57 protein-coding genes, 4 tRNA genes and 1 rRNA gene (1 of these 62 running past the window's edge) are annotated in these 56,012 nt (G+C 61.2%); 32 read left to right on the top strand and 30 right to left on the bottom strand.

Translation table 11 applies throughout. The features are described 5' to 3' along the window. Positions 1-1,104, top strand: the 3' portion of a protein-coding gene (locus tag FGW20_RS11095) for a valine--tRNA ligase (protein ID WP_301678155.1). 1,491 nt of this gene lie to the left of the window's left edge; the window shows 1,104 of its 2,595 coding nt (coding positions 1,492-2,595); the start codon falls outside the window, past its left edge; it ends in the stop codon at positions 1,102-1,104. Here FGW20_RS11095 and tmk read toward each other — a convergent pair. Next, a complete protein-coding gene (gene tmk / locus FGW20_RS11090) occupies positions 1,061-1,678 on the bottom strand; it encodes a dTMP kinase (protein WP_301678177.1) in 618 nt (205 codons plus the stop codon). The genes FGW20_RS11095 and tmk overlap by 44 nt on opposite strands. After that, a complete protein-coding gene (locus tag FGW20_RS11085) occupies positions 1,672-2,352 on the bottom strand; it encodes a HisA/HisF-related TIM barrel protein (RefSeq protein ID WP_301678154.1) in 681 nt (226 codons plus the stop codon). The genes tmk and FGW20_RS11085 overlap by 7 nt, the downstream gene beginning before the upstream one ends. Positions 2,353-2,396: 44 nt before the next feature. On the opposite strand from FGW20_RS11085, the gene FGW20_RS11080 reads away from it, so the two are divergent. Genes FGW20_RS11080 through FGW20_RS11065 form a run of 4 tightly spaced genes read left to right on the top strand, consistent with a single transcriptional unit; the run spans position 2,397 to position 5,626 of the window. Further along, positions 2,397-3,086 (top strand): (5-formylfuran-3-yl)methyl phosphate synthase, encoded by a 690-nt coding sequence (locus tag FGW20_RS11080; RefSeq protein WP_301678152.1) that lies wholly within the window; start codon positions 2,397-2,399, stop codon positions 3,084-3,086. A gap of 3 nt (positions 3,087-3,089) precedes the next feature. After that, a complete protein-coding gene (gene guaB / locus FGW20_RS11075) occupies positions 3,090-4,556 on the top strand; it encodes an IMP dehydrogenase (protein ID WP_301678150.1) in 1,467 nt (488 codons plus the stop codon). 37 nt (positions 4,557-4,593) lie between these two features. Continuing rightward, entirely contained in the window at positions 4,594-5,217 is a 624-nt protein-coding gene (locus tag FGW20_RS11070; protein WP_301678149.1) for an ArsR/SmtB family transcription factor, read from the top strand. Positions 5,218-5,254: 37 nt separating this feature from the next. Further along, positions 5,255-5,626 (top strand): hypothetical protein, encoded by a 372-nt coding sequence (locus FGW20_RS11065; protein WP_301678148.1) that lies wholly within the window; start codon positions 5,255-5,257, stop codon positions 5,624-5,626. A gap of 225 nt (positions 5,627-5,851) precedes the next feature. Here FGW20_RS11065 and FGW20_RS11060 read toward each other — a convergent pair whose 3' ends face one another. The 3 genes from FGW20_RS11060 to FGW20_RS11050 form a co-directional block, all read right to left on the bottom strand. After that, complete coding sequence (locus FGW20_RS11060; protein ID WP_301678147.1) at positions 5,852-6,367, bottom strand: HEAT repeat domain-containing protein; 516 nt, start codon at positions 6,365-6,367, stop codon at positions 5,852-5,854. Between the two features lie 479 nt (positions 6,368-6,846). Continuing rightward, a tRNA-Asp gene (locus FGW20_RS11055) sits at positions 6,847-6,919 on the bottom strand. Positions 6,920-6,937: 18 nt separating this feature from the next. Next, positions 6,938-7,044: transfer RNA gene (locus FGW20_RS11050), tRNA-Tyr, on the bottom strand. A 147-nt stretch (positions 7,045-7,191) separates the two neighbouring features. Between FGW20_RS11050 and FGW20_RS11045 the strand changes: the two genes are divergently transcribed. Next, positions 7,192-8,736, top strand: a complete 1,545-nt coding sequence (locus tag FGW20_RS11045; protein WP_301678176.1) for a 2-isopropylmalate synthase — start codon at positions 7,192-7,194, stop codon at positions 8,734-8,736. 359 nt (positions 8,737-9,095) lie between these two features. On the opposite strand, the gene FGW20_RS11040 is transcribed toward FGW20_RS11045, so the two are convergent. From FGW20_RS11040 to FGW20_RS10985, 12 genes are all read right to left on the bottom strand, one after another. Next, positions 9,096-9,461 (bottom strand): prefoldin subunit beta, encoded by a 366-nt coding sequence (locus FGW20_RS11040; protein ID WP_301678146.1) that lies wholly within the window; start codon positions 9,459-9,461, stop codon positions 9,096-9,098. Positions 9,462-9,625: 164 nt separating this feature from the next. Beyond that, complete coding sequence (locus FGW20_RS11035) at positions 9,626-9,880, bottom strand: KEOPS complex subunit Pcc1 (protein WP_301678145.1); 255 nt, start codon at positions 9,878-9,880, stop codon at positions 9,626-9,628. After that, positions 9,877-10,281 carry a Brix domain-containing protein gene (locus FGW20_RS11030; RefSeq protein ID WP_301678144.1) on the bottom strand — a complete coding sequence of 135 codons (405 nt, stop codon included), beginning with the start codon at positions 10,279-10,281 and terminating at the stop codon, positions 9,877-9,879. Before FGW20_RS11030 ends, FGW20_RS11035 begins: the two co-directional genes overlap by 4 nt. Then, positions 10,278-10,409 carry a DNA-directed RNA polymerase subunit P gene (locus FGW20_RS11025; RefSeq protein WP_301678143.1) on the bottom strand — a complete coding sequence of 44 codons (132 nt, stop codon included), beginning with the start codon at positions 10,407-10,409 and terminating at the stop codon, positions 10,278-10,280. The genes FGW20_RS11030 and FGW20_RS11025 overlap by 4 nt, the downstream gene beginning before the upstream one ends. A gap of 6 nt (positions 10,410-10,415) precedes the next feature. Beyond that, a complete protein-coding gene (locus tag FGW20_RS11020) occupies positions 10,416-10,706 on the bottom strand; it encodes a 50S ribosomal protein L37ae (RefSeq protein WP_301678142.1) in 291 nt (96 codons plus the stop codon). A 55-nt stretch (positions 10,707-10,761) separates the two neighbouring features. Continuing rightward, entirely contained in the window at positions 10,762-11,463 is a 702-nt protein-coding gene (locus FGW20_RS11015; RefSeq protein WP_301678141.1) for a ribosome assembly factor SBDS, read from the bottom strand. Positions 11,464-11,474: 11 nt separating this feature from the next. Beyond that, on the bottom strand, positions 11,475-12,197 hold the full coding sequence (gene psmA / locus FGW20_RS11010) for an archaeal proteasome endopeptidase complex subunit alpha (protein WP_301678140.1): 723 nt from the start codon (positions 12,195-12,197) through the stop codon (positions 11,475-11,477). Further along, a complete protein-coding gene (locus tag FGW20_RS11005; RefSeq protein WP_301678139.1) occupies positions 12,197-12,679 on the bottom strand; it encodes an Rpp14/Pop5 family protein in 483 nt (160 codons plus the stop codon). The genes psmA and FGW20_RS11005 overlap by 1 nt, the downstream gene beginning before the upstream one ends. Then, positions 12,676-13,320: an RNase P subunit p30 family protein gene (locus FGW20_RS11000; RefSeq protein ID WP_301678138.1), complete on the bottom strand. Its 645-nt coding sequence runs from the start codon at positions 13,318-13,320 to the stop codon at positions 12,676-12,678. The genes FGW20_RS11005 and FGW20_RS11000 overlap by 4 nt, the downstream gene beginning before the upstream one ends. Before the next feature lie 30 nt (positions 13,321-13,350). Beyond that, entirely contained in the window at positions 13,351-13,941 is a 591-nt protein-coding gene (locus tag FGW20_RS10995; RefSeq protein ID WP_301678136.1) for a 50S ribosomal protein L15e, read from the bottom strand. A gap of 390 nt (positions 13,942-14,331) precedes the next feature. Next, the gene (moaC, locus tag FGW20_RS10990) at positions 14,332-14,826 is read right to left on the bottom strand and encodes a cyclic pyranopterin monophosphate synthase MoaC (RefSeq protein WP_301678135.1); all 495 of its coding nucleotides are present in this window, start codon (positions 14,824-14,826) and stop codon (positions 14,332-14,334) included. A 58-nt stretch (positions 14,827-14,884) separates the two neighbouring features. Then, positions 14,885-16,288, bottom strand: coding sequence for an NAD(P)H-hydrate dehydratase (locus FGW20_RS10985; RefSeq protein WP_301678134.1), 1,404 nt, complete (start codon positions 16,286-16,288; stop codon positions 14,885-14,887). 738 nt (positions 16,289-17,026) lie between these two features. On the opposite strand from FGW20_RS10985, the gene recJ reads away from it, so the two are divergent. The 6 genes from recJ (at position 17,027) to pyrI (ending at position 21,648) form a co-directional block, all read left to right on the top strand. Next, positions 17,027-18,424, top strand: coding sequence for a RecJ family nuclease (gene recJ / locus FGW20_RS10980; RefSeq protein WP_301678133.1), 1,398 nt, complete (start codon positions 17,027-17,029; stop codon positions 18,422-18,424). After that, positions 18,369-18,866 carry a PUA domain-containing protein gene (locus FGW20_RS10975; protein ID WP_301678132.1) on the top strand — a complete coding sequence of 166 codons (498 nt, stop codon included), beginning with the start codon at positions 18,369-18,371 and terminating at the stop codon, positions 18,864-18,866. The genes recJ and FGW20_RS10975 overlap by 56 nt, the downstream gene beginning before the upstream one ends. Further along, positions 18,848-19,189 carry a nascent polypeptide-associated complex protein gene (locus FGW20_RS10970; protein WP_301678131.1) on the top strand — a complete coding sequence of 114 codons (342 nt, stop codon included), beginning with the start codon at positions 18,848-18,850 and terminating at the stop codon, positions 19,187-19,189. The genes FGW20_RS10975 and FGW20_RS10970 overlap by 19 nt, the downstream gene beginning before the upstream one ends. Next, positions 19,186-19,911, top strand: coding sequence for a methyltransferase domain-containing protein (locus tag FGW20_RS10965; protein ID WP_301678130.1), 726 nt, complete (start codon positions 19,186-19,188; stop codon positions 19,909-19,911). Before FGW20_RS10970 ends, FGW20_RS10965 begins: the two co-directional genes overlap by 4 nt. Positions 19,912-20,287: 376 nt before the next feature. Beyond that, the gene (gene pyrB / locus FGW20_RS10960; protein WP_301678129.1) at positions 20,288-21,184 is read left to right on the top strand and encodes an aspartate carbamoyltransferase; all 897 of its coding nucleotides are present in this window, start codon (positions 20,288-20,290) and stop codon (positions 21,182-21,184) included. Further along, positions 21,181-21,648 (top strand): aspartate carbamoyltransferase regulatory subunit, encoded by a 468-nt coding sequence (pyrI, locus tag FGW20_RS10955; protein ID WP_301678128.1) that lies wholly within the window; start codon positions 21,181-21,183, stop codon positions 21,646-21,648. The genes pyrB and pyrI overlap by 4 nt, the downstream gene beginning before the upstream one ends. Here the strand turns inward: pyrI and FGW20_RS10950 are convergent. Next, positions 21,641-22,099, bottom strand: coding sequence for a phosphopantetheine adenylyltransferase (locus FGW20_RS10950; RefSeq protein ID WP_301678127.1), 459 nt, complete (start codon positions 22,097-22,099; stop codon positions 21,641-21,643). The two genes, pyrI and FGW20_RS10950, sit on opposite strands and share 8 nt — an antisense overlap. Positions 22,100-22,846: 747 nt before the next feature. Here FGW20_RS10950 and FGW20_RS10945 point away from each other — a divergent pair. The 4 genes from FGW20_RS10945 to FGW20_RS10930 are packed head-to-tail and all read left to right on the top strand — an operon-like array spanning position 22,847 to position 26,370. Then, entirely contained in the window at positions 22,847-23,338 is a 492-nt protein-coding gene (locus FGW20_RS10945; protein ID WP_301678126.1) for a gamma carbonic anhydrase family protein, read from the top strand. Continuing rightward, a complete protein-coding gene (locus tag FGW20_RS10940; protein ID WP_301678125.1) occupies positions 23,331-24,605 on the top strand; it encodes a CoB--CoM heterodisulfide reductase iron-sulfur subunit A family protein in 1,275 nt (424 codons plus the stop codon). The genes FGW20_RS10945 and FGW20_RS10940 overlap by 8 nt, the downstream gene beginning before the upstream one ends. Before the next feature lie 2 nt (positions 24,606-24,607). Then, a complete protein-coding gene (gene mtnA / locus FGW20_RS10935; protein ID WP_301678124.1) occupies positions 24,608-25,669 on the top strand; it encodes an S-methyl-5-thioribose-1-phosphate isomerase in 1,062 nt (353 codons plus the stop codon). After that, the gene (locus FGW20_RS10930) at positions 25,666-26,370 is read left to right on the top strand and encodes a DUF116 domain-containing protein (RefSeq protein WP_301678123.1); all 705 of its coding nucleotides are present in this window, start codon (positions 25,666-25,668) and stop codon (positions 26,368-26,370) included. Before mtnA ends, FGW20_RS10930 begins: the two co-directional genes overlap by 4 nt. On the opposite strand, the gene FGW20_RS10925 is transcribed toward FGW20_RS10930, so the two are convergent. The 3 genes from FGW20_RS10925 to FGW20_RS10915 all read right to left on the bottom strand — a co-directional run bounded on the left by FGW20_RS10925 (position 26,335) and on the right by FGW20_RS10915 (position 27,861). Further along, complete coding sequence (locus FGW20_RS10925) at positions 26,335-26,682, bottom strand: bactofilin family protein (protein WP_301678122.1); 348 nt, start codon at positions 26,680-26,682, stop codon at positions 26,335-26,337. The genes FGW20_RS10930 and FGW20_RS10925 overlap by 36 nt on opposite strands. Before the next feature lie 190 nt (positions 26,683-26,872). Then, the gene (locus tag FGW20_RS10920; protein WP_301678121.1) at positions 26,873-27,712 is read right to left on the bottom strand and encodes a geranylgeranylglycerol-phosphate geranylgeranyltransferase; all 840 of its coding nucleotides are present in this window, start codon (positions 27,710-27,712) and stop codon (positions 26,873-26,875) included. A gap of 74 nt (positions 27,713-27,786) precedes the next feature. Beyond that, positions 27,787-27,861 (bottom strand) — tRNA-Arg (locus FGW20_RS10915). Positions 27,862-27,930: 69 nt separating this feature from the next. Here FGW20_RS10915 and FGW20_RS10910 point away from each other — a divergent pair. Continuing rightward, positions 27,931-29,046, top strand: coding sequence for a tRNA (guanine(10)-N(2))-dimethyltransferase (locus FGW20_RS10910; protein ID WP_301678119.1), 1,116 nt, complete (start codon positions 27,931-27,933; stop codon positions 29,044-29,046). Here FGW20_RS10910 and FGW20_RS10905 read toward each other — a convergent pair. Next, positions 29,033-30,148, bottom strand: a complete 1,116-nt coding sequence (locus FGW20_RS10905) for an OBG GTPase family GTP-binding protein (RefSeq protein WP_301678117.1) — start codon at positions 30,146-30,148, stop codon at positions 29,033-29,035. The two genes, FGW20_RS10910 and FGW20_RS10905, sit on opposite strands and share 14 nt — an antisense overlap. A gap of 188 nt (positions 30,149-30,336) precedes the next feature. Between FGW20_RS10905 and FGW20_RS10900 the strand changes: the two genes are divergently transcribed. From FGW20_RS10900 to FGW20_RS10870, 7 genes are all read left to right on the top strand, one after another. Next, a tRNA-Glu gene (locus FGW20_RS10900) sits at positions 30,337-30,411 on the top strand. Positions 30,412-30,469: 58 nt separating this feature from the next. Then, complete coding sequence (locus FGW20_RS10895) at positions 30,470-31,678, top strand: Bcr/CflA family efflux MFS transporter (protein WP_301678116.1); 1,209 nt, start codon at positions 30,470-30,472, stop codon at positions 31,676-31,678. Position 31,679: 1 nt separating this feature from the next. Continuing rightward, positions 31,680-31,829, top strand: coding sequence for a hypothetical protein (locus FGW20_RS10890; RefSeq protein WP_301678115.1), 150 nt, complete (start codon positions 31,680-31,682; stop codon positions 31,827-31,829). A gap of 237 nt (positions 31,830-32,066) precedes the next feature. Then, positions 32,067-32,444 carry a hypothetical protein gene (locus tag FGW20_RS10885; protein ID WP_301678114.1) on the top strand — a complete coding sequence of 126 codons (378 nt, stop codon included), beginning with the start codon at positions 32,067-32,069 and terminating at the stop codon, positions 32,442-32,444. Between the two features lie 350 nt (positions 32,445-32,794). Further along, positions 32,795-34,315, top strand: coding sequence for an AAA family ATPase (locus FGW20_RS10880; protein WP_301678113.1), 1,521 nt, complete (start codon positions 32,795-32,797; stop codon positions 34,313-34,315). Next, a complete protein-coding gene (locus tag FGW20_RS10875; RefSeq protein ID WP_301678112.1) occupies positions 34,308-35,678 on the top strand; it encodes an McrC family protein in 1,371 nt (456 codons plus the stop codon). The genes FGW20_RS10880 and FGW20_RS10875 overlap by 8 nt, the downstream gene beginning before the upstream one ends. A 344-nt stretch (positions 35,679-36,022) precedes the next feature. Beyond that, positions 36,023-38,065: an acetate--CoA ligase family protein gene (locus FGW20_RS10870; RefSeq protein ID WP_301678111.1), complete on the top strand. Its 2,043-nt coding sequence runs from the start codon at positions 36,023-36,025 to the stop codon at positions 38,063-38,065. Positions 38,066-38,071: 6 nt separating this feature from the next. Here the strand turns inward: FGW20_RS10870 and FGW20_RS10865 are convergent, their stop codons facing one another. After that, positions 38,072-39,652, bottom strand: coding sequence for a glycosyltransferase family 2 protein (locus FGW20_RS10865; RefSeq protein ID WP_301678110.1), 1,581 nt, complete (start codon positions 39,650-39,652; stop codon positions 38,072-38,074). A gap of 346 nt (positions 39,653-39,998) precedes the next feature. Between FGW20_RS10865 and FGW20_RS10860 the strand changes: the two genes are divergently transcribed. From FGW20_RS10860 to FGW20_RS10850, 3 genes are all read left to right on the top strand, one after another. Continuing rightward, on the top strand, positions 39,999-40,631 hold the full coding sequence (locus FGW20_RS10860) for a superoxide dismutase (RefSeq protein ID WP_301678109.1): 633 nt from the start codon (positions 39,999-40,001) through the stop codon (positions 40,629-40,631). 284 nt (positions 40,632-40,915) lie between these two features. Next, the gene (locus FGW20_RS10855) at positions 40,916-42,364 is read left to right on the top strand and encodes a heterodisulfide reductase-related iron-sulfur binding cluster (protein ID WP_301678108.1); all 1,449 of its coding nucleotides are present in this window, start codon (positions 40,916-40,918) and stop codon (positions 42,362-42,364) included. A gap of 238 nt (positions 42,365-42,602) precedes the next feature. Continuing rightward, positions 42,603-44,210: a sensor histidine kinase gene (locus FGW20_RS10850; RefSeq protein WP_301678107.1), complete on the top strand. Its 1,608-nt coding sequence runs from the start codon at positions 42,603-42,605 to the stop codon at positions 44,208-44,210. Between the two features lie 279 nt (positions 44,211-44,489). Here the strand turns inward: FGW20_RS10850 and FGW20_RS10845 are convergent, their stop codons facing one another. The 6 genes from FGW20_RS10845 to FGW20_RS10820 all read right to left on the bottom strand — a co-directional run bounded on the left by FGW20_RS10845 (position 44,490) and on the right by FGW20_RS10820 (position 49,935). Next, on the bottom strand, positions 44,490-45,902 hold the full coding sequence (locus FGW20_RS10845; RefSeq protein WP_301678106.1) for an MATE family efflux transporter: 1,413 nt from the start codon (positions 45,900-45,902) through the stop codon (positions 44,490-44,492). 353 nt (positions 45,903-46,255) lie between these two features. Further along, the gene (locus FGW20_RS10840) at positions 46,256-46,543 is read right to left on the bottom strand and encodes an ATP cone domain-containing protein (RefSeq protein WP_301678105.1); all 288 of its coding nucleotides are present in this window, start codon (positions 46,541-46,543) and stop codon (positions 46,256-46,258) included. Between the two features lie 40 nt (positions 46,544-46,583). Further along, entirely contained in the window at positions 46,584-47,273 is a 690-nt protein-coding gene (locus tag FGW20_RS10835; RefSeq protein WP_301678104.1) for a ribonuclease III domain-containing protein, read from the bottom strand. An 11-nt stretch (positions 47,274-47,284) separates the two neighbouring features. Further along, entirely contained in the window at positions 47,285-48,382 is a 1,098-nt protein-coding gene (locus FGW20_RS10830) for a geranylgeranyl reductase family protein (RefSeq protein ID WP_301678103.1), read from the bottom strand. Between the two features lie 45 nt (positions 48,383-48,427). Beyond that, positions 48,428-48,673 carry a DUF3006 domain-containing protein gene (locus FGW20_RS10825; RefSeq protein WP_301678102.1) on the bottom strand — a complete coding sequence of 82 codons (246 nt, stop codon included), beginning with the start codon at positions 48,671-48,673 and terminating at the stop codon, positions 48,428-48,430. Next, the gene (locus tag FGW20_RS10820) at positions 48,673-49,935 is read right to left on the bottom strand and encodes an MBL fold metallo-hydrolase (protein WP_301678101.1); all 1,263 of its coding nucleotides are present in this window, start codon (positions 49,933-49,935) and stop codon (positions 48,673-48,675) included. Before FGW20_RS10820 ends, FGW20_RS10825 begins: the two co-directional genes overlap by 1 nt. Positions 49,936-49,976: 41 nt before the next feature. Between FGW20_RS10820 and FGW20_RS10815 the strand changes: the two genes are divergently transcribed. The 5 genes from FGW20_RS10815 to FGW20_RS10795 all read left to right on the top strand — a co-directional run bounded on the left by FGW20_RS10815 (position 49,977) and on the right by FGW20_RS10795 (position 55,770). Beyond that, entirely contained in the window at positions 49,977-50,948 is a 972-nt protein-coding gene (locus tag FGW20_RS10815; protein ID WP_301678100.1) for a helix-turn-helix transcriptional regulator, read from the top strand. Between the two features lie 256 nt (positions 50,949-51,204). Beyond that, positions 51,205-52,116 carry a UbiA family prenyltransferase gene (locus tag FGW20_RS10810; RefSeq protein WP_301678099.1) on the top strand — a complete coding sequence of 304 codons (912 nt, stop codon included), beginning with the start codon at positions 51,205-51,207 and terminating at the stop codon, positions 52,114-52,116. Positions 52,117-52,640: 524 nt separating this feature from the next. After that, positions 52,641-53,537: a hypothetical protein gene (locus FGW20_RS10805; RefSeq protein WP_301678098.1), complete on the top strand. Its 897-nt coding sequence runs from the start codon at positions 52,641-52,643 to the stop codon at positions 53,535-53,537. A gap of 62 nt (positions 53,538-53,599) precedes the next feature. Next, the gene (locus tag FGW20_RS10800) at positions 53,600-55,063 is read left to right on the top strand and encodes a thioredoxin-like domain-containing protein (RefSeq protein WP_301678097.1); all 1,464 of its coding nucleotides are present in this window, start codon (positions 53,600-53,602) and stop codon (positions 55,061-55,063) included. A gap of 74 nt (positions 55,064-55,137) precedes the next feature. Beyond that, entirely contained in the window at positions 55,138-55,770 is a 633-nt protein-coding gene (locus FGW20_RS10795) for a fasciclin domain-containing protein (RefSeq protein WP_301678096.1), read from the top strand. A 124-nt stretch (positions 55,771-55,894) separates the two neighbouring features. On the opposite strand, the gene rrf is transcribed toward FGW20_RS10795, so the two are convergent. Continuing rightward, a 5S ribosomal RNA gene (rrf, locus tag FGW20_RS10790) occupies positions 55,895-56,012 on the bottom strand; the annotation flags it as partial.

The raw sequence follows: 56,012 nt of genomic DNA, 5'->3' as shown, positions 1-56,012 counted from the left end.
AGGGCGAAGGCGCTGGCCGGCGGCCACCCCTGGGACGAGATCCTGGTGAACGGCATGGTGCTCGGGGAAGACGGGTTCAAGATGAGCAAGAGCCGCGACAACATCATCTCCCCTGAGGAGATTGTCGGGCAGTACGGCGCGGACGCGCTCCGGCAATGGGGTGCCGGGGGTGCCGCGACCGGCTCGGACATCATGTTCAACTGGAACGACGTCGTCGCCGCGTCCCGGTTCCAGACCAAACTCTGGAACATCTTCCGGTTCGTCATGGGACACCTGGAGAAGGGGGCCGATCCCGCGGCGCCGGTGACGGAACTCACCGACCGCTGGCTGCTCGTCCGGCTCTCCGAGACCGTCGCCGAGGTCACCGCCGCGATGGAGGGGTACCAGTTCGACCGGGCGCTCAGGGCGATCCGGGAGTTTGCCTGGAACACGCTCGCCGACGACTACATCGAGGTCGCGAAAGGGCGGCTATACGCCGACGACAGCACCAGGGCCAGCGCATGCAGCGCGCTTCGAACAACGATGGATGTCCTCTGCCGCCTGCTTGCCCCGATCATCCCGCACTTCGCGGAAGAGTGCTACCACAACCTCACCGGGAGAAGCGTGCACAAAGAGGCCTGGCCGGACTTCTCATACGCCGACGACGAAGCGCGGCGCCACGGCGATCTCCTGGTGAAGACGGTCGCGGAACTCCGGCGCTACAAGCACGATAAGGGCATGGCGCTGAACGCGCCACTCGGCCACGTCATGATCTACGCACCGGAACCTGTCGACGACGCCGGCGACACCGGGCGTGCTCTCAATGCCGATTCCCGATGGAGCACCGGCACGCCGCAGCTTGAAGAGGTCGTGAGCGGTGTGGACTTCAACATGGCGGTGATCGGGCCGACGCTCAGGAAGCAGGCGCGCGGGTTCATGCAGGCCGTGGAGGCGCTCCCACCGGAACTGCTCAAGAACCCGCCTGCGATCGTCACGGTCGACGGCGAGGAGATCCCGGTGCCGGCCGATTCCTTCACGCCGAAGGTCGCCTACCGGGTGGCGGGAGAAGAGGTTGACGTCCTCACGCTCGGGGACGTCGTCGTGACGATCGGGCACCAGTCCTGATCTCGTCGGCGATGAACCGGGCAACATCTTCTTTTGGAAGGAGCGCATCGACGACGACGAACCGCGACGGGTCGGCAGCTGCAAGGTTCAGGTAGTTCTCCTGCACCCGCTCAAGGATCGCGGCGCTTTCGAAATACTCCCTCTTTTTCTCAGGATCAAGTCGTGAAACAGCGTCTTCTATTGGCAGGACCAGGAGAAATGTCCGGTCGGGCCGGATCGACCACCCCTCATGGATCCGGCGAAGCCAGGAGAGCGGGTCGGAGAGGACATCGTCGAGGACGACCGGCTGGTAGGCAAACCGCGAGTCGGCGTAGCGGTCGGAGATGACGAGCTGTCCCGTATCGAGAGCGGGCCGGATCACCGTATCGATATGCGCGGCATGGTCGGCGCAGAAGAGCAGGGCCTCGGTGATCGGATCCATCCGCTCAGCGACCGCCCGCCGCACCGATTCGCCGACCCAGGTGGCGCCGGGTTCCCGGGTGAAGAGTGGGTCAAGGTCGGCGAGCAGTTCGCGGAGACGGGCAAGAAGCGTGCTCTTGCCGCTCCCATCGATCCCTTCGATGGTGATCAGCACGGGTGTCCCCTCCGGAGCCATTCGAGCGGCACCGTGCCACGGTGAACGGCGGTTGCTATGATCGCCCCGTCAAACCCGGCATCGGCGAGGAGATGGATGTCATCGACCCCGGCGACCCCGCCCCCGTAGAGGAGGCGGCCGGGGTAGCACGCCCGCAGTTCTTCGAGTTCTTTTCGGTCGAGGCCCCGTTCCGTCCCCACGGCGCCGATGTTGAGGAGGATGCACCCCTCAAACGAGAATGCCGCCGCACGGCGGAGCATCTCCGCCGGCGGGATGCCCCAGGGGAGCACCAGACCGCCTTTAACGTCGATGCTCAGGTATCCGGTTTGGTAGGCTGCAAGATCCTCGATCGCCGTCGCGGCCGTCTCGGTGCCGACGATCGGCGTCACGCCCTCGACCGCGGCGCATTCGGCGGGCGACCGAATGCCCCGGTCGAGGTAGCACCGCTCGACCATAGCGGCGCAACGCCGGACGAGGTCGTCCTGCGGTCTCCTGCCCTCGAGAGCCTCGAAATCGGCGATGTAGAGATACCGGGGCCCGAGACCGGAGAGGTAGGCTTCCGGTTCAGCTGAAGGGGCAAGTCCCCAAGTCAGCGGCCGGTAATCGGCGCGGTTTCCGGACTTTCCGTGCACCACAAGGCCGCTTGCCAGATCAACTGCAAGAATCAGTTCCATGTCCTCAACGTAATCACTATTAGGGTGAAGGATCATTAATTTCTATGCAATTACTCGTCAGTCCAAGCAGCATTGAGGAGGCAAGAAGCTCGCTTTCCGCTGACATCATCGACGTGAAGAAACCCTCAGAAGGGTCGCTGGGCGCGAATTTTCCCTGGATCATCCGGGGAATCAAGGAAATCGCCGGCAAGAAGCCTGTTAGCGCTGCAATCGGGGACAATGAGTATAAACCGGGAACTGCAGCTCTTTCTGCATACGGTGCCGCGCACGCCGGTGCCGATTATGTCAAAGTCGGCCTGATGTTCGACGGAGAAGACCGTGCCCGCGAGGTCATCGAGGCGGTGACCACGGCGGTGAAGCGCGAGTTTCCCGAGAAATACGTCGTCATTGCAACGTATGCCGATTTTGCAAGGATAGACACGATCTCGCCACTCGCTATCAGTGCTCTGGTCGCGGACGCCGGGGCCGACGTCGCCATGATCGACACCGGTATTAAGGATGGGAAGAGTCTCTTTGAGTTCATGGACGAGGAGACACTGACCCGGTTCTCCGTGCGAAACCGGGAACTCGGGTTGCAGACGGCTCTTGCCGGTTCACTGAAGTTCGAGGACCTCGATGCCTTAAAGCGGATCAACCCCGAGATCATCGGTGTCCGGGGGATGGTCTGCGGAGGCGATCGGTCGACAGTGGTCAGGGCGGAACTGGTGGAGAAAGCAATGATGATGCTCAGGTGATGTATGTACATCGAGAAGATGCAGATGGAAACGACATTTACGTTCGACGACGTGCTTCTTGAGCCCGCCGAATCATGGGTCGAGCCTGACGAGGCCGATGTCAGGTCGCGGTTCTCGCGCAACATCCCCCTGACCATCCCCCTCGTGAGCGCCGCCATGGATACGGTGACCGAGTCAGTGATGGCGATAACCATAGCCCGCGAAGGCGGCATCGGTGTCATCCACCGGAATATGCCTGCGGATCGCGAGGTCGCCGAGGTCAGGGTCGTCAAGCAGGCCGAGGATCTGATCGAGCGCGAGGTCGTTGCGGTCGGCCCGGAGTCTACAGTCACCGACGTGGAACGGGTCATGCGGCAGTATGGTATCGGCGGCGTGCCCGTCATCGAGAACGATAAGATGATCGGCATCGTCAGCCGCAGGGACATCAGGGCGATCCTGCCCAAACGCGGCGAGGCGAAGATCACCGACTACATGACCAAGAAGCTGATCACGGCCTCCGAAGACGTCACAGCGGAGAACGCGCTCGAGACAATGTATACGAACAAAGTCGAGCGTCTTCCGGTTGTGGACGCGGAGGGGTGCCTGGTCGGCATCATCACGATGCGCGACATCCTCGAAAAGCGCCAGTATCCCCACGCGAACCGCGATGCGAACGGGAAACTCCGGGTCGCCGCCGCGGTGGGCCCCTTCGACTTCAACCGGGCGATGAGGCTCTTCGAGGCGGGCGCCGATGCCCTGGTGGTGGACTGCGCTCACGGCCACAACATGAACGTCGTCAAGGCGGTCGGCGATATCAAGGCGAGCGTCGACGTCGACGTGGTGGCCGGGAACATCGCGACGAAGCAGGCGGCCCTGGCCCTTGCCGGGACGGTCGACGGGCTGAAGGTCGGCATCGGGCCGGGCTCCATTTGCACGACGAGGATCGTCGCGGGCGTGGGCGTGCCGCAGGTCACCGCGATTGCAAACGTCGCCGAGGTGGCGCACGCGGCAGATGTGCCGGTGATCGCCGACGGCGGCATCCGCTATTCCGGGGACATCGCGAAGGCGATCGCCGCCGGCGCGGACTGTATCATGGCGGGCAGCCTCTTTGCCGGCACCGACGAAGCGCCGGGGAGGGTCACGTCGATCAAGGGCCGGCGCTACAAACAGTATCGCGGGATGGGGTCGCTCGGCGTCATGAGCAGCGGTGAATCGAGCGACCGCTACTTCCAGAAGAAGGAGTTCGGGAGAACCAAGTTCGTTCCCGAAGGCGTCGAGGGAGTCACGCCCTATGTCGGTCATGTATCGGATGTCATCTACCAGCTTGTCGGCGGCCTGAAGTCCGCCATGGGCTACACGGGCTCAAAGACGATAACGGACCTGCAGAGGAACAGCAGATTCCTCAGAATTACGCCTGCGGGGTATGGCGAGAGTCACCCGCACAACATCATGATCACCGATGAGGCACCGAACTACCGCCTCTTCGAGTGACACTTTTTTATGGTAAAATCACTAACATTTAGTAAATATGCTCGAGGGCAGTGATGTTTCCCGTCTCCTCGATATCCTGGGAAACCGGAACAGGCGGCGAATAATAGAACTGCTGCGGCAGAAACCGTGTTTTGTGACCGAGATCTCCGAGCGCCTGGTGCTCAGTCCAAAAGCGGTGATAGAGCACCTGCAGTTGATGGAGCGCGAACAGCTCCTTGTATCCTACCAGGACGAACGCAGGCGAAAGTATTACTATCTCTCGCATGACATCAATGTCATCGTAAACCTGCAGAAGCAGGACGGGGTTACGCTTCCCTCCGTTGAAGAGAACCAGAGAACACGATTTGCAAGAAACCTCGAGGCATTCAGGAGGATGGTTCGGGCTCGCGATGAACTTCTGGATAACCTCGAACAACTGGAGCGGGAGATCGAATCGAGGTTCGCTGAGATCATGCGCATGCGGGGGATCTTCATCACCGACGACGGGGACCTGGAGATCATCCTCGCGCTCTCACATGCCGACCTGCGCCTCGCGGAACTCGAGGAAGTGAGCAGCCTGTCCACGGATGAGCTGAAACAGAGACTGGTCAACCTCATACACACGGGGGTTGTCGAGCGAATCAACGACCGATACCGGATACGTGGTACACATGGCGAATAACCCATACGACGAAATGTTTCGAGACATCGCGCGGCTGATGGAAAAGATCTTGGGCGAGATGCCTCCCTACGACCCGAAGATCATCGGGTTCACTATCATCAGCGGGCTGCCCGAGGGGACTCCCTACCCCGATTTTGCCGAAGACGAGGAGAGGGAGTCCGACGTCGAGGTGGTCGAAGGGGATGACTGTATCTACATCACCGCGGAGGCGGATGCCCGGGCGGACGGTGCCCCATACGTCACGTTCCAGGAAGACTCCGTGACCCTCTGCACCGGGGGTGACGAGGAGACGGTCATCGATCTCGACTGCGAGATCGACATCCTGCACAGTTTCTACAACGTGCAGCACGGTGTGATCGATGCCGTCTGCCGCAAGAAGAGCGCGCCGGGCGAGGTCGCCCGGTCCTGAATCATCTTACTCTTTTACAGCGGGCACTATGGGGCCCTGCCCAAGATCCGGCGCTTTGCCAACCCTGACACCAGGTATGGAACAGGACGGCCGTATACCAGTTGCGACGGACAAAACGTCCGAAATTTGTCCTGACTTCGCGCTCTTCGCGAAAAGCGATAACAATTACTAGCTCCGTTTTACGTCGTCGCATGAGGCTGCATTGCTCGATGCCGAATGTCAAAATCAGTGAAGTGGTGTATCCACACCGGCATCGCGGAGCGCTTCGAGGATTGCCGCACGGACGCCGTCTGTCATCTCGTCTTCGAGAGCCCCACGAAGCAGCCCTATCGCCTCTTCGCTACCGATCGTGCCAAGCGATCGCGCGGCGCTCCGCCGAACGAACTCGTTCTCGTCGTTTCGCATCTGTCCGAGCCGCTCAACCGCCCGGGGCTCGCCGAGCAGCCCGAGCCCCTTCGCCGCCATGTAGCGGACATGATCCTTCTCATCGTCGAGAGCGGCGACGAGGGGCGCATACGCCTCGCCGTCACCGAGCAGCCCGAGGGCCTCCGCTGCACGATAGCGCACCGTCCAGTCGCCGTCCGATAGCAGGGCAATGCAAGCGGGCACGGCGGGTCTTCCAATCGCCACGAGCCCGTGCATCGCTTCCGCCCGCACCGTCTTGTTCGGGTTCGAGAGCCTTGCGATGAGAACCTGCAGGGTCCGGTTATTCGAACGTTCGTTTCCTGGTCCAGGTGGCATATGGTAGGTCATGGTTCCGTCACATCCGCGGTGTCGTGCCCCGGCGTACATCACACGTTGAGGCGGAGTTGTAATAAGTGCTTAGGGCCGCCGGGTCCGCTGCAGGCACCGTATCTTCGCGGCCCCCTTCTGCCGTCAGGTCACAAATCCAGAAGCATATGCGGCCAGACTTGCCAGAACTAAAAGACCTATCCCAAGGATGAGCGGGCCCAAAGCGTCGAATACGGGATCGCTCCTGATCCATTTTCCTAGAACATACATGACACCGGATATTGCATCAAGGTATATATATTCTATCAAGGAAATAAAATTAAATTCTCCTATATACCATTTTTTAATAACGTTGCCTGCTAGATTACAAGTTCCACGGATTATCGGCAGGTTTAATGGGGTTTTCGTGGCATCCCGGGAACACGGCACCCCCTCTTCTATGAGGGATTATCCGCTACGCTGAGGGCTGGAAAAATGAAAGAAAGTGACGCCCAGGACGGAATTCGAATCCGTGTCGACGGCGTGACAGGCCGTCATGATAGGCCACTACACTACCTGGGCACTCAATGTTCAGGGTGATCCCGCCTCCCGGATTCGAACCGGGGACATCGCGGTAGCCGCGCAGTTCGCCCGAGAGCGAAGACCATACTACAGCCGCGCACTCTACCAGTCTGAGTTAAGGCGGGTCTCTGCTCTAATAATGTTAGATAGAGTTGTTATTAAATATTTCGCAAGATTTGCGGAGACAGGCAGAACACGGACGTTATTCTTTATATACAACCTCGAATAAGAGGTATATATGAACCCTACAAACGCTGAAGCACGCAGGAACGCTGAAGCGTACTGTCTTCTTCACCGATAGCCGTGCGAACAAGAACGTCACTGTTTTCGACACCACACTGCGCGACGGTGAACAAACACCGGGCATCTCGTTCACACTCGAAGAGAAGCTCGGTATTGCAGAACAGATCTCCGGAATAGGAGTCCACGCCATCGAAGCGGGCTTTCCCGCATCCTCGGATGCCGAACGCGAGATAGTCCGGGCCATCACGAATCTCGGGCTCTCCGCACAGGTCTGCGGCCTTGCGCGGTCGCTCCGGGCCGACGTAGATGCGTGCATCGACTGCGGCGTCGACATGGTCCACGTCTTCATCCCGACCTCCGACGTCCAGCGCGAGTACACCATCCGTAAGACCCGCGAGCAGGTCCTCGAGGCCACCGGCGACATCATCGCGTATACGCGCGACCACGTCGGCCGGTGCATGTTCTCCGCAATGGACGCCACAAGGACCGACTGGGATTACCTGATAGAGGTGTACCGTGTTGCGGTGGACGCCGGAGCGACGATCATCAACGTGCCCGACACGGTCGGGGTGATCACCCCGACGGCCATGAAGCATCTCATCGAGCGGATCGACCACGAGGTGAACTGCCCGATTGATGTCCACTGTCACAACGACTTCGGGCTTGCGGTGGCGAACACCATCGCGGCGGTCGAGGCCGGCGCCTCCCAGGTGCAGGTGACGGTGAACGGCCTCGGCGAGCGGGCGGGTAACGCCGACCTCGCGCAGACGGTAATGGCGCTGTCGTCCATCTACGGTATCGATACCGGCATCCGGACGACCGGCCTCGTCGAGACCTCGCGGCTCGTCGCCCGCTACGCGGGGATGAGCATCCCAGCAACACACCCGATCGTCGGCGAGAACGCCTTTGCCCACGAGAGCGGGATCCACTCCCACGGCGTCATCACCCGGTCGGATACGTTCGAGCCGGGTATCATGACACCAGAGATGGTCGGACACCGGCGCAGGCTGAAACTCGGCAAACACGCCGGGAGGCATGCGGTCAAACAGATGCTCGCCGAGGTGCACATGGAGCCCGCCGAAGAACAGCTCGATGAGATCGTCATCCGGGTGAAGGCAATTGCCGGCAAGGGTAAGCGCGTGACGGACGCTGATCTCTACGAGATCGCGGAGAGCGTCATGCAGCTCGCACCCGATGAGAAGACCCTGGAACTGCAGGACGTCGCCATCATGACTGGCAACCACGTCATCCCGACAGCAAGTGTCAGGGCGACCGTCGACGGAGTTGAGCACACCTTCTCAAGCATCGGCAACGGCCCGGTGGACGCGGCCGTACGGGCGATCCTCGGGATCATCCCGGCCCCGGTCCAGCTGAAGGAGTTCAACATCGAGGCGATCTCCGGCGGCACCGACGCTCTCGGGCATGTCACCATCGCCGTCGAGGATGAACGGGGCCGGGCCTTCGATGCCAGCGCCTCAAGCGACGACATCATCCTCGCGTCGGTCGAGGCGGTTATCAACGCGATCAACCTCGTCTGCCGGACGCACAAACTCGACCGCGAGCAGGAGGAGTGAGCGGCTCACCCCCCACCAACTATTTTAAAACGGTCCTTGAGAGGCCCTTCACTCAATCCCCGGCAGTCACTTCGTTTTCGACAGTGGTCGACGATATGGCGTCCAACGGAGGTCTTTCTCAGGGTCGAGATGAGGACTTCGCGTGAGCCGGCAGTTGGAAAGTAAGGATGGAGTCTCACGCTGCGACACTCCAACGGAACTTGAGCACCGAAGAATTCCGACGGCTTCGCGTGAACGATATGCGAGAGCCCCGGAGAACTTCTTCGTACTGCCGGACAGTACCCAGGCGCCAATGAGAGGTAGGTAATCGCCCTCTGGCGAGAGATCTTCTTCAGAGCAAAAAAGATGGATTTCAGGGATCAGGCAGGGCCGGGAGGCTGCTGTTTACCTTCCAGCGCCCCCCTGACCTGTGAGGATAACTGCTCGAACCTGCCCTGCAGCGCCTTTTCCTGTTTCTCGAGCGACTTGACGCGGAGATCGAGCGTCTCGATGCGCTCGTTCAGGGACGCGAGCACCTGCTCCTTGCTCTTCTGCATCATGACGCTGCCGACGTTCATGAAGACCGCCGCATCCTCGGGGACGTCGGCCAGGTCCTCGACCGCGCGCCTGGCTTCGCGGATCGTCAGTTCATACTGTGCCTTCTGCGATACTACGGTCTGGAGCTGCTGCTGCATCTGCTGAAGCATCGCCAGCTGGTTCTGCACTTTTGGCGGGATGTTTTCCATATTCATCTACTCCTCGAAAGGGGTGAAGATCAGTAACGATATTTCGGGTGGTGGACAGCGGCCTTCCCAGCCCTCTGCCCTTTCTCTACATGATAGGGACGTGAAACCCTTAAAATGTGAGGGTTCAAAAAAGGATCTCCGTCCCGCGCCCGGCGCCGGCCCCCTTACGGAGACACATCAGACGGGACGGCAAGCTCCCGCATCTCGACCGCAATCGTGATCAGCCGAAGCCAGGTGTTTAAGGCCGCCCTGAGCGCGGGTATATCGGTGGCGCTCACCTCAAGGACGAGCGTATCGTCGTCCGCAAGCATGACCCGGACGGATGACCGGTCGCCCACGTCGCCCATCTCCTGGCGGACGGAGAGGTAGAGGGCACGGGCATCGGGGGTCGCGAACCGGAAGACCGCCGTATGCGTCATGGGGCCACCTTCAGGGTATAGCGTTTCCGTTGCGTTCCGTCAAAGACGATCCGGTGTCCCGTAAGGGACTCGCCGGCAAACACGACGTCGGCGTGATCCTTGAGCGTCTCGTAGACAGAGTGGTCCGAAACGAAAAGCCCGCGGGCGATCGGTCCGGTGCGCTCCTCGACAGAGAATGACCTGACGCGGATCTCTGTTGCCGGTTCATCGCCAGCAAATACCTGGATCAGAAAAAAAGGGCCGGATTTCGAGACGACCAGAACCGACACGTCGAGGGAAAAAAGGTCCCCCATGCCCGCTTTGCCGCGGGTGACGTACCCGGCGCCGATCGAGAACGCCAGATCCCGCGCAAGGGTGCGCACCTCGGGCGCCGGTTTACGTGACGTCGTGACGACCGTCATCGAGCCTTCAGATCTTTTATTCCGGCTCCGCGTTCCTTGAAGAGGATGCGGTGCCCACAATAGGGGCAACGTATATTGACGTCAATTTCTACTTTTTGTTTACAGCGAGCGCACTTATAGGCAACCAAGGCCGATTAACCCTCCCTCTGCAGCGACCGCTCGATGCTCCGCGCGGCGACGCGCATCGCCGGCGTCTCCGGGACATAGCTGCCGCCTGCAAACTTGAACCCGCACTTGCGGCACGTCCAGATGCCTGTTCCCTCACGCTTGACCGCTTTCTGGTCGCAACGGGGGCACGCATGGTTCGCGCGGGAGACCTTCTCGATCTGGTTGATTCTCTTCCGGATAAACCGCCCGTACCTCGGGCCGAAACGCCCGGAACTTCCGACTACCCTGCCCTTTGCACTCTGTTTGCGACTTGCCATTTCGCGTACCTCTTGTATGTCCTCTAATTTTTGTGCTGTCGATTAATATAGTTACTCACGACATCCGTTCAACGATCCGGGTCTCCGCATTCCCCTTGGAAACCTTGTTGACCAGGTCGTAGAACTCCTCCTGGATGCCCGCCGGAATTTTGACGACGGCGATCCAGGATCCGTCCTTCTGCCACTCTTCCTGCTCGAGCGATCCTGCGGTCGTGATCTCGTAGGCTCTCGCGGCATAATCCGCCGGGATCTTCACGGCGATCCGGATCTCCTCGAACCGGATGGGGAGGAGCGGGCGGAGCGCCTTGACCACCTCTTTGACCTGCTCCTCGACGGACTTGAAGGGGTCGATGCTCACCCGCGCCTCTTCCATCGCAAGCTCGATGCGCTGCGGCGGGTGGGGGAACCCGGACTGCGGGTTGACGGCGTTCCTCGCGATGAACGTGATGACCCGGTTCCGCTTCTCCGCGATGAGGTGCCGGCGCTGCTCCGCCGTAAGATGGATCTCGCCCTTCTGGATGATCCGGAGTGCCGCCTGCTCGAACTCGGTCGTCTTGAAGACCTTCAGGAGAGCCTCCTCGGAGGCCCGTTCTGCATGGGCGGCGTTCGAAAAGATGGAATCGGCGGCGACGACATCCTCCAGGTCGATCGATTCGCCCTGCCGGATACGCATGGCCTGGTTGGGGTCGACAAGGACCTCGAACCGTTCTCCGTAGCTTTCAAGCCGCGCTACTACTGCCTGGTCGAGAGGGATCATACGGATGACGCTCACTCTTCGAACTGGTCGACGTATGCCTTTACCTCGTCCTTCTCCAGCTTCCGGAACTCCCCGGTCTCGATGGAGACGACGCCTATCTCGATGGCGCTCACGTCGAGTTTGCCCTCCGTCGCGGCGTGTAAGGCCTTGATTCCAAGCCTGATGGCGCCGGAGAAGTCCGCATCCTCCTGGTACTCGTCCTCGAAGGTCTTTATAACCGCAGGCCGGCCGGTTCCGATTCCGGTCGCCTTGTACTCGAGCAGCGTGCCGCTCGGATCGGTCTCGAAGAGACGGGCCTCCCCATCGCTGACTCCTGCAATCAGGAGCGCGGTTCCGTAGGGGCGTGCACCGCCGAACTGAGTGTAGGTCTGCATATGGTCGCAGAGCTTCTTGGCGAGGGTCTCGACGCTTATCGGCTCGTTGTAGGAGACGCGATTGATCTGCGACTCGACCCGGGCCCGGTCTACGAGAGACCGCGCATCGCCGACGAGGCCGGAGGACGCAACGCCGATGTGCGCGTCGATCTTGAAGATCTTCTCGATTGAAACCGGTTCAAGGAGACGGGACGTCACCCGTTTATCGACAATCAGCACGACACCTTCGCTGCACTTGATTCCAACGGCTGTCGTGCCACGTTTCACCGCTTCTCTGGCGTACTCGACCTGGTAAAGCCTTCCGTCCGGGCTGAACACCGTGATCGCCCGGTCATATCCCATCTGATATTGTGGTTGCATTATCGTTCCTCCAAATCGGCTTCGGTGAAAAACAATGACTTCTGATGCTTAATACCTTTTTCAACCAAATCAACCTTTTGACGCGGATAGCGATAGACCGCGAAATAAGTTTCCCCGATCTTCACTTCTTCGTCTCCGGAGTGACGCCGGCTCGGTTTCATTCGGCGCCGCAGTGCATGAATCGTCCCCGAGGTGGCGACTGTCCGGAGCGCGATCCGCTCATCAGCGACCGAGGTGACCGTTGCAAGCGCGACGGCGATATCATTCTCGGCTCCTCGCCGGCACCGGACGACGACGTACCCCCCTTCGCAGAAGACCACCGCGGGCTGCGCAAGACCGACAGCCGCATCGCCAAAGAGCGAGGTCGCGGCCTCGATGACTGCGAAGTACATCTGTTTTTGATCTACCTGCACCCCGTAGGGGAGGATCCGCGCCAGGATGTAGCGCCGTTTTGTCCGCATCGCCGGCGGTCTCGGCCTCATTTTACCACCTCCACGGGTCGGTGCGGTTCGGCGATCCAGCCGACGGACGCGAGCGCTTCGGTCACTTCCGTCCCGGTCATGCCGAAGAGTGCGCAGAGACCGCGGATCTCGCGAACCGATCGCTGCCCGAGTATCGAACGGGCACCGGACGATATCGTCAGTGGAAAACCGTATCGCCGCTGCAGAGAGAGGACGTCCGCATACCGCTGCAACGCCCTCTGGCGCTTCGTTCCGCGGAGATGTATGATGGGAGCCATCGAGATGTCCACCGCCACGCCCTGCTCCGCTGCCGTCCGTGCGGCGACGTGATCGAAGGCGTTTCTCCGGGCGGCATGGATGCTCCTGACGACATTCACCTCTTTGATGGAGACGACCGCCCGGTTGAAGGAGGTATCCCCGGCGTCGACATAGACGATGTCGGCCCGCCGGACGGCGGGATCGCGCACCCTCTTTAAGACCTCCTTTACGGACGCGGCGCCGATCACGGCCCCCCGGAGAATCTCGATGCCGGGAGGCCGATGCACGGCATCTCCGATAGCGACAGCGCTATCGAATCCGAGTCCTGCTGCTTCGAGAGCCATTCGCGCAACCGTCGAGTCACCGGCAGGATAGGGACGGATACCGGCATCTGTGATCTTCATTGTGGGTAGGCCGTATGAAAAAAGGGGTATTTATTTGCCGCGGTTCGCGTGAGAACGGATGCTCGGGCGCGTCTTCTCGGTTCCACGCCCGCGCGTCCGCATCCCGCGCCCCTTCATGCCGGCGGAGGTCTTGCCGCGCTCCGCCCGGCCCCGGTGAACCGGGTCGGCCAGCCATGCGAGGTTGCGGTCGCTCTTGATCGACGGGTGGTGCCCGTCAACCATGATGACCTCGAACCACTTGGAGCGGCCGTCCTCACCAACCCAGTAGGAGTTCAGGGCCTCCATGTTCGGGAACTTGCGGGATGCGCGCTCCTCGGCCATTCGCTGCAGACTCTTTGCCGGGGTCAGCCGGCGCATGCCCGTGCGTGCGGATCTGCGCCCACGGATGTACCGGGGCTTCCTCCGGCCGCCGCGGCGGACCTTGACCCGCACGACGACGATGCCCTGCTTGGCCTTGTAGCCGAGCGAACGGGCCCGATCGATCCGGGTCGGGTGCTCCACGCGCACGACACTCCCCTCGCGCCGCCACTTCTGGAGGCGCTCCCAGAGGAGCCCTTTCACTTCTGACCGGTCAGGCCGCTTCCATGCCTCGCGTACGTAGGCATACATCGATTTTGCCATGTTTTGAATCACCTCAGGTTCAGCGTTTCCGCCACATTCCTTTCCGGGACGTATCCCGTGGTTCCTAACAGGTTGACGGGAGCGCAAATAAAGGATTCCCCCGGGGTCCCGCGCCCACCGGGGGCTCCGGTATATTGACCCTCCTTGTTCTGGTATTTCACCTCACGCGAAGAGCGCGAAGCCGCGAAGCGCGACTGGCCGAAGGGCAGGGGCATGAGAAACCCAAAGGGTTTCGAAGTGCGATCTCCCTGTAGGGGAGGGAGGGTGAGAAGCATCAGACTTCTCAGGGAATCCGCCAACAGCCAACCGATCTTCGCGTTCTTCGCGGCTTCGCGCGATGCCGGATCCTTCACACGAAGGGGCATGTGGGAAGATCGATCCCGCAGTGCCCTACACGCCCTTGCGTTTCTCCACGACGCGGATGGCGTCCATCCGGGTGACCGGGTACTGCCCGTCCTCGTCTTTCTCCGCCGACTTGACCATGTCCCAGACGGTGAGAAGGGCAACGGAGACGCCGGTGAGCGCTTCCATCTCGACGCCGGTCCTCCCGTACGACCTGACACGGGCGAGCGCCTCGATGTAGCCGTCGCCCTCCTCGAAGTCGATCGTGATGCCCCCGAGCGGTATGGGGTGGCACATGGGGATGAGGCGCGGCGTGTCTTTCACCGCGAGGGTTGCCGCCACCCGTGCGGTCGCTAAAACGTTGCCCTTGACCGCGGTTCCTTCCCGGATGGCGCGGAGCGTCTCGCTCCGGAGGTAGATCCTGCCGCTCGCAACCGCTTCCCGGACGACCTCGCCCTTTGCCGAGATGTCCACCATCTGTGCGCGGTCGTTCTCGATGTGGGTGAAGACCGGGGTCTTGTTGTGTTCGCCGGACTCGCTCATGTGTATCGCAGGAGATCTTCTGTCTTTCAGGGGATAAAAGAAGGCGGCTTAGGGCAGTTCATTCTGGTGCAGGGCGCCGGAAGAGAATTTCCGGGATGTGGTCGGGCATATCGGTCGCAAGCATGCCGTTCCCCCGCCCTTCTGCGGCGAGCATGCCGGCACTGCCGTTCACGTACGCGGCGACGCAGGCGGCCTCGAACGCAGGGAGATGACAGAAGAGCGCGCCGGCGATGCCGGCGAGCAGGTCGCCCGTCCCCCCGGTGGTCATGGCGGGAGTTCCGGTCCGGTTGAACCTGACCCGCGACCCGTCGGATACGACATCGACCGGGCCCTTGAGCAGGACGGTCCCCGTCTTTGCGGCGGCCTTCACGCACCGCCCGCGCGCCGCAAGGTCCGCCGGGGGTTCCGTCCCGGCAATCCGGGCAAACTCGCCAGCGTGCGGGGTGTAGATCGTCTCCCTCGCCGCCGGCAGGGGCCGGGCGAGCGCATCGGCATCGAAGACCGCGCGCTTCGCCGCCTCCGCGATAGCGAGCACGACGTCGTGGCTCTCTTTCCCGAGACCCATGCCGCAGACGACCACGTCCGTCCGGTCGACAAGGGAGAGGATCATCTCCAGGTGATCGGCCGTGATCGTGCTCCCCTCCAGGCGCTCGTAGATCAGGTCGGGCATGGGGACGTATGCGGGTGAGGCGACCCGCACGATATCAGCACCGGCGCGAAGCGCCCCCATCGCCGCGATGTAGGGCGCCCCCTGGTAGGGGCCGCCCCCGACGACGAGCACCTCGCCACCGACGCCTTTGTGGGCCTGCGAACTCCTCGACGGGACGAGCGTGAGGTCTCCGGGGCCGGTGAATATCTCTGCCTCGAGCGGGATGCCGATATCCGTGACGTCCGCACCCTCCACCTTCGGGCGGTGGAACGAGAGAATCTCTGCCGCCCGGATGCCGGGGGTGGGGGTATCGACGGCGACGACGGGCGAGCCGCTCACGTTCGCACGGGTAACGAGGGACGCGAACGGCTCCCGCACCGTGCCCCACGCCCCGGTGCCGAGCATCGAATCAACGATGATATCCGCGTCGTCAAAGAGGCGGGAGAGGGCCTCGACGTCTGCGGCGCACCGGACGGGGTGGAGAGCAACGGAGCAGTGCCGGAGGAGAGCGAGCTGGGCAGCAGCCGAGGCGGTCGTTGAACCGCAGTCGGGGTAGACGACGTCGACCGAATCGAGGTGCTGGAGGTAGCGGGCCGCCACCATTCCGTCGCCGCCGTTGTTCCCTCTCCCGCAGAGGATGAGAACGCGGGAGGGGCTGCGGGCGAGGGCGGCATCCGCGACCGCCCGTCCGGCGCTCTCCATCATCAAAAGCGATGGGTAACCGAGCGCAACGGCGTTCCCTTCGACCGCTTTCATCCGACCGGCGTCGATCACGCCGGTTTCCAGAAATTCCCGCATATCGTTTGTCGTCATGTCCTGCACCTCCAGGAGCGTTGTCTGATCGGTGCTATGGCGGTCTTTTCTTAGATAGTTTTAGTTTCCGACCGGAGTTGCGCCGGGGAGGGTGCCGGTTTAGGGGAGTGGTGGCAGATGAGCAGCCAGGGTGCAACCGGTGCACCCACTGGTGCCGGGATTGTTCGGTCGCATACCGTGCACCATACGCCGTATACACGGTGCACCCACGGGTGTCGGGATTGTTCTCGACCGCACGTGCCTTACACGGATTTCCACAGGCTATCGCCATTGGGGGAGGGGCTGACGGGGAGGGGGGAGCATCCCCCCTCCCCTGTCTCTACCTCAGTAGATTATACCTGTGCCCCCACCCCGCCCGGCCTCCGGCCTCCTCATTCGCACCTGCGGTGCTCAAACTCCTGCTGTTCCAGCAGTCGTTCCCCGCCCCGAGGGGCGGGGGCAGTGCATGGCGATAGGCGATGTCCCCATGGGACATCGCTGGAGAAGACCGGAGGTCTTACGGAGCTTGAGCACCGCCAGGTGCGCAGGCCAGCGTACGGAGCTCGTCATCGTTGCAGTTGTTCTGACATTGGGTTGTACCCGGCACGCCCAGACGACCACTGGAACAGGTTGCGTAATCTGTCGTTTGAAGACTCAAGCCACTCATGTTCCGGTTCTCCATTTCGCCGACCTCCCAAACCCTTCGCCCTCTCCACACTCCCATGCATTATTGACCCTTCACCACCCACTACTATGGAGATGAGCCTCGAAAACGATGTGCGGAGAGCAGCGGATATCATCGGTGAAGCGGACTCGGTGACGATCATCTCCCACATCGACGCCGACGGCATCAGCACGGAGGCGATCCTCGCGCAGGCGCTCGTCCGCGAGGGCATGGCTGTCGAATCCGTCTTCGTCCGCCAGCTCGAACCGATGGCGATGCGCCATGTCCCAAAGGACGGGTCCCTGAAACTCTTTGCCGACCTCGGCGCCGGGCAGCAGAACCTTCTCGAGGAACACGGCCTCTCCAGCGACGAAGTCCTGATCCTCGACCACCACGTCGGCCAGCCCTGCGGCACGGCCTACCCTCAGGTGAACAGCCTCGATCACGGCATCACCCGGATGAGCGCCGCCGGGATCGCGTACCTGGTCGCGAAGGCAATCGACCCGACAGCCATCGACCTCGCCAAACTCGCCGTCATCGGGAACGTCGGGGACATGATGGCCCGGGAGAACTGCGGGCTGGTCGGCCCGGCACGCGAGATCGTCCGGGACGGCGTGGAGTGCGGGAACATCGTCGTGCAGGACCATGACCTGAACTGCTACGGGACGTCCACCCGCCCGGTCCACGTCTGCCTCGGCTACTGCGACGACCCCTACATCGACGGGATCTCGAACAACACGAACGCAGCACTCCGGTTCCTCGAGAGGCTCGGCGTCGAACTGAAGAACCCGCGGGGCGGGTGGCTCGTCTGGGAAGAACTCCCGTTCGAGGACCGGCGCACGATCATCAGCGCCCTCGCCCAGCAGCTCATCGCCCACGGGAGGGAGACCGACCGCCTGCTCGCCGAGACCTACATCTTCCCCGACGAGCCGGAACGCACACCGCTCCGGAACGCCTCCGAGTACGCCACCCTCCTGAACGCCTGCGGGCGGTGGGCGAAACCCCGGATAGGGAGCCGCATCTGCCACGGGGAGCACGGGGAAGCCTACCGCGAAGCGGAGCACATGCTCGCCCACCACCGATCGGTCATCCGCGACCTGCTCCAGTACATCCTCGATGCCGGCGTGACCGAACTCTCGCACCTCCAGTACGTCCACACCGGCGACCGGTTCCCCGACACCATTGTCGGGATCGGGGCGGGGATGGCGCTCTCCAAACTAAACTGGAAGAAGCCCATGATGGTGCTCGCCGCGATGGTGGACGAGCCGGAAGTGACGAAAGTCTCGATGCGGACGAACGAGTGGGCGCTCGGCCGCGGGGTCGACCTGCAGAAAGCGCTCGTCGAGGCGGCCGCCGGAGCGGGCGGCGCAGGCGGCGGGCACCGGATCGCCGCCGGGGCATTCATCCCCCACGATACAGAAGAGGAGTTTGTTGATAGTGTCAACCGAATACTCAAACGACAGTTCGCTTCGGCGGATCCGGACGATAGCTGACTTCCAGTTCGGCGCCGGGGCCGGAGTTGCGATCTTCCCCGACGAATGTAACTTCCAGTTCTCCACGACCGGACGCATCCGCCAGGTGCGCATCGGAAAGGAGAGGCTTGCGACCGTTCGCGCACAGGATGGCCGCCTGACCCTCGGGATAACCGCAGCGGCGCGGCTCGCGGCTCATCTCGCCCCCCCGGCCTACCGGGTGGCGGTGCAGGAAGACGTGGCGCCGTTCGTCGCGGACGGGAAGAACGCGATGGCGAAACACGTCGTCGTTGCCGACGAGGGCATCCGCGCAGGAGACGAGGTGCTGGTGGTGACGGCGGGCGACGTGCTCCTCGCCACCGGGGCGGCTTTGCTCTCCGGGCGGGAGATGCTGGCATTTAATTACGGTGTAGCGGTAAAAGTACGGCAGGGAAGGGGATCCGAATGTTTCCAGGAAAGATGAACCCGAAAAAGATGAAGCAGATGATGAAGCAGATGGGCATGGAGATGGAGGAGATCGAGGGCGTCGAGAAGGTCGTCATCTACACGCCCGCGGGAAACTACGTCTTCGACGATGCCCAGGTCGTCGCGACCACCATGCAGGGGGTTACCACCTACCAGCTCACGGGGGAGGCCCGGTTCGAGGAGGCCGTCCCGGAGATCCCCGACGACGACGTCGCCCTCGTCGCATCGCAGGCCGGGGCAACCGAGGAGGCCGCACGGGCGGCGCTCGTCGAAACCCGCGGCGACATCGCCGAAGCGATCCTGAAACTCGCGCAGCAATGATCGAGACGGGCGAACGCCTCCTCCTTGTCGGCGAGGAGCGCGAGTACTTCGTGACGGCAGGCGAGGGCCAGTTCTCCACCGACCGGGGTATGATCGATCTCGGGGCGCTCGTGGGCATGAGCCCGGGAAGCGAGATCCGAACCCATCTCGAGATCCCGTTCACCGTGCTCCGCCCCCGGCCGACCGACTTCTTCGTCCACGCAAAACGGAGCGGAGCGCCCATGCTCCCCAAGGACATCGGGATGGTGATCGCCTACACGGGGATGAACCGCGACGACGCGGTTCTTGACGCCGGAACCGGGAGCGGCGTCGCTGCAATCTACTTCGGGAGCATCACCCGCAGCGTGAAGACCTACGAAGTGCGCCCGGAGTTCGCGAGACTCGCGGAGAAGAACATCAGAAACGCCCGCCTCGAGAACGTCGAGGTGGTCGCTGCCGACATGCTCGAAGCCACCGGCGAGTTCGACGTCGTTCATCTCGACCTGACGATAACGCCGGCGCACGTGGAGCACGCCTTCTCGCTCCTCTCGCCCGGCGGCTATCTCTCCTGCTACACGCCGTTCCTCGAGCACACCTTCGTTGCGCTCGATGCCGCAACCCCGCTCTTCCGTGACGTTCACTGCTACGAGTGCATGGAGCGGGAACTGACGCGCTCCGCCCGGGGAACCCGGCCCTCGACCAGGGTCGGCCACAGCGGCTATATCACGGTCGCACGAAAATAGGAGTTTAGTATTCCTTCAGCGGGCGTTCCCACCCGGTGTAGCCGCAATATATGCAGCAGTCCCCGCCGCAGTGCCTGCACTTCTGTGGGGGCTGCGGCACCATCACGGTACCTTTTTTGTTGCAGTACATGCACCCGGCCCCCTCACAGTGGCAGCAGACTTCAGGTGCGAATTCTACATTTTCATCAGACATGCGCTTCTTCTCCAGAAATAGTATGAGGCGGGCGAAGGTGACAAAGGTTGTGATGTCGGTAGGGCACGCACTCGAAAAAAGGTATTTAGTGAGTGCGCAGCGAACCACTATTCAGGAGAGAAGAGGGGCGGAACAATTCGGACGCCAGCGCCGGATGAAAAGCCCCCGGAAGGTAGCCGCACGATGTACCACATTATTTCGATCCGCGATTTTGAAAGGGACGATCTCGATTACCTGCTTGACCGGGCGCAGGAGTTCGATACCGGCAAATACCGGTCCGGAATGCTTGACGATAAACTTGTGGCGCTTCTCTTCTTCGAGCCCAGCACCAGGACAAGGATGTCGTTTGCAACGGCCATGGCCCGGCTCGGCGGACGGTCGATCAGCGTCGATTCCGTGGAGGCGAGTTCCATCGTCAAGGGGGAGACGCTCGCGGACACCATCCGGGTGGTGAGCAGCTACGCGGACGCCATCGTGCTCCGCCACCCCAAAGAGGGGGCGGCACGGCTGGCAAGCGAGTTCGCCTCGGTACCGGTCATCAACGCCGGGGACGGCGCGGGACAGCACCCGAGCCAGACGCTGCTCGACCTCTACACCATCAGGCAGTCGATGTCGGTCGACGGGATCGACGTCGGGCTTTTAGGGGATCTCCGCTACGGCAGGACTGCGCACTCGCTGGCGCTCGCCCTCTCGCTCTACGGCGTCACGCTGCACACGATCGCGCCCGGGGGGCTCGAGATGCCGGCAAACATAGCCCTCGAACTCAGGGAGCGCGGCATGGAGGTCGTCGAGCACCCGAACGTCGAGGAGGCGATCCGGGAACTCGATGTCCTCTACGTCACGAGGATCCAGCGTGAACGGTTCCCGGACTCGGCATCCTACTACAACGTCGCGTCCAGTTACCGGATCACGACCGACCTGCTCGCCGGGGTGAAAGAGCGGCTGATGATCCTCCACCCGCTCCCGCGCGCCGGTGAGATCGACCCGGAGGTGGACTGCACGCCGTACGCACGCTACTTCGAGCAGGCAAAGAACGGTGTGCCAATCAGGATGGCGCTCCTCCACGAGGTGATGAAGTGACCAGAAAAGACCCATCGGGAGGGCTGGTCATCAGCCCTATCAGGAACGGCACCGTCATCGACCATATCACGGCCGGCGAGGCACTGAACGTTCTGCGGATCCTCGGTATCACCGGGTCGACCCCGGAATGCCTGAGCATCGCAACAAACGTCAAGAGCAAACGGATGGGAAAGAAGGATATCGTCAAGATTGAGAACCGGGAACTCCGCACGGAGGAGGTCGACCGGATCGCCCTGCTTGCGCCGCAGGCAAAGATCAACATCATCCGCGACTACCAGGTCGTGGAGAAGAAGGGCGTGGAGATCCCGGAGATCCTCAAAGGCGTGGTCAGGTGCCCGAACCCCGGCTGCATCACGAACACGAACGAGCCGGTGGAGAGCACGTTCGAGGTGCTCGACAAGGGGCTGCACTGCCTCTACTGCGACTGGCTGATCAAGGACGATATCGCAAACCACATCATCTGATCAGGCGGCCGTGCCGGTCGATCTCCCCCCGGCAGATCCGGGTGCTCGAGATCCGCCGGCCGTCTTCGGCGAGGACGCACGAGATCTCGTGAAGGTCCACCTTTCTTTTCCCGCGCTCGCGCCGGCGCTCGTTGATCTCCACGGCGACCGGGAAGGTCTCCTCGGAGACGACGAGGATATCGAAGTCCGCGTCGAGGGCGCTGCCGTAGCGGTCGATGAGCGGTTCGACCTTCCACGTTGCGGTGTAGCCGTGTTCACGAATAAAGGACGTGATGTTTTCAAGCCGTTTTTCGTAGGTGTGAACGGGATGCACCTTTGCACCGGCAAACTCGTCGGTCGTCAACCCGATGGTCACCTCCCCGTCGGGCCCGGCGAGCTCGAAGGAACGGGTGAGGAGTTTCCGGTGCCCGGCATGCAGGGGATCGAACGTCCCCCCGACCATCACTTTCATCCAGAGGCGTTTGCCGCGAGGGGTTTTATGGGTAGTGATCGGTTGGTGGAGAGCGGGGGAGGGATGTTGGAGGCTCGCTACACAATTCTCAAGGGTGCTGGAGGTGAAAAGAGCCCCAAACAGGGAGCGACTACTCCCGGATTCAAGCATCTCACCTTTAAGGCGCTCGAATACTGTTCGTGGTTACACATGCCCCAGCACGGCTGTCTAGGGAACTGCGCATCTGCCCCCGGATCAAACGGCGCTCAAGCCCCGTTCACACCTGTCGGTGCTCACGCTCCTGCCCTTCGACCAGTCGCATTCCTCTGGAATGTCGCACCTTCAGCCAGTTCCCATTCCAAGACCTTCGGTTTTCTCCAGCGATGTCCCATGGGGACATCGTCTATCGCCACGCACTGCCCCTGCCCCTTGGGGCGGGGTGCGATGCTCCGAAGGAGCGGAGCATGAGCACCGCAGGTGCGAATGAGGAGGCCGAAGGCCGGGTGGGGTGGGGTCATAGGCTAATACCTAGGTAGAGACAGGGGAGGGAGGCGAGCCCCCCTCCCCGTCAGCCCCTCCCCAATGGCGATATCCCCACGGTCCACTGTACGTGACTTCTCGACGCTTGAAGTCTCAATAGCCGCATCAGCGCCAACCTGCTGCCTGAACCCCGGACTCCGCCACAGGTCGCATACGGCGCCCACCCGCCCCTCCCTTACCCCTCGATGGAGAACATTTTGTATCGCCGCAACCAATAGTAGACTCACTATGGAGAGCGGAACGGTTGTGGGGAACCGCGTCTTTATCGCAGAGAACGCGACAGTCATTGGAGACGTGAGCCTCGGCGACGACGTGAGCGTCTGGTTCGGCGCCGTTGTCCGGGGCGATCGGGATACGATCACGGTCGGAGCGGGCTCGAACATCCAGGACAACGCCGTCGTCCACACCACGCCCGACTTCCCGGCCACGATCGGCGCGGAGGTCTCGGTCGGCCACGCCGCCATCCTGCACGGCTGCACCATTCGCGACCGGGTGCTCGTCGGGATGGGCGCCGTCGTCCTGAACGGCGCGGTGGTGGGGGAAGGCTCCATCATCGGCGCTGGCGCGGTGGTGACGGAGGGAAAAGACATCCCGTCGAACTCGCTCATCCTCGGCGTGCCCGGAAAAGTGGTCAGGGAGACAACGCCCGAACAGCAGGAGAGCATCCTCCACAACGCACAAGAATACGTCAAACTAGCAGGGAGGTATCGCCATGACTGAGGTCGTCGTCATCGGCGCCGGGGTCGCGGGCATCCAGGCGGCGCTCGACCTTGCCGACCATGACATCCACGTCCACCTCATCGAGCGCGAACCGACCATCGGCGGGCATATGGCCCAGCTCGACAAGACGTTTCCCACAAACGACTGCTCGATGTGCATCCTCTCTCCGAAGATGGTCGAGGTGGCCCGGCACCCAAACGTCACCATCCACACCTGCTCCGAGGTCGAGGGGATCGAGGGAGAGGTGGGGAACTTCCGCGTCCAGGTCAAAAAGCACCCCCGCTACGTCCTCGAGGACGAGTGCAACGGTTGCGGGGACTGCACCGCGATCTGCCCGGTGGAGGTCTATAACCAATTCGACGCCGGCATCGGCGCCCGTAAGGCGATCTACAAGCCCCACGCCCAGGCGGTTCCCGATATCGTCGTCAAAGACCAGGAGCACTGCATTGAGTGCGGGCTCTGCTACGATGTCTGCGGAAAAGAGGCGATCCTGCACGAGGACAAGGAGCGGCTGCTTGAGATAGAGGCGGCAAGCATCGTCGTCGCGACCGGCTATGCGACGTTCGATGCCAGAAACAAAGCGCAATTCCGCTACCTCATTATCCCCGACGTCATCACGAGCCTGGAGTTCGAGCGGATGATCAACGCAAGCGGCCCGACGGGGGGCAAACTCAAGAGGCTCTCAAACGGCAAGCCGCCCCGGAGCGTGGCGTTCGTCCAGTGCGTCGGCTCCCGCGACATCTCCATCGGCCGCCCCTACTGCTCCGGCGTCTGCTGCATGTACGCGATGAAGAACGCCACGCTCATCCGGGAGAAGAACCCCGATATCGAGGTCACCGTCTTCTACAACGACATCCGCGCATACGGCAAGGGTTACGAGGAGTACTACGAGCGGGCGATGAGTCTCGGGGTCAGGTTCGTCCGCGGGTTCCCTGGTGAGGTGCTCGAGGAGAACGACCACCTGACGATGGTCGCGGAGAACACCGAGACCGGCGAGGTGGAGACGTTCCACCCCGACCTGGTGGTCCTCTCTGTCGGGCTCGGACCTGCCGCGGGAGCGGACGAAGTGGCCCGGATGCTCGGCATCCCGCGGGACGAGTCCGGGTTCTTCGGGGTCGCCGACCAGAAAGTCGGCCCCGTGCTCACGGTGAGGCCCGGGATCTACGTGGCAGGAACCGCCACCGCACCGAGAGACATCCCCGACTCCGTCGCGATGGGCGAGGCGGCGGCCATGCGAGCGTTCCTCGACGCGATCAGGGTGGGATGAGCATGCTGGAAAGGGAAGAGCCCTACACCATCGCGTGGGATGTGGAGAACGAGTGCATTCTCTACATTGACCAGACTCTGCTTCCCGGCCGATACGAGCAGATGCGGTGCGCGACCGTCGACGACCTCGCCCGGGCGATCCGGAGGCTCGAGGTCCGGGGGGCCCCGGCGCTCGGGATTGCCGGTGCGATGGGCGTGGCGCTCGCCGCCGTCCGGAGCAGAGAGACCGACCTTAAACGGTTCTCGGGCGAGGTCGGCCGGGCGGGAGACCTTCTCGCGGGCACCCGCCCGACCGCGGTCAACCTCGCGTGGGGGATCGACCGCGTACAACGGAAGATGGCTGTGGCCGCATCGGTCGCGGAGGCGAAGGGCATAGCGGTCGCCGAGGCGAACGCCGTCGCCGAGGAGGACGAACTGACCTGCCGAAGGCTCGGCGAGTTCGGCGAAGAACTCTTCCCGGAGAAGTGCACGGTGCTCACGCACTGCAACGCGGGAGCGCTCGCCTGCCGCTGCTGGGGGACGGCGCTTGGGACGATCCGGTCGGCGGTTGAGGCCGGAAAGGACGTGCGGGTGATCGCCTGCGAGACCCGGCCGCTCAACCAGGGCTCAAGGCTCACCTGCTGGGAACTTGCCCGGGACGGAATCGATGTGACCCTCATCCCCGACTCGTCGGCAGCATACCTGATGCGGAAGGGCAAGATCGACCTCGTCGTCGTCGGCGCCGACCGAATCACGAAGGACGCGGCCTTCAACAAGATCGGGACGTATATGCACGCCGTCGCCGCTCATCACCACGGCATACCGTTCTACGTTGCGGCACCGGTCTCCACGTTCGACCTCTCCCGCAGGGAAACGGACGTCACCGTCGAAGAGCGGGACCGCTCCGAACTCACGTACTGCGGCGACAAAAAACTCGCGCCCGATAACGTGAACGTGCTCAACTATGCCTTCGACGCCACGCCGCTCGACCTTGTCGATGCGATCGTCACCGAGATCGGCGTGCTCCGACCGCCTTATACGGAGTCCTTCCAGCTGGTCGGGATGGATAGGGGGGGCAGATCATGAGTCTCTTTGATTCCGAGATCTGGATCCAGTTGATGACCCTCATCGGGGAGGTCACGTTCTTCTTCATCCTCGGGATGCTGCTTGCCGCGGTATGCCTCGCGATCATCGCTGCCGCCTCGATCACCAGGGGGAAGTTCTACTTACCACGGATCCTGATACCGGGGATGGTTCTTTTAGAGGGGCTCGTGAAGGCGTTCTGCAAGCTCCTCGGGCTGGACGACAAGGATCTCATCACGTTCTTCATAACGCTCAGGAACACCATGAACACAAAGGCCTTCTCCGAGACACCCATCGAGCAGCGTGCGGTCTTCCTGCCCCAGTGCCTGCGGTCGGCGCAGTGTCCGGCACACCTGACACCGGAAGGCCTCAAATGCCGTAACTGCGGCCGATGTCCAGTCGGGGAGAACGTAGTGTGGCTGGAGAGCGTCGGCTACCGGGTCTTCATCGTCCCGGGCTCGACGTTCATCAAAAGAATGGCCAAGAAGTATCACCCCCGGGCAATCATCGGCGTCGGCTGCCTCATGGAGGTAAAAGACGGGATCGATATGTCCGACCGGGTAGGGATCATCGCCATCGGTGTCGTGAACGTAAAAGACGGGTGCGTGGAGACGATAGCGGACTGGACCGCGGTGAGAGATGCCGCCCTGCTCGGCATCAAACCCCCGTCAGGTTCCGTAGACTTTCACAGCCCTGCCGAATAGGCGCTCGCTGGTGACCTTGCCGTAGACGAAGATCGTCTCGTCGCTGTTCACGGCACCGACATCGACCCCGGGCCGGAGGGTGACGTTGCCCCCCGCCTTGATCGAATGGAGGCACGCGTTATCGCAGATGGTGGCGGTCTTCGTAATCCTGACCGGCCCTTTTACCCGGACATCGTGTCCGACGACGATGCTCTCGGCCTCGATGAACCCGCCGACCGTCGAACCGGGTCCGAGTTCGAGGCGGCCGGCAACGACCATATTGCCCCAGATGTGCGTCTCGGGAGGGGTGATGAAATTCCCATCTATCTTCACGTTTCCGTCAAAAAAGGAACCTTTCGGTGCTATATACGTGTCCCCGTGCCGGTAAACTTTCATGAAGATCTCCTGAATAACAGCTCGGCCCGTAACCAGATAAAATTATCAGTGGATATTTCGACCCCGGGACGGGCATGCCGGGCATTCCAGAGGCGGCGGCCGGGTGCCCGGATACCTGCACTCCCGATCATATCACCGCGGCAATCGCAAAGACCGCAAGCGCGGCAAACATACCTGCCCGCAGGATCGACGTCGCATTTGACTCCCGGACGCAGCCCGGCGTCGTGCATCTAAGACCCCGGAAGGCCCCGAAGAGGATGACAAGGTCCACGACCGCGATGCCGGCGAGATAAAAGAGGCCCCACCAGTCGCCGAAGGGAAGAAGACTCACCAGCACGGCACCGCAGGCGCAGGCGAACGCGAATATTCCCGTCTTCCGGACACCGGCAATCATGGGAAGGGTGCGTGCGCCGCCCGCCGCATCCCCGTCGACATCTTCTGCGTCTTTGAGAAGTTCCCTCGCGACGGTCGCAAGGAAGGTGATTGCCGCGAGCGAGAGGTTCCGGACGAGCCCCTCGATGCCCGCAAACGCCCCGCCGAAGAGGAAGACGCTCCCCGTCAGGTAAGCTACGGCCACGTTGCCGAGAACCGGGGTTCTCTTCAGCCGGACGGCATATGCAATGAGGACGCTCGAGTTTACGAGGGCGATCGCAAGGCAGAGGGGCGTTGTCAGGGTGGCAATCACGATACCACCGACAAAGAGCGCCGCTGCATACACCCTTGCACCGGCAAGGCTGATCGCTCCTGCCGGTATGGGACGATCGGGGCGGTTGATCCGGTCGATCTCGACATCGAAAACGTCGTTGATGACGTTCCCGCCGGCGGTGATGAGCGCGACAACCACGGCGAGCAGGAGCGACGGCGGCGTGAGCGTCCCGGTGGCGATGAGATAGCCGATGAGCGCGGTAAGGCCGGCAACGACGGCGTTGTGCGGACGGGTTATCCGGATGAATGCGGAGACGCTCATTCTCAAGGAGTTAGGTTCTCGGGGCGAGGATAAATAACCAGAGGATTCTTCCGGAACAGAATCGGGAAAAATGACGGGCTTGGGGGGATTTGAACCCCCGGCATTCAGCTTAGGAGGCTGACGCCATGTCCTGGCTAGGCCACAAGCCCATACTCCGGAGTAAAAGTATTGTGCATGAGAAGGTATAAGGGTATCGAGCATCCACCATTTCAGGAAGCATGGACGTTGTCGAGGTTACCGAAGGGAAAACCAGTTTTCTTGTACCCAGGCAGGATCCTCGCACCCAATTCCCGCCGGGAAGCGGCCCGGTCTTTTATAACGCGCGCATGGAGATGAACCGGGACGCCACCATCCTCCTGCTCACCGTACTGAGGCCACAGAGTTACCTCGACGCGATGGGTGCGTCCGGTGTCCGGGGACTAAGGGTGGCGTATGAGGTCGGGATACCGGTGACGATCAACGACTGGAACGTGAAAGCGGTCGACCTCGCCCGGCAGAACGTCGAGGCGCTGGGTCTCGCCGCCGAGGTCACCCGCGAAGACGCGAACGTCCTGATGAGCGGGAGGACGTTCGACGCCGTCGACCTCGACCCCTTCGGGACGCCAGCGCCGTTCGTCGACTCCGCGGCACGGAGCGCCGGGAACTACCTCTTCGTCACCGCCACCGACACCGCGCCGCTCTGCGGAGCGCACCTCAAGGCAGGCATGCGCCGCTACTTCTCCCGACCGCGGAACACCGAGTATCACGTCGAGGTCGGCCTCCGGACGCTGATGGGGTTCGTGGTGCGCGAGGTGATCAAGTACGATCGCGGGGTGGAACCGCTCTTCTGCTACGCACACGAGCACTTCCACCGCCTGCACCTCAGACTCCGGTATGGAGCGGCGGCGGCTGACCGGGCGCTTGCACGGATCGGCTACGTGATGCAGTGCCCAAAATGCCTCTATCGCTCGGAACAGGCCGGGATGCTTCCGGAACCGGAAGAGTGCCCGCTCTGCGGCGCGAACCTCGTGCTGGTCGGCCCCCTCTGGACGGGAAGGATCAACGACGATGCAACGCTTGCCGCGATGCAGGAGGCCCTGCCGTCGGTCACGGCCGGAACCGGGGCGCGGATCGGGCGGCTGCTCGCGACCTGCCGGCAGGAACTGGATACGTCGAGCCACTACGACTACCACGTCATTGCAAAACGCCTGCGGGTCTCTCCCGGCAGAATCGAGACGGTCATCGAGCGGCTTACAGCCCTCGGCTACCAGGCGAGCCGTGCGCATTACTCGGGAACAGCAATAAAGACCGATGCACCGCTCCCGGTGCTCGAAAAAGTGGTCAGCGGCGGGTGACGACGGTGAGGACGTCCCCGTCCGCGAGTTTGTGAGCGAGGCCAACACGCTGGGCGTCGTGTTTGGCCGATTCGCCCCAGACCTTCGCGTAGCGGAACTTGTCCGCGAAGTCCCGGTGGAGACGGTTGCAGACGTCCTCGACCGTCGCCGGGCTCCGGATGATCAGCGGTTCGTCCATATCTGCGGGGCCGCCGGTCGGCTTTAGGTAGACTCGCATGAATCCCAGGTTGTCGAAGATGGCGTCTTTCATGTCTTCGATGTGGTAACCGCTGTGCGCCGAGACCATGATGGGGGGCTCGCCGAACCGTTTGGTCAGTTCTTTCTCTATCCCCGCCCGTGTATCTTCGTCGACCAGGTCAACCTTATTGACCGCAATGAACGCCGGAACGTAGACGCGGTTTCCGATCATCGCGTCGATGAAATCATCCTGGCTGATTTCGTTGCGGATCAGGACATCGGCGTTGACGATCTTGTTCTCCGCGAGAATCGACCGGATCTCATCGACATCGAGGTCGACGGCACCGACGGTGTTTAGTCTGATACCGCCGCTTCCGGCCTTTTTGATGGTGATATCGGGTTTTTCCCGGTTGATCCGGATACCGGCGTCGTGAAGTTCACGAAGGAGGACGTCCGTGTGCTGCTCGTTGAAGACGTCGACCAGAACAAGGATCAGGTCGGCGCTCCGCACGACGGCGATCACCTCTTTCCCGCGGCCTTTACCCATGGCGGCGCCGGCGATCAGGCCGGGGATATCCAGGATCTGGATCTTCGCACCCCGGTGCTCCATCGCGCCCGGAATGACGGAGACGGTCGTGAAGGCATAGGCCGCCGTTTCCGAGAGATCGTCACCGGTGAGCCTGTTGAGCAGCGTACTCTTTCCGACCGACGGGAAGCCGACCAGGACGACGGTGGCGTCCCCCGACTTCTTCACGGAGTAGCCCTCGCCCCCTCCGGCGGAGGCCATGGCCCGGGCTACCGCTTCGTCACGAATCTTCGCGAGTTTCGCCTTGAGGCGGCCGATATGCTTGGAGGTCGCCTTGTTGTACGGGGTATTTTTAAGTTCGTCCTCTATCTCCCGTATCTGCTCTTCGACACTGCTCATTGCTGCCGATACACATATGTTGGGAAGCTACTTATGGATGTCTGTGATGGAAATCACGAAGCGAAGGATAAATTCCGGCCCGTATAGGGGCCAGATTGCCCAACCCCCGACATGATCGGGGAAGGCGGAGTTCGAGACAGGTTTAAATATGATAAAGACCAATAATTTAGAGCACGATGGTGCAATGCGCTGCTATAGTGTAGACCGGCCAATCATGCAGGACTCTCACTCCTGCGACTGGGGTTCGAATCCCCATAGCAGCATACTGTTCTAAGGGCAAACGCCCACTTCTGCACCACCACCCGAGATAGAGACGATTCCATGCACCACTCCCCCAACAGTGACCGGCCGACCCAGAAACATCTCGGGGATCGCGGCCTAATCATCCTGATTGCTCTCCTCTCCGCCTTTGTCCCGCTCTCGACCGACCTCTACCTCCCCGCCCTTCCCAGCATGGGCGACTACTTCGGCGTCTCCGCCACCCTCACCAACCTGACCCTGATCCTCTTCTTTCTCTTCTTCAGCCTCGGGCTGCTCTTCTGGGGGCCGCTTTCCGACAGGTACGGGCGGCGGCCCGTCCTCCTGGTCGGACTTGCGCTCTACATCGCCGCAAGCGCCGGGTGCGTGATATCGTGGGACATCTGGCACCTCATCGCCTTCCGAATCCTTCAAGCCGTCGGCGGCAGTGCCGCCTCTGCGGTCGCTATGGCGATGGTCAAGGACGTCTACGACGGGCGAAAGAGGGAGTCGGTGCTCGCGCTCGTCCAGTCCATGGTCGTCATCTCGCCCGCCGCCGCCCCGGTTCTCGGGGCGTTCATGCTTCCCTACACCTCATGGCAGGGCCTCTTTGCGGTGCTCGCCCTCATCGGCGTCGTCTCGATGGCCGGCGCCCTCGTCCTCCAGGAGACCATCCCTTCGCGGTATAACGGCACCATGGCGCAGTCCGTCCGCCGGCTCGGGGCCGTGCTCAAAAACCCCGGATTTGCATCGTTACTCATCGTATTCTCGCTCGTGAGCACCGCCTCCCTGGCATTCGTCTCCGCATCGTCATATATCTACCAGGAGGGGTTCGGGCTCTCGGAGCAGTGGTACAGTTTCTACTTCGCCCTCAACGCCGTCGGCCTGATAGCGGGCCCATTCCTTTACCTCTGGCTCTCCCGGCACGCGAGCCGCCGCTCGATCGTCGCGTCGGGGTTCGTCGTCATGATCGGCAGCGGAGTGCTCGTCTGCCTCTTCGGGAGCCTGGGGCCGCTGGCCTTCGCCCTTACCCTCTTTCCGGCCTCGCTAATGGGGAGCGCCGTGCGGCCGGGGGGTGCATTCCTGATGCTCGATCAGCAGAGAGAGGATACCGGTTCCGCGTCCGCCCTGATCAACTGCACGGGCCTGGTCTTCGGCAGTGCCGGGATGGTTCTCGTCTTCCTCTTCGGGAAGAACCTCGTCCTCGGCCTCGGGGCGATCAACGTGGCGGTCGGGGTTGCGTGTCTTTTAGGGTGGGGGGCGATCGGGAAGCGAGGGCTGGTGAGGTTCTGAAATGATCCTGAAGTACACCCCACCGAAGAAACTCTCTGAGATCCTCAAAGAATTCGGGCCGAACCCCGCGCTGGCCACCTCGGTCGCGGAAGCCTCGCATGAGATGAGAAGGTCTTCGATGCGAAAGGTCGACTTCGATGCCGACGCTTGACACCTCCCTGCTCGTCGACCTGATCCGGCACGACCCGGAGGCGATGAGAACACTCGCGGGCGGCTCTATCCTCGCACGACTTTACCACTGGCACCTGTAGCCCGGTGTTGTGGAACGTTCATATGTCCAGCCTATCGGCTCTGCAAGGCTCCCCGACCCCGTAACCTCCGAGCGATAGAACCTTTGCAGGGCGAGCGGGTCCGGAGGAGATTGCTAAAAAGGTAATTGGCAAAATTAATGCCACGCGACTCCGATCTTCTGGAAAGGGGTTTTTTCATGGGTCGGGATCTTGATACGCGGTTCTCGCAGCTGCTTGAGGCGATAGCAAAGCATGAGAATACAACCCTCGATATGCTGGGGAAAACATTCGCATCCGACGAGATCGAGAACAGAAGAACATTTTACCCTCAATTGAAGCAGGTTCTCTCAAGGCAGGAACTGGATATTGATGAGGTTAAAGAAGTCATCAAGAACTGCTGGGCAGCGACGGCAAGGATTGAGTTCATACGGTTTACAAGGTTTACCGAAAAAAAAGAGGGCAACTTGCAGTCCAGACAATTCAAACACTTATTGAAGACTTTCCACAAGACGACGCCAAAGCGGCCACCCGGATAGATGCATTTATCGATGAAGCAGTACGCCTTGGCTATAAGGACAAAAACGATTCTCCGGACCGGGCCGGAGCAGCTGCGTTGTGCACCGTCCTACTGACTTCCCTCTTCCCGGACAGGTTCGTTGATTTCAAACAGAGACGATGGAAAAAATTTGCTCGGACATTAGGCTACGACATCCCATACCCCGGCGGTGAAGGGTATGGTCGGGCCACCTTGTGGGCAGGAAGTTTCGCGACAAGTGTTGCGGAGACCACGTCATTCAGGAGAACATGGGAGGTCGAAGACCCCCTGTGGGTGCTTGCGGGTATTGCCTGGATCCTGCCTGGATTAAACCTGGACAGGAGCAACCCAATGCCAGACACAAACAACGATACCGAAATAACAACCCTCCTCGCGCACAAAAAGCAGGTCATCCTGTACGGCCCTCCGGGCACGGGAAAGACGTACCGCGCAAACAACTACATCTCGCATCTCAACACCCATGACTATGAAGTTCATGAAGACTCGCTCCTCGATCAACGAATCTTCTCATTGACGATTTACGAACCAAGAGACGGCCAGATTCCCGATCTCTCTCCCGGAACCCGTTTCACCTACGACTGGAAAGGAAGGCGAAACTGGCAGACATACTACGACGAACTCCAGGAAGGCGACGTGGCGCTGGCATATAACGCCGTTAAGTTGCGCCGGTTCACGACGGCGGTCAGGTGTACCCGAAAAGAGGCGAATTCCATAGAGTTTGAGGTGGTTCAACAGTTCGACGGCCCGTCTTTCGAGGATATGAAGAACGATCCCGGGTTGAAAGAATCCATTCTGGTGCGGATACAAATGGCGTGCAGCCTGAAACGACTGAGCGAGGGCGAACTCCAACGGATTATCGCGTTTTCGGATGGACTGACATATGAGTCGCTCGGCATCGAACTGAAGAAGATCCAGGAGACCATTCCAGACAAAGAGTTCGTCACCTTCCACCCCTCCTTCGGCTACGAGGATTTCGTCGAAGGTCTCCGCCCGGTTACCACCGACGACGGCACCCTCACCTACCGCGTGGAGGACGGCATCTTCAAGACACTGTCCCACCGTGCATTCAACGTGCTCGCGGAAAGGGCGGGGATTGAAGGGCGATGGAACGAATCCGAGAGCATCCCACACCTTGAAGATACGGAGAAGAAAGAATTACTGAAAACTGCACCGGAGGTTCCCTTCTACCTTATCATCGACGAGATCAACCGCGGAGACATTTCAAGGATCTTCGGAGAACTGATCACGCTCCTTGAGGGCGACAAGCGCTACGGTGAGGAGTATGAGATCATGATAACCCTCCCCTACTCCAAAAAAAAGTTCGCAATCCCGCCGAACCTCTACATCATCGGCACGATGAACACCGCCGATAAATCCATATCGCTCGTCGACGCCGCACTCCGGCGTAGGTTCGGTTTCATCGAGATGATGCCCGACTACAGCGTTCTCAGGAGCCTCCCCGACGATAATGACGACGAGGTCGGGGAGATCATCGATATCGCTACGGATGCCCTGGAAACGATCAACGAGAGAATAGCAGGGAATTATGATCGGGATCACCAGATAGGCCACAGTTATCTGATGAAAGTGAGGAATGCCGGATCGCGAGACGATGCGCTTGAGATGCTACGCTTCGCGTGGTATCATGAGATCGTTCCCCTCCTTCAGGAATACTACTACGATGCGCCCGCCAGATTCAACGAAGTTATCGGGAGCAAATTCATCAAACTCTCCCCGGACGAGCGGGGTTTCGAAATCCATGAGAGACTATACGGCGACGAGTTCCTCATGGCAGTCGAAGCGCTTGCGAACGGGAACCATGAACAGGAACATGCCGAACCAGATGAGTGAGAACCAACCGGTAGCAACCCTCTTTGAGTACCAGAGATACCCGTACGTTTCCTCAAAGACGGATTCGTTCGGGGAGGGAACCCTTCACCTGACAAAAAAGACCATCGAACTGCTGGACTGCCTGAACAACAAAAGACCGTTCCTTGAGATCGGCAGGGACTCGATCAAACCGTTGAATTACGTCGGGGTAGTAAGAGCCAACGGCTTCACTGTTCAGATCCTCCCCAAACTCTTTGCATGGGAGAGTTGCCGGGAGCAAAGGGCAATGGCAGCCGCGAATCTTCTCAAGATGCTTTCTCATACGGAAAACGTTCCCATCACCGAAGTGGACCCGGCAGGTCTCGATCTCAGGAAGATGGACCTCTTCGAAGTCTTCATTCGCCTCTTTGCAAAGAGCCTGCTGAATACGATAAAGAACTCCCTGAAGAGGGAATATATCCGCAACTCGAATGAACTCCACGTAATTCGAGGGCGGATAGACTTCCGGCACTACATAAACCCTGCTCGCATGCATATTATCCCCTGCCGGTACCATGAGCTCTCAGTCGACAACCTCCTGAACCGAACCCTCAAATATACCTGTTACCTGATGTCAAGGACTGTCTCGGACTTTACGACGATCCGACTGCTCCGCTCGATCGTCAACCACCTCGCTCCGGTGACGTTGACACCGGTCTCCGTAGCCGAGATCGATCGTATCGCATTCTCGCGGCTCAACCGCATCTTCGAACCCCATATCCGGCTGTGCAGAGTATTCCTCTCGAATTCTTCCCTCACCCTGCAGGCTTCGAAGGTCGAATCCTTCTCTCTGTTGATCCCGATGGAGAGACTGTTCGAAGAGTTCATCAGCGCAGTCCTTGCAGAAGATCCAGCCTACTTCTTCGGGAGGAATGTGCCGGTCAGATCACAGGCAATCGTGGGCAGGCTTGCTAAGGATGCGAACGGGACTGAATTCTTCAATATGAGGCCGGATGTCGTCATCGGATGGCCGCGGATTGAGGGTGTCATCGATACCAAGTATAAACAGCTGGATCCGGGCGACCGGAAGCTGGGTGTCTCACAAGCGGACCTCTACCAGATGTATGCATATGCAGCGAAGACAAACACCGGGAGGTGCATGCTCCTCTATCCGGAAGTGCTTCTTGAGCAGAAACAGAACTTCGCCCTCACAGTGCGCTCCCCGGAAGGGACGGACATGGACGTTTCGCTCATGATCCGGGCTGTCCGGCTCTCCCACGATCTCAACCGGCGGGAGGGATGGGCAGCGTTCCGCAGCGAACTCCGGGAGATTGTCAGGCCGCTTATCGCGGAGCAGGAACCCCTGACGCCAACAGAGTCCGGCAGGGCCGCCGTGGAAGGATGAATGTCGGAGGTATCCCGGCCCATTCCGGTCATCCGCACCCTGCGTTAAATGTTACCCGGACCGGTACGCCCCGGCCGGAACCAGCCGGAGATCCGGGAAGAATCTCCCTCTAATCCGGGCATTCCAGGGATAACAGCGGAATCCCGAAGGCGGACAGAACCCCCAATCCAATTTATCATGTTGAATCATTACAAAACCTATAAAGCAGATATGATACCACGCTGTAAGGTTAATACCGACCTATCGGGTTAGTTTTCCGGGAGACGGTTCATCTGTCAGGGAACACGAACTGCAAGATCATAGTGGTGTTCGAGTAAAGATACTCAAAACGTGAGGAGGTAACCATGGCAAAAAGAATGCTGAGCGAGTTCGAATCGTACGATCTCCTAAAACAGTACGGCGTACCGGTGCCCGAACATGCGATCGTCAAGACTGCTGCAGAAGCAAGCAAGGTGGCGGAGAAGATCGGGTTTCCGGTCGTCATGAAGATCCACTCGCCCCAGATCATCCACAAAAGCGATGCAGGCGGCGTTATCGTAAGTATATCCACAAAGCAGGCTGCGGAAGAGGCGTTCAACAAGATCGTCGCAAACGCGAAGGCGTACAACCCCGAAGCCGAGATCAAAGGCGTCATCGTCGAGCAGCAGGCGGCGCCGGGACTCGAACTGATCATCGGCGGGAAGACCGACCCGGCGTTCGGGAAAGTGCTCACCTTCGGTATAGGGGGTACCCTCGTCGAGTTGATGAAAGACGTCACCCTGCGGATTCTCCCGGTCTCCGAAGAGGAGATCCGGCAGATGGTCAGGGAGATCCACAGCTACCCGATGATCCAGGGCTACCGCGGGGCAAAGCCGAGAGACGAAGAGACGCTCGTCAAGGTCATGTGGGCGATCAACTGTTTCTTCGCCGAGAACACCAACGTCGTGGAGTTCGACATCAACCCGGTCAGGCTGTATGAGTCGGGAGCCTGCATCGTCGACGCCCGGATCTTCGTCGACGACGAAGCCGTGGAGAAGACAGCGAAAGAGCGACCGTTCGTCCCGATCGAGTACTTCACCCCCCGGTCGGTCGCGGTCATCGGGGCCTCGTCCGAACCCAAGAAGATGGGTTACGCCGTGATGCACAACCTCCTCCACTTCCCCGGACAGCTCTACCCGGTGAACAACAAACGCCCGGAGGTCCAGGGGCTCAAAGCGTATCCCTCCATCCTCGATATCCCGAACCCCGTCGACATGGCGGTCATCACCGTCCCGGCAAAGCACGTCCCGAGCGTGGTCGAGGAGTGCGGGCAGAAGGGCGTCGTCATGGTGGTCATCATCACCGCCGGGTTCAAGGAGATGGGCGAGGGAGGAAAAGCGCTCGAGGACCGGGTCATCGAGATCGCAAAGCGTTACGGGACGCGTATCATCGGCCCGAACTGCCTCGGCATGATCATTCCCCCAAAGGGCATCGACACCACTTACGTCCACGAGTCCCCCAAACCCGGCAACATCGCCTTCATCTCCCAGAGCGGGGCTATCGTCAACACGGTGGTCGACTGGAGCATCAGGCAGGACATCGGGTTCTCCGTCGTCGTCTCGGTGGGCAACCAGGCCGACCTCAACTTCATCGACTACCTCCGGTTCGTGGAGCGCGACCCCAAGACCAAAGGCATCATCCTCTACATCGAGGAGATCCAGGACGGCAAGACCTTCATGAAGGTGGTCAGCGAAGTCTCGAAGACCAAACCCGTCGTGGCGATCAAGTCCGGTTCGTCGGCGAAAGGGCAGCAGGCGGCCTCGTCCCACACGGGTTCGCTCTCGGGGTCGTACGACGTCTACATGGAAGCCTTCCGCGAATCCGGCGTGATCCCCGTTCACACCCTGACCGGCACGTTCCAGGTCGCGGAGATGCTGGCGACTCCGAAAGGCTACCCCCGCGGCAAGCGGGCGGTCGTGATCACGAACGCCGGCGGGTTCGCCGTTCTCTCTTCCGACTACGCCGAGCGCTACGGCATCGACCTGATCAGCCTTCCGCCCAAGGTCCTCAAGGAACTCAACGATCTTCTGCCCGATTTCTGGAACAAGAACAACCCGATCGACCTGCTCGGCGACGCCAACGAAAAGCGGTTCGAGCAGACGTTCAGCACGCTCGCCAAATACCAGGACTGCTGGGACATCGCGTTCGTGGTCGGGTTCCCGAACCTCGTCATCGGCTCAGAGCAGCTCGCAAACCAGATCACCCGGTTCTCGGAGAAGACCGAGAACATGATCGTCGGGACGCTGCTCGGCGGCGACTCGATGGAGCGGGGCCGCAAGGTCCTCAAGGAGAACGGCATCCCGACCTTCGAGGAACTCGACTTCACCTTCCGGGTGATGGGAAGAATCCTCTGGCAGCGGTTCCGGTAAGGATATCTACTCTTTTTTGTCCGTTCCGGAATGACGGGACGCCCGGTCAGTGCCATCTCCCGCTACCCGCGTCCCATCTCTTTGCCAGACCACCAGAAACGACGAGAGCACGGCGAGCGTGTAGCAGGCCCAGAAGAGCGGGATCGCCGTGCCGGCGTCCGGGCCCAGAAAGACCGCCCGCATGATGCCGACGGCCATCGATACCAGGACGGCCGCAATCACGAGGAGAACCGGCCCTATCCGGACACGGGAACGGGAGGCGGAACCCCGCGCTACTTTCGGCGTCACGATGAACGGCAGGTGCTTTCCCGAGACGGCGTACCAGATCGCCCGGGCATATACGAAGGCGAGCGTGTTGAAGATCGCCTGCGAGAACGCGAGGTCATGCAGGGAGTACTGCCGCTCGCGGATGCTGACGATGACCTGGATCGCGATCACCACCACGAGCACCACAGCGAACGTCGGGGGAACCCATACGGGGAGGATCGGGATACCGAAGATCAGCGTGGCGACAGGGAGGAGGAAGAGCACCACGTTCACCGCACCGAGCAAGTAGATCGAGACCGTAATGAGAAACTCAAGCCAGTGCATCGCTGTCATGCTCCGGGGCTGCGCCACGAGTTGCCGGAGGATCGTCCCGAGAAGCTGGGTGTTCCCGTATGCCCAGCGGAGTTGCTGCGTGAAGTACGCAGCGAGGTTCGGCGGCGCAACACCCTCTGCATACACAGCATCGAGAAAGACTCCACGCCGGCCCTGGAGGTGGAACGCAAATGAAGTGGCGATGTCTTCGGCGATACACGCTTCGTCCATCCCGCCGATGGCGGTGAGATGGTTCACCCGGAAGATGCAGTTCGAGCCCGTTAGCATGGCGGTATTGTTGACGGAGAGCCCCCTGCAGACGTGTTTGTTGTAGATGTGCTGCTGGTAGGAGAACGTGACGCTTATCGGGTCGTGGGGCTCTGTTCGGAAGAACTGCGGAGTCTGGATGAAGGATACGGCCGGGTCGGCCTCAAGGATAGGGACGAGATCGGCGAGGATCTCCGGCTTCACCCTCTGGTCGGCGTCGATGACCAGAAGGTACGGTGTATCGGCGTCGAGATGCGAGAGGGCGTGGTTGATCGCTCCCGCCTTGAACCCGCGCCTGTGGTCGCGGTGGAGATATCGGAGACCATACCGCCGGCATATCTCCTGCATAAAGATGCGTTTGTGCGAATCTGTGGAGTCGTCGAGGAGGAAGATGCGGATGTTGGGATAGGCAATCGCCGTGCACGCCCGGACACAGGATTCGACCACGTCCGGCTCCTCGTTGTAGACCGGGATGAAGACCGCGACGGGAGAGGTCGGCGCACCCGACCCTTGCGGTGCCGGGGGACGGTAGGCATAGAGCGATCGCAGAAGGTGATCGGCGTAACTCACGAACTGGATCACCCCGAATGCCGTGACAGCGACGAGAAAGAGCGAGAGAACCCTCGCAAAAAGGCTCCAACCGACTCCGGTCAGTATGAGGTGCAGATCACGGAGGAAGAAGACCGCAAGCGGCACCATGAGCGTGGCGGTAAAGAGCGAGATACGTGCTGCCGTCTTCATGGAAGATCCACCGCGGTCTGGCTGGTATCGTACAGAGGCGCCTCGGAGTTGTATAGGCACCTGCAGGCCGGCAACCCGGATACCATCCATCATACCTGAGCAGTTAAAGGTTTCGCATGACTGAACCGCAGTCGCCAGACTCCAAAACGGCCTCTTCCGACCTTTTGCCGTTACGGCGAGCTACAGGCGCCAACCTTCCCGATGACCATTGCGGGTATGATCGGGGCGGTACCGGAGTGTCGTTGCCCCACACGCCGGCGGAAGGTGCAGGCGAGCAGCATCTCCGGCAGACAGACAAACACCGACACTATGAAATAGATCCCTTTCCTTCTGACAGTTGATTACTATGGCTGTACAGAAGATGGCAACTGCATCGCTGAAAAAATACGAGCTGCCGCCGCTGCCGTATGCGCCCGACGCCCTTGAGCCTCACATCTCAAAGGAGCAACTCTCCCTGCACCACGATAAGCACCATCAGGGCTACGTGACCGGGGCGAACGCCAACCTCGAGAAACTGGAGAAGGCGCGACAGGAAGGCACCGAAGTCGATATGAAGGCGATCCTGAAGGAACTCTCGTTCAACATCGGCGGCCACGTCCTGCACACTCTCTTCTGGCCGACCATGGCCCCGGCCGGAAAGGGCGGCGGAGGAAAACCGGGCGGCGCACTTGCAGACCGGATAGACCAGGAATGGGGTTCCTTCGAGAGGTTCAAGGCCGAATTCACGAAGGCAGCCGCGAGCGTCGAGGGGTCCGGGTGGGCGGCACTGGCATACTGCACCATGACGGACCGTCCCATGATCATGCAGATCGAGAAGCACAACAACCATGTTTACCCGACGTTCCGCATCCTGATGGTGCTCGATATGTGGGAGCACGCCTATTATGTCGATCAAAGGAACAACAAGGGTCAGTTCATCGACGCGTTCTGGAACGTCGTGAACTGGGACGCAGTGAACAAGCGGTTCGAGAACCTCTAATCACCATTTTTCCCGGTTAGGTGCGCCGTACCTGAGCGGCGAGCCGGATGTCTCTCCAGATAGACTCCGGCATCCGTTTGTCCCGGAACCGCCGTGCGGCCCCCTACTATCCAAACCATTAAGTAGTAACCACAGGAGGTACCAGCGACGTTATCGGTGGGGGGAAGGAATGGATCAATACCGCAGGCGATACACTCTTAGCGTAGACTTTGCTCGCTTCCCAAAGGGAGGAACAACCGCCCGTTCGTATATGCATGTAGCAGGGGCGATCCCCGGGATCGAGCATGCCTGGTAGAGTCATCCCCGAACCGGATCGGGAGATGATCCAGAACGCGGTCACGGGCGGGGCCATACGCCAGTTGCTCCACGAGGAAGACCCGCGGCTCCAGAACTTCCGGCTCTGCAACGCATGCGGTTCCTGCACGCCGTATTGTCCGGCACGGATCAACGATCCCGGAGCGAACGGGGATCCGGGCTACCTTGCACGGAAGGTGACCGCGGCCCTCCAGGCAGGGAGACAGCCCGGGCTCGATCTTGCCGTCTGCGTCCAGTGCTACTCCTGCGAGACCGTCTGCCCGCGCTCCGTCAGCATCGGCGGGATCGTCAATGCCGTTTACGAGACGGAACGCCTGCAGCCGGTCTTTAGAAGGATGCTCCTCGACCGGGGCGGTCTTCCTCCCCGGGCATTTCTTCCGCTCTACACTGAGAGGGGCCACTTCCACAAGTTCATCGCAAAGGCGGTCCGGTACCCGTACCCGGTGGACGGCAGGGCGATCGACGAGGTCCGGCGGCTGCTGCTCCGTCCGGTCGATGCATCGGCCTTCTCGGTGCCCGGACACCGCCCGCCAAGGCGACTGCTCGCCCGGCCTGACCGGGTCTTTCACCTCAACTCCTGCTGTGCCTTCAACTATCCCGGCGCGGACCTCTCGCAGAAGATGATCCTTACCGCCCTCGGCATCCATTACGAGACCTCGCCGATGCAGACCTGTTGCGGGGGTGCCCCGCACTACATGGGCGGGGCAGGTTTCGCCGACCGGCTGCTCCTCACCGCAAGGAACCTCAGCGTCATCCGTGACGCGTTCGAGCCCGGCGGCGAGATCGCCGTGACCGGGATATGCCCGACCTGCAGCGACTCGTATGCCGCCGCACTCGATATGCTCTCGCGGAGCCCCAACAGGGAGGTGGTGAACGCGGCACTGGCGAGGATCGGCCGGGAGGTAATCGATCCAGGGATGTTTTCGGTGGCAAACATCCTCGATCTCTATCCCCTCTACCTCGACGAACTCCGGCGGCTCGTCAAGAGACGGCTCACCGGGCTCGCCGTCGGGGTGCACGTCAGTTGCCACTACCGCAAAATGAACGGCACCCTTGCCGTCCCGCCGGGGCTGCTGGATCTCACGGCGGTGACGGGAGCGAGGATCACGAGAAGCGTGATGGAGCACTACTGCTGCGGCGGGGTCAAGAACCTCTTCGACCGGCACCGGAAAAGCCGCCCCCTGGAACTCTCCCGGCTGAACCGGCTCGTCCGCCAGGACTTCATGAACAACCGCCTGGACGTGATGGTCGTCGACTGTCCGGGGTGCGAGCTGGTCTACGACCACATGGGCGTGCCGGTGCTCCATATCACCGAGCTCCTGGCACTCGCAATGGGCGCCGACCCGAGGGAGACGGTCTGCATCCAGGGCCACCTGACCTCGCTTTCACCCACACTCTGCCGGATAGGGATACTTTAGAGGAGGATGGATCCTGGTGGAGGATGCGCGATCCCCATCACGAAGGGCGGCAGGGATCGCGGCAGGGAGCGGCCGGGTATGGTCTTCGATATGCTCGCAACCGTGCCTGGGTGACCGGCCGAAACCGAAGACGGTTCGGTGCCTGCCGGGCCGTCACCGCAAATCACTTATCACCCGGGATACGATTTTTTATATAAAGTTTACAGGATAAAAAACATCAAGGGGGCAGAATATTCGTATGAATAGAGCGGATTCGATATCTACCATATCTCAAGAGGCGTTTCGGATTCTCGACGAACCGGGCGCAGGTATCCTCGTGCTCGATCGGAAAATGCAGGTCTTCTGGGCAAATGCATTTGCCATGAATCTCCTCTGTGCGTGCGAAGAGGAGATCCTCGGAATCGACGCCCGCCGGATCCTCGACGCACACCTGACGCCGCTCCTGCAGGAGAGGGACGATGCCAAAAGACTCCTCAACGCGGTGCATAGCGGAACCGAGACGCCCGGTCTCGACCTCTCGGTGCAGGACCCGCGGGGGGAAGAGCGACGGATCGTCTACTCCAGCCGCAAGGTTGAGCGGGGGACGTTTGCCGGGATGTGGGTGCTCTGCATGCGGGACGTCACTGACCAGAGGCCGGCAAACGAAGGGCTGCTCTCCTCGAACCGACAACTCCTGGTCTTAAACCAGATCATGGGAGTATCTGCGTCGTCCCTTTCGCTCGACGAACTGCTTGAAGCGTCGCTCTCAAAGACCCTCGAACTGCTCGGGTTCGACCTGGGGCTGACGTATCTCTTGAACCCGGAGCGGACAATGGCGCTCACACGCTACCACCGCGGTGTCCCGGAGAGTTACCTTGCCCGGAGCAGGGCTATCAAGGTTCACCACTGGCCCTGGAACTTTGTGTTCGTTGCCGGACAGCCGCGCTACCTCGAGGTGCAGGGCGAAGGGGGCACGATCGAAGAAGAGATCCTCGCCTCGCTCGGGGTCTCCAGCCTCGCCTGTATCCCGATCCTTGCGGAATCGGTCGTGGTCGGCGCGCTCTTCCTCGGGAGCAGGAAGGTCGAGGGGTTCCGTGATGAAGAGCGCCGCCTCCTGGGGGCGATCGGGCAGGAGATCGGATCAGGGGTTCTCCGGAGCATGCTCCACAAGCGGCTGGAGGCGGCCCACCGCGAGACGAACCTCTACCTGGACGTCATGACCCATGACATCAAGAACGCGGAGAATGTCGCGAACCTCTACTGCGACCTCCTGCTTGATGTGCTGGAGGACGACGCCGCCCGGTACGCAAGGAAACTCAAAGAATGCGTCCGGAAGAGCACCGGCATCCTCCAGAACGTCTCGACCATCCGCCGCATTCACCAGGAACCGCCCGACTTAAAACCGATCCATCTCGGCCGCGTGATCCGGGCGGGGATCGAGCGCACCCCGGAAACAACCATCTCTTTTGACGGCACCACCGCAGAGGTCTGGGCCGACGACCTGCTCCCCGAGGTCTTTTCGAATCTCATCGGCAACGCCGTCAAATTCGGCGGACCGGATGTCAGGATCGGGATCCAGGTGGAAGACTCCCTTGATGAGGATCACGCGGAGGTGGTGACCGTGGAGGACACCGGCCCCGGCATCCCCGACGCAATGAAGGAGACACTCTTCGACCGATTCAGGCAGGGCAGGAACCGGGGATATGGAGAAGGGCTCGGCCTGTTCATTGTCAGGATGCTCATCGAGCGCTACGGCGGCCGGATCTGGGTTGAGGATAGGGTGGAAGGCAGGCCCGACCTCGGGGCGTCGTTTAAGTTCACATTGCGCGAAGTGGTGCACGGCGAGGATGACGGGTATGAGGGGTGAGACCCCTCATACCACAGTAGTTCACTGAAATAGTTGAGGAAGTCCTCCAGGGGGGCAGACCACCAACCTTCCTTCGCACCTGCGGTGCTCAAACTCCTTTCCTACAGAACATCGGGCTTCGCACCTGCGGTGCTCGAACTCCTTTCCCTTCGGGAAAGTCGTCCTTCGCGGCTTCGCGTCCTTCGCGTGAGACTGTATTACTATCAACAATCGATATCACACGCGAAGCCGCGAAGCCGCGAAGATCGGTAGATGGGTTAGTATTGCACCATGGATCCCTCACGCCGCCGTCGCTCCGGCCGGCCTGATCTGGAGCCCTGCCGAGTACCGGCGAGCCCAGGCATACCCGAGCGCCGCGCCGATCGCGTTCCCTGCAGCAACGCCCCACCAGATGCCGGGGAGACCGAGTCCGAGACCGGCTGCAAACATCCAGGCAAAGAGGATGGATAAAACGATGTTCTGCAGAACCGTGATCGTAAGAGACCGTGCGCCAAGGCCGGTTCCCTGGAAAAACGACGCCGAGAAGAGCCCGAACCCGACCATGGGGTAAACGAGGCTCATGACCCGGAGGTAGGTCGTCAGTTCCGGGGCGATCCCGGCGGCATCGCCTACCGTGAAGAGTGCGGCTATCCGGGGGGCGAAGACGAACGTGGCCACGGCAAGCCCGATACCGATCCCGAGACCGAGCCTTGCGGCGAACCGGAGTGCGGTCTCCATCCGTGCATACGCCCGTGCCCCGTAGGTGGCGCCGGTGACCGCGACCACCGCCGACGATATGGCGAGGATCGGCGTCAGGCCGATGCTCACGACCCGCCACCCGACCGAGTATACGGCAACGCCGTCGGTGCTCGCTATGAGGACGATGACGCCGTTTAAGATCAGGGCCATCAGGGCGAGTGCCATCTGCTCGGCTGCGGCCGGGAAACCGACCTGCAGGACGTTTCGCACGACTCCAACGTCCGGACAGAACTCCCGTAAACGTAGAGATATGTAGGTATCTCTCTTCACAAAGAGCCAGTAAGCCATCGGGACGCCGGCGATCACCTCCGCGAGGATGGTCGCCCAGGCCGCGCCGGCGATCCCCATATCGAGCCCATAGATCAGGATCGGATCGAGGATGATGTTCGCCACCGCTCCCGCCGCCATGGCGTACATCGTCCGCTTTGCATCTCCTTCACCGTGCATGAGCGCGTAGGCGACCTCGCCGAAGAGGAGGGCGAACGTCCCCATAAAGAGGATCCGTGCATACTCGGTGGCTAGACCGACGGCGTCGCCCGCTCCCATGAGGACGAAGATGTCTTGCGCAAAGAAGAAGAGCGGGATGGTGACGACAACGGCGAGCACGGTCATCAGGAGGAGGGTGTGCATCGCAACGCTGCTCGCGCCGGCCCTGTCGTGAGCGCCGATCGTCCGCGCGAGCGCCGCTTCCCCGCCGGTCCCGAGCCCGCTCGCTAACCCGATGGTTATTATGAAGAGCGGGAATGCGAACCCGACGGCGGCAAGAGCGTCGGCACCGAGACCCGCGACCCAGAACGCGTCGACGACGTTGTAGAGGGTCATGAGGGTCATCGCGATCATCATCGGCAGGGAGAGCCGGAGGATCGCGGTCTTCGGATCGGCGAGGAGTATCTTCGTTCCTTCTGTTTGGTTACTACTTGCGGGTGTATCGTCTTCTGAATCACTTGTCGGCATATATATCGCCTGCTGGCGTGCCCACGCCGCGGGCTCCCGGAGAATGCGGGGGCCGAGTATAATGCGGATTGAGCATCGTGCCAATCTGTGGATGCTGATTACCATATGCACCCGGGGAATGTGACTGAACAGAAAGCGGCCGATTAATGGCCACCCCTATCCTCCGATTTCCTGGCACCATAGGGCAATACAAGACAAATATAGGCGCAGATCAGTAAATATACCTTCGCACACGGAGGATCGAAACAGACTACCGGGCGTCCTGCTCCGGCGGCTGCGCCCCCGGTCGATAGACATCCGGGCTCCCGGACAGCCGGCAGATGAACACCGCGGGATCTTGATGCGGAAAAAGATCAGCGGGCAGGCTGCCCCACGGCTGCCGCACCGCGTTTCTTGACGGCGCGGTCGTATATGAGCCAGTTCTTCTCCCACTCCGGGTTTCGTTCATGGAGGTGCTCGAGCACCCGGTGCCGGATCTCGCCGGAAGGCATTCCGTCGTAGGCGATCCGTTCGACGGCTTCGCCGATCACCCTTGCCTCCTCCGGCGGCGCTCCCGACTTCAGCGCGCTCACGGTCACTTTCTCCCGCACGAACGGTTCTCTCCTGCCGTCGGCCTTGACAACATCGACCAGTTCAATCACCTCGAGGGATGGGGGGGTCCGGGAATCATAACCGTTCCGGTCACCCCCGCCGCAGGGGAGGCGGCCTGAGCAGTTCCGCGGCGGATGCAACTCCCTTCAGCCCTTCTTTGAGGAAGAGAATCCCGAAGGCCGATTCAACGAGCGTCCCCTTGGTGTGGTTGATCTTCCGTGCGTTCCTCGAGATGTCTATATCAAAATGAATCCGGTGCTCATACAGCCCCCAGCGGTCGCAGAGCCGGGCGAGGTTTGAGTTCCGGTCATATGCTTTCCGGTTCTGGGTCAGGACTCCCGCTTTCGCGATGTCGGGATCCCAGATTGCCGGAAGAAGACCGATCTTTAGAGCGGCGTCACCGATCCACGCGAGCGCCCCTGCCACTTCGTGGAGCCCCGCGAGTTCTCGCAACATCGCATCGGTGAGGGTGCACCAGCAGCCGTTCTGAGCATGCTCCGCTATCTCGTCAAAGAGGTTGCGGGTGCTCGGGCGGAACAGGGCGATGACGAACTGCTCGCGATCCCCGAGCGAGTAACCGAGGTCCGCCTCGACCTCCGGCTGCACCGTCCCCGCGATCACGGTCGCCTTCGTAAGAACGGTCTCGATATCCCCGACCCAGCGCCGGAACTTTGCGGAGTCTCCCATAGAAAGCGCCGGGGTCTCCCGCACGAGGTCGTCCCTGAGCGTTGTAAGCCGCCCTTCGATCCCCGGCAGGTTCCACGTAAGCGAGCGGTGCATCCCTGTGCCCGTTACTCCCGTGGAGCATGAGCCTTTCGGAGACCACCGTAAATGATGACGTCTGCAATGCCGCGGCCTCCGATGAGGCTCATCGTCCGCTCAAGGAGGAAGTCCGAGCCGAGGACCCGGTCGGCCATCCTCTTCATCCTTGCGGCGGCAAGCAGTTCCCGGCCTATCGCCGAGCGCCACGCCCGCTCGTAGGCCCCGAGGGGCTCGCCGCGAAGCAGGTGGTCTGCCGCCGCAAGCCCGGCAAGCCGCCCGCAGATCATCGCGGTCGCGATCCCTCCCCCGTTGGACGCGACGACCTGGCCCGCCGCGTCGCCGACGGCGAGGACGTTTCCGCGGACGGTCTCGCGGATAGGGCCAGAGACGGGCACGAACCCGGCCTGGACGTCGCGGGCGGAGAAACCGTTGCTCGCGAGGAACGCTCTCAGGAGAACCGGAAGCGGGGTGCCTCTCTTCTGCACCCCAAGCCCGACGTTTGCGCATCCCCGTTTCGGGAAGACCCACGCGTATCCTCCCGGGGCGATGCGGTTTCCGAAGAAGAACTGCAGGCGGTCGCTGAACTCCCCGTCGACCCGGCAGGTTATGGCAGGGGCGAGGACGGCGTTTTGCTCCATCCCGGCCGAACGGCATACGTGGGAGAGCGGGCCGTCCGCGGCGACGACGACGCGAGCCTCGGTCTCGCCCCGGGTGGTCGTTACCCGGCTGCCTTTCCAGCCGAGGAACGCTGTATCCGGCGAGAGTACGGCACCCGCACGACCTGCTGCATTCGCGAGGTGCCGGTCGAACGTGTCCCGGTCAACGGTGTAGCCGGGGAGCTCGAACTCGTACTCACGGCCGCCGGGGGAGACGGCGACGGCAGCCCGGAGCTCCCGCTGGATCAGCCCGGGGTCGATGGGAAAGAGTTCGTCGAGGCCGGAGGCGTTCGGGAGCGTGCTCGCGAGAACCTCCGGTGACGCATTGAACTCCCCGCAGCAGACCGGGACACCGACCACTCTCCGCTTATCGATCAGGAGGACGTCGAGCCCCGCTTCTGCCGCGTAGCGCGCGGCGGTGCTGCCCGCGGGGCCCGCACCGACGACGACTACGTCGCACCGGTTTTGCATCGGTGCTCTCGTAAGGAGGGATAGGGTATAAAAAAGAGTGGGACGTTACTCCGCGCTTCGCTTCCGCAGCCGCTCGATCCTCTCCGCCACCCGCCGCCTCGCCGCCTCCGTCTCCGCGACGTCGCGGCGGATCGCAACCTCCAGGATATCGCCCTCCCGGGCACCGGGTGGAAGGAGGGAACGGGGGAGCGTGAACCGGATCGACTCGTCCTCGCGGAGGAGGAGGACAGCGAGGCCCTCCTCGACGCGATCGAGGCTCACCCGGAAGGCCGACTCATCCTCCGCCATCATCACCGCTCCATGGTGCTGACGACGGTGCCGTTCGCATCGGCGAGCGTGGCGAGGTCGCCGTCGTTGTTCCAGACCGCGCTTCCCCGCCCCCAGTAGAGGTCGGTCGCGGTGTCGTTGCCCGCCCCGGAGTGGACGGTGACGTCGGCGCCCGGATCGAGTGTGTAGACCGGGAAGGTGTAGGTGTTGCGCGTCCCTTCGTCGGTGATCGTCCAGCCGGTGAGATTGGCCGCCGTCTCATCCGCGTTCGCGACGGCGATCCACTCCTCCTGGAGGTCGAGATCGGTGATGTAGATGCCGGACGAGGGAGCCGGCGTCGCCGTCACCGTCGGGGTTGCCGTTGTGGCCGCGGTCGTTGCCCCGGCCGTCACGGTGGCGGCGGGTGCCCCGCCGGCGGCAACGGTGAGCGCCGTTCCGTCGGTGGCGACGATGACGGTTCCGTCAAGGTCGGTCCGGTAGATGCGCGAGCCGGTCGCCTCGAGGCGTTCGACCGCTTCCTCGTGGGGGTGACCGTAACTGTTCCCCTCACCGACCGGGATGATACTGATCGCGGGGCTGACCGCGGTCAGGAACTCTGCCGAGGACGCTTCGCGGCTCGCGTGATGGCCGACCTTCAGGACGTCGGCGTCGAGGTCGAGCCCGGCCTCCGCCATGCTTTCCTCCGCCGGGTTTCCGGCATCGCCCGTGAAGAGGTACGAGATCTCCCCGTAGGTCACCATCAGGACGACGGAGTCCTCGTTTATGTCGCCGAGCGGCTCTGCGCCTGGGTTCAGGATCAGGATCTCGAGGTCGGGATCGAGGGCAATCGTCTGCCCGCGCTCCGCCGCGGTGTAGGGTATCCCCAGGTCTTCGACCAGGGCGAGCAGGTTCTCGTAGGTCGCGGTCGGGTGCGGCTGCGCGGCGTCAACGAACTGGCCGGCCGGATAGGCGGAGATGACGCCGGAAAGGCCGCCGATGTGATCGGAGTGCGCATGGGTTGCCACGACCACATCGAGTTTCTCGACGTCACTCTCCTCAAGGTATCCAATGACGCGCTCACGCATCCCGCGCTCGCCGGCATCGATGAGCATGGTCTTATCGCGGAACTCGACCAGGATCGAATCGCCCTGCCCGACGTCAATGAAATGGACGACGAGATCACCGGAGAGATCGGAGCCGATCTCCGGCTGCCCGGAAGGGTTGGAACAGCCTGCGGTGACGAGGCAGGCGACGGCGCATGCACAGAGTGTGATACAGATCAGGTATCGTGCAGGTATTGGCGGCATTACTCTCAATACAAGTAAAGGGCGCTCGGGCTATAAGTGTGATGAGGTCGGGCATCGGCATCATACCCGGCGTTCCGGGCATGCGGGCGATCGGCCGGCAGAAGGAGAGGAACGGCGGATGGCAAGAGCGCGCAGGAATAGAAAGGATGATATGCATCGACCGGCACCGCTTAACAATAAGAACAATGAACGAAATATCTCCCCTCGAGATCTATACCGAGTTCCATGACGACGTTCAGGCGATCTTCCGGTCGAGACTGCTGACGCAGGTGATGATTGCCCTCGGCAGCGGGAGCAAACCGCTCTCGACCCTCCGTGACATCACAGGAAGTTCATCGCAGGCGCTCATCCCGAAGATCCGGCAGCTCGAGGCCCTGCATTACGTCGAATCGATACGCGGCGACTATGCGCTCACTGCCATGGGCAGGCTCGTTGAACCGGAGATCGAGCGGCTGGTTACGCTCATGGGGGCGCTCCAGCGCCACAGGGACTTCTGGATCGAACACGAGATCGAGGGCATACCCCCTGAGCTGTTGAACAATCTGGAGTGCCTCTACCACACTGAGGCGGTAAAGAATATTGAAGAGGACGTTTTTGCCGTGTATGCGGCATTTCATGCCATACTCCGAAAAGCATCGTGGATCCACAGCGTCTCATCGATTATGAGTCCACTTCTTGCGGATGAGGTTAAGGGTATAGTCATGGAAGGCAGGCCCGCGGAACTCATCGTCACCGAAGAACTCGCCCGGAGACTGGACGACGAACCGTATAGCGCCATGCTGGAACCCCTGAGCAGATATGCTAACTTCAAGATATACGTCTCTCCTTCGCCGATCCGTCTGGGATTGACGGTGAGCGATGGTTATCTGTCGTTAGGCCTATACAGACGCGATACAGGTAAGTATGACGCCGCCACCGATCTCGTCGGTACCGATGCGGCGGCGGTTTCCTGGGGTGAGAGGCTCTTCCAGCACTATAAAGTGGACTCCCGATTACTGAAGATATCTCAGTAATCCATTTTCCAGATTTTAATCACCCGGATTAGAAAGCGGCTCACAGTATAGCGTTAACTCTACGATCCCGGGGATGAAAGACCTGCCAGGATTCAGGTGGCACTTTTTCCAACAACCTATTTTCACAGGCAGGGAGAGGAAAAGGCGCAATACAAAGGCCTTTTTATAGAAGGTCGCAGCCGAACGTCTCGATTCATCAGGGTGATGAATCTTCATCGGAGTAATAAATATTCATCGGTTTTCTGAAAAACACTCCATGTTCGGATATGCAAATCGCATCAACGTGGTTCAACCGGCCTGTCAGATCATCGTCCACCTCATCGTATACAGTTCCCTGTATACCGCTGCCATGATGGCGGCGATGGTGTACATTTCGTGCCTTCTGCAGGGTCTCCCCTTCGATCCGGTTGCCACGGCGATCCTGGCACTCGTCGTGTTTGCCGTTTACAACCTCAATCGCAAGACCGACGAGGACGAAGATGCAGTCAACCATGCAGAACGCTACTCGTTCACGAAGAAGTACGAAGCCATCCTCTTCCATTCTGCAATCTCTGCCTTCATCCTTGCTTTCTGCCTCTCCGCCTACCATGGGCTCGGCAGCCTGCTCATCACAACCATACCCCTGCTTGCCGGAATCGTTTACAGCGTACCTCTCTTCCCAGCCCGATTTGGGTTCCGGCGACTGAAAGAGGTGCCGTTCATGAAAAGCCTGATTGTTGCGTTCTCCTGGACACTCCCCGCGACGTTCCTGCCGATCTGCCATGCCGGCCTTCCCGTGAGTGCCGCCACCAGCCTCGTCGGCATCTTTTTCCTCGTACAGACCTTCACAAACACGGTGGTCTACGATATGCGCGACCAGGAAGGGGACGTTTTATCCGGCGTCAGGACGATCCCGACGATCCTCGGTTCCAAAAAGACGCTTTATCTCCTCACGGCGATGAACGTGACGGTCGGAGCCGCGTTGGTGCTTGCCGGCGGGCTCCTGGGGGGTTTCCATCTGGTGCTGGTGCTGGCTGCGGGCACGGTCTACGCCCAGGGATACCTCCTGTGCTTTCAATGGTTAGGAAAAGAAAAACTCCTCTTCGAGCTGTTTACCGATGGAGAGTTCATCCTGCTGGCCGTCATCCTCTATCTGCTCGTCGTCGCATTACCCTATCTTCCAGTATGAATAGCCCCGAAGATTCGTTGAAGAGATGAATCTTCATCAACACAATAAATGTCTGGCAGCCGGGGAGAGCATCTTACGGTACAACATGAGATCACCTGACGACAGCGATCCGGTGAAGAGTAACCCCGATGCTCAATACCCCGAGGCCCAGGAGCGGGATATATATACGTTGCACGATGCAGAAATGGGAGACTCTCGGTTGGAGAGAGAGGGGAAGCCGCAACAGTGGGGATGCACTTCATGCATGTATTACGATCCCGGGTGCGCCTACTGCAGTTATATCCATGCTCCCGTGGACGTGCTGTTCGTCTGTCCGCAGGTTCTCGACAGGCGCAGGTGGCCCCCCGGGCCGCCACAGTAATTTTAGGCCGTTCATCGAGCAGCATCCCCGGGGTCTCGCCCAGGACGGCAGAATCCGGGCCGCCTGCTTCCTTCCGCCGCAGACTCCCGCTGGAAGAGAATGAGGAAGGGTTGAGACCCCCAACGTTTTTGTGATCCGCCCCCCATGGCATAGCCAGACCACCATGCCGGGTGCAGACTACATCTACCCCAACGTCACGGAGGCGACTCAACGAGGCGGGCTTCTCGAACGCTGGCACCTCGCCGAGCCGCTCGGGTGCGCGTATATCGAGATTCCCGCCGACTTCATCAAGAACAAGACAGAGGTGGAACGGACAGGGCAGGAGATCGGGTCGGTCCTCAACCGGTCGTCCATCGAACTCCTTTACCTGCAGGACACGGGCCTTCCAGGCAGCCTCAGATACCTTCTGCACACCGAACCGGCCATCCCCAGGAGAGACCGGCACGGCAGGCAGGTGACGGCAAGCCTGCGGTGGCGCGATCCCGGCTGGGTAGCCGGTTTCGGGGACATGCTCCTTGAGATCGAGGACGTTCTGAGCATCCCTCCAGAGATCATCGAGATTCACCCCGGCGACCGGAGGAACACCCCCACCGATGTCGTCGCGGGGATGCATGCCCTGATCACCGCCCACTGGAACGCCTTCGGGACGGAACCGCTGGTGCTGCTCGAGCACCATAAGGACCAGGGCATCTCCACGGGGAGCCAGATACGGTCGTTCTGGGCGGCACTCAAGAAGATGCATCCCGAGATCGCCGGGCTGACAGGGATAGTGCTCGATCCCTGGCATCTCCACGCCGCAACGAAAGATGACTTCCTGGGATCGCTTGGCGAGATCCCGCTCGACGCCCTGCAGGCGTTTCACATCCATAGCGACCTCCGCCCTCCGTCGCCGGACGACGGGATGCCCTGGCCGCAGGTCTTTGCAATGATCGACAACGTCTCAACGACACCCCGCATCAAGCCAGTGGTCTACCAGAAGAGCAGGGTTCCCACGGCGATTGCCTTCTGCGAAGAGATGCTCGCGTCGCGGCGGGCGGCGTACGCAGCGCCGCCTGCGTGACAGTGCGGCCCGGCCCCGATCCTCGCCAACATTCATAACCTCCAAATGCCACAGGGTGTCGCATGGCACCGATAGCCGCGCCTGAGTTCCCCCCCGATCTCGAATGGCTCAACATCGACCACCCCCTCTCCGTCCGCGATCTCGCGGGCAGGGTGGTGCTGCTCTCGTTTGCGACGTTCACCTGCTCGAACTGTATGCGGCTGGCACCAGATCTCCAGCAACTCGAAGAGCGGTATCCCGGGCTGGTAGTCGTCGAGGTTCACTACCCCGGGTTTGAATCCGCCGCGGTCGGCGGGAACTTCCAGGAGGCCGTGCGCCGCGCCGGGCTGGAACACCCCGTCGCCATCGACCGCGGACGCCTGCTCTGGCAGGCCTTCGGGATCCAGGACTGGCCGACCATCGTCCTCATCGACCCGGGAGGAAACGTGGTCGGAAAGACCGGTGGCGAAGGACTCTACGGGAGACTCAACCCGAAGATCGACCGGTTGACGACGGAGTTCGGAGACCAGGGTCAGCTTGAGAGCGGACGGCTCTCGTCGGGAGCCGTTCTGGAGACGACACGGGAGACGAGCCTGTATCGTCCCGGTAAAGTCGCGGCGGACAACCCCGGGATGCGCCTCTTCATAAGCGATACCGGCCATCACCGGATTGTCGTCGCCGACGCTGAAGGAAAGATCCTGGAGACGATTGGATCCGGGGCTGCCGGGAACACCGACGGATCGTTTGATGAAGCCGCATTCTACCTGCCGGAGGGCCTTGCGTTCGACGAAGAAGAGGGCATCCTCTACGTCGCGGATACCGGAAACCACACAATCCGGCAGGTCTCCTGGACCGAGCGGGAGGTCGCGACGATTGCCGGGACGGGCCTTGCAGCCCCGTCATTCAGCGAAGGCGGAGCGGGCACCGAAACCGCACTGAACGCGCCGCGGGATCTCGTGCTGCTGGGCGGTTATCTTTACATCACGATGGCAGGGGCAAACCAGATCTGGCGAATGGATCTCCCCAGCCATGAGGTGGAGCCGTATGCCGGGTCGGGCCGGGAGGGGCTGGCCGACGGGCCGCTCAAGAAGGCCGTATTCGCCGGGCCTACCGGTATCGTCACCGACGGCGAGGCGCTCTACGTGGCCGACAGCGGGGCTTCGGCAATCCGCCGTATCAAACGCGGAATGGTCGAAACCCGTATCGGGCATTCCCCTGATGATTTCGGTGATCTCGACACCATCGCCCGGATGGCGCGCATTCACCGGCCGATAGGCATCGCTTACAAGGACGGGTTGCTCTATATCGCCGATACCGGCAACCACAAGATCAAGCAGTTCGACCTGGAGACCGGATGGGTTCTCACCCGGGCGGGAAACGGCGAGCGCGGCTACCGGGACGGGCTCTCGGGTGAAGCGAAGTTGAACGATCCAGGCGGTCTGGCCGACTTCAGGGGGCTGTGGTATATCGCTGATACCGGCAACCATGCTGTCAGGGTCTACGATCCCGTCCGGCACGTCGTCTCGACCCTGACGCTCTGGAAATAGCCGCCCCAGGAGCAGTACTTTATTTAGGCGCAACGAGAGAGGAGGGTCAGAGTATACAGTCTCCAGGGGGAACCATGCGAACGAATTACGCACTGTGTATAACCGCTCTGGTTATCGGGGCGGCTGTTCTCACCTGCGGCTGCACAGGCCTGCCGGGAGACAGCGACCAGAACCGGACGAACGAGACGCCGGTCGTCGGAAGTCTGACGGCCGACGAGGTGCTGGCCCGGGACGGTAACTTTTCAGCGTTCGTCCAGGCGCTCAATACCGCCGGACTCAAGGAGACGCTCGCCGGCCCGGGCCCCTACACCGTCTTTGCGCCGACGGATGAGGCTTTTAACCGGCTTTCGGAGACCATGCTGGAAGAACTCGTCGACGATCCGAAGGGCTACCTCGCGGAGACCCTGCTCTACCACATGGCTCCGGGGAGTTATACGGCAGCCGAGATCGCCGCAAACGACACCGTTCCAACCATCCAGGGTAACCCGATCGCCGTCAACGCCGCCGGCGAGGGCGTGATGGTGGACGATGCACGGGTGATCCAGGCAGATATTCCGGCCGCGAACGGTGTCATCCATGCCATCGATGCGGTGATGATCCCGCCGGATGTTACCCTGCAAATGGAGAACATAACGACGACATCATTAGAAAATACTACCGTACAACCCCAGGATGAGATCAACGAGGGATCGCCGCTTCAGGAATGAACTGCAGGCGGTTGGATTCGGGTCAGAAGAGATAGTCAGGACTAAACGGTTTCAGATACAGTAAGAGAGAGCGGACGCTCGAATAGTGAGTCGTCATAAGAACAGATGGCTCATGAAAGGGAGGTAATAGCAGCGAGTTGGGCTTCCCGAGGGCTCGCGCACCTCAGTACCACACATCACGTGAAAGGGCTTAACTGCTGGGTTCGGAATGGGTCCAGGTGTTTCCCCTCTGCTATGGCCGC

This window comes from Methanoculleus methanifontis (genome assembly GCF_030464365.1).
In the GTDB taxonomy this organism is placed as follows: domain Archaea; phylum Halobacteriota; class Methanomicrobia; order Methanomicrobiales; family Methanoculleaceae; genus Methanoculleus; species Methanoculleus methanifontis.
The sequence above is the reverse complement of the archived record's forward strand: the minus strand, read 5'-3'. Positions and strand labels throughout refer to the sequence as shown.

Bases quoted from the DNA above. Each gene is read 5' to 3' on its own strand.
- FGW20_RS11070 (WP_301678149.1), top strand. From the start codon at position 4,594: ATGCTCGAGGGCAGTGATGTTTCCCGTCTCCTCGATATCCTGGGAAAC.
- FGW20_RS10870 (WP_301678111.1), top strand. From the start codon at position 36,023: ATGGCAAAAAGAATGCTGAGCGAGTTCGAATCGTACGATCTCCTAAAA.
- FGW20_RS10895 (WP_301678116.1), top strand. From the start codon at position 30,470: ATGCACCACTCCCCCAACAGTGACCGGCCGACCCAGAAACATCTCGGG.
- FGW20_RS10905 (WP_301678117.1), bottom strand. From the start codon at position 30,148: ATGAGCAGTGTCGAAGAGCAGATACGGGAGATAGAGGACGAACTTAAA.
- FGW20_RS11020 (WP_301678142.1), bottom strand. From the start codon at position 10,706: ATGGCAAGTCGCAAACAGAGTGCAAAGGGCAGGGTAGTCGGAAGTTCC.
- FGW20_RS10880 (WP_301678113.1), top strand. From the start codon at position 32,795: ATGCCAGACACAAACAACGATACCGAAATAACAACCCTCCTCGCGCAC.
- guaB (WP_301678150.1), top strand. From the start codon at position 3,090: ATGTACATCGAGAAGATGCAGATGGAAACGACATTTACGTTCGACGAC.
- FGW20_RS10865 (WP_301678110.1), bottom strand. From the start codon at position 39,652: ATGAAGACGGCAGCACGTATCTCGCTCTTTACCGCCACGCTCATGGTG.
- FGW20_RS10850 (WP_301678107.1), top strand. From the start codon at position 42,603: ATGAATAGAGCGGATTCGATATCTACCATATCTCAAGAGGCGTTTCGG.
- FGW20_RS10950 (WP_301678127.1), bottom strand. From the start codon at position 22,099: ATGAAAGTGATGGTCGGGGGGACGTTCGATCCCCTGCATGCCGGGCAC.
- FGW20_RS11030 (WP_301678144.1), bottom strand. From the start codon at position 10,281: ATGACGGTCGTCACGACGTCACGTAAACCGGCGCCCGAGGTGCGCACC.
- FGW20_RS10820 (WP_301678101.1), bottom strand. From the start codon at position 49,935: ATGCCGCCAATACCTGCACGATACCTGATCTGTATCACACTCTGTGCA.
- FGW20_RS11035 (WP_301678145.1), bottom strand. From the start codon at position 9,880: ATGACGCATACGGCGGTCTTCCGGTTCGCGACCCCCGATGCCCGTGCC.
- FGW20_RS10970 (WP_301678131.1), top strand. From the start codon at position 18,848: ATGTTTCCAGGAAAGATGAACCCGAAAAAGATGAAGCAGATGATGAAG.
- FGW20_RS10825 (WP_301678102.1), bottom strand. From the start codon at position 48,673: ATGATGGCGGAGGATGAGTCGGCCTTCCGGGTGAGCCTCGATCGCGTC.
- FGW20_RS10890 (WP_301678115.1), top strand. From the start codon at position 31,680: ATGATCCTGAAGTACACCCCACCGAAGAAACTCTCTGAGATCCTCAAA.
- FGW20_RS10830 (WP_301678103.1), bottom strand. From the start codon at position 48,382: ATGCAAAACCGGTGCGACGTAGTCGTCGTCGGTGCGGGCCCCGCGGGC.
- FGW20_RS10885 (WP_301678114.1), top strand. From the start codon at position 32,067: ATGCCACGCGACTCCGATCTTCTGGAAAGGGGTTTTTTCATGGGTCGG.
- FGW20_RS11040 (WP_301678146.1), bottom strand. From the start codon at position 9,461: ATGGAAAACATCCCGCCAAAAGTGCAGAACCAGCTGGCGATGCTTCAG.
- psmA (WP_301678140.1), bottom strand. From the start codon at position 12,197: ATGCAACCACAATATCAGATGGGATATGACCGGGCGATCACGGTGTTC.
- FGW20_RS10860 (WP_301678109.1), top strand. From the start codon at position 39,999: ATGGCTGTACAGAAGATGGCAACTGCATCGCTGAAAAAATACGAGCTG.
- FGW20_RS11060 (WP_301678147.1), bottom strand. From the start codon at position 6,367: ATGCCACCTGGACCAGGAAACGAACGTTCGAATAACCGGACCCTGCAG.
- FGW20_RS10845 (WP_301678106.1), bottom strand. From the start codon at position 45,902: ATGCCGACAAGTGATTCAGAAGACGATACACCCGCAAGTAGTAACCAA.
- FGW20_RS11065 (WP_301678148.1), top strand. From the start codon at position 5,255: ATGGAAAAGATCTTGGGCGAGATGCCTCCCTACGACCCGAAGATCATC.
- mtnA (WP_301678124.1), top strand. From the start codon at position 24,608: ATGCTGGAAAGGGAAGAGCCCTACACCATCGCGTGGGATGTGGAGAAC.
- FGW20_RS11005 (WP_301678139.1), bottom strand. From the start codon at position 12,679: ATGAGGCCGAGACCGCCGGCGATGCGGACAAAACGGCGCTACATCCTG.
- FGW20_RS10800 (WP_301678097.1), top strand. From the start codon at position 53,600: ATGGCACCGATAGCCGCGCCTGAGTTCCCCCCCGATCTCGAATGGCTC.
- FGW20_RS10805 (WP_301678098.1), top strand. From the start codon at position 52,641: ATGCCGGGTGCAGACTACATCTACCCCAACGTCACGGAGGCGACTCAA.
- FGW20_RS10920 (WP_301678121.1), bottom strand. From the start codon at position 27,712: ATGAGCGTCTCCGCATTCATCCGGATAACCCGTCCGCACAACGCCGTC.
- FGW20_RS10930 (WP_301678123.1), top strand. From the start codon at position 25,666: ATGAGTCTCTTTGATTCCGAGATCTGGATCCAGTTGATGACCCTCATC.
- FGW20_RS11085 (WP_301678154.1), bottom strand. From the start codon at position 2,352: ATGGAACTGATTCTTGCAGTTGATCTGGCAAGCGGCCTTGTGGTGCAC.
- FGW20_RS10995 (WP_301678136.1), bottom strand. From the start codon at position 13,941: ATGGCAAAATCGATGTATGCCTACGTACGCGAGGCATGGAAGCGGCCT.
- FGW20_RS10965 (WP_301678130.1), top strand. From the start codon at position 19,186: ATGATCGAGACGGGCGAACGCCTCCTCCTTGTCGGCGAGGAGCGCGAG.
- FGW20_RS10835 (WP_301678104.1), bottom strand. From the start codon at position 47,273: ATGCACCGCTCGCTTACGTGGAACCTGCCGGGGATCGAAGGGCGGCTT.
- FGW20_RS10855 (WP_301678108.1), top strand. From the start codon at position 40,916: ATGCCTGGTAGAGTCATCCCCGAACCGGATCGGGAGATGATCCAGAAC.
- FGW20_RS10875 (WP_301678112.1), top strand. From the start codon at position 34,308: ATGAGTGAGAACCAACCGGTAGCAACCCTCTTTGAGTACCAGAGATAC.
- FGW20_RS10945 (WP_301678126.1), top strand. From the start codon at position 22,847: ATGGAGAGCGGAACGGTTGTGGGGAACCGCGTCTTTATCGCAGAGAAC.
- FGW20_RS11015 (WP_301678141.1), bottom strand. From the start codon at position 11,463: ATGATCCCTCTCGACCAGGCAGTAGTAGCGCGGCTTGAAAGCTACGGA.
- FGW20_RS11080 (WP_301678152.1), top strand. From the start codon at position 2,397: ATGCAATTACTCGTCAGTCCAAGCAGCATTGAGGAGGCAAGAAGCTCG.
- FGW20_RS10795 (WP_301678096.1), top strand. From the start codon at position 55,138: ATGCGAACGAATTACGCACTGTGTATAACCGCTCTGGTTATCGGGGCG.
- FGW20_RS10985 (WP_301678134.1), bottom strand. From the start codon at position 16,288: ATGACGACAAACGATATGCGGGAATTTCTGGAAACCGGCGTGATCGAC.
- recJ (WP_301678133.1), top strand. From the start codon at position 17,027: ATGAGCCTCGAAAACGATGTGCGGAGAGCAGCGGATATCATCGGTGAA.
- FGW20_RS11000 (WP_301678138.1), bottom strand. From the start codon at position 13,320: ATGAAGATCACAGATGCCGGTATCCGTCCCTATCCTGCCGGTGACTCG.
- FGW20_RS10910 (WP_301678119.1), top strand. From the start codon at position 27,931: ATGGACGTTGTCGAGGTTACCGAAGGGAAAACCAGTTTTCTTGTACCC.
- FGW20_RS10815 (WP_301678100.1), top strand. From the start codon at position 49,977: ATGAGGTCGGGCATCGGCATCATACCCGGCGTTCCGGGCATGCGGGCG.
- FGW20_RS10810 (WP_301678099.1), top strand. From the start codon at position 51,205: ATGTTCGGATATGCAAATCGCATCAACGTGGTTCAACCGGCCTGTCAG.
- moaC (WP_301678135.1), bottom strand. From the start codon at position 14,826: ATGAGCGAGTCCGGCGAACACAACAAGACCCCGGTCTTCACCCACATC.
- FGW20_RS10940 (WP_301678125.1), top strand. From the start codon at position 23,331: ATGACTGAGGTCGTCGTCATCGGCGCCGGGGTCGCGGGCATCCAGGCG.
- pyrB (WP_301678129.1), top strand. From the start codon at position 20,288: ATGTACCACATTATTTCGATCCGCGATTTTGAAAGGGACGATCTCGAT.